This window comes from Sporosarcina sp. SAFN-015 (assembly GCF_051966875.1).
In the GTDB taxonomy this organism is placed as follows: Bacteria; Bacillota; Bacilli; order Bacillales_A; family Planococcaceae; genus Sporosarcina.
This window is the reverse complement of the sequence record NZ_JBQCKP010000003.1, coordinates 313476-371146: the sequence shown is the minus strand read 5'-3', so window position 1 is coordinate 371146 and position 57671 is coordinate 313476. Positions and strand designations below refer to the sequence as shown.

The 57671-nt window shown below is 43.6% G+C and carries 64 protein-coding genes (2 of these 64 cut by a window edge); 63 read left to right on the top strand and 1 reads right to left on the bottom strand.

Annotation, left to right across the window (positions count from 1 at the left end):
• The 5 genes in view from pknB to spoVM are tightly spaced (at most 14 nt apart) and all read left to right on the top strand, a layout consistent with a single transcriptional unit that may run on beyond the window.
• Positions 1-638 carry the 3' portion of a Stk1 family PASTA domain-containing Ser/Thr kinase gene (pknB, locus tag ACTHPA_RS07660; RefSeq protein WP_440499561.1) on the top strand. 1327 nt of this gene lie to the left of the window's left edge, so the window shows 638 of its 1965 coding nt (coding positions 1328-1965); its start codon lies beyond the left edge, outside the window; it ends in the stop codon at positions 636-638.
• 14 nt (positions 639-652) lie between these two features.
• The gene (rsgA, locus tag ACTHPA_RS07655) at positions 653-1540 is read left to right on the top strand and encodes a ribosome small subunit-dependent GTPase A (RefSeq protein ID WP_440499560.1); all 888 of its coding nucleotides are present in this window, start codon (positions 653-655) and stop codon (positions 1538-1540) included.
• Complete coding sequence (rpe, locus tag ACTHPA_RS07650) at positions 1540-2205, top strand: ribulose-phosphate 3-epimerase (RefSeq protein WP_440499559.1); 666 nt, start codon at positions 1540-1542, stop codon at positions 2203-2205. Before rsgA ends, rpe begins: the two co-directional genes overlap by 1 nt.
• Positions 2205-2858, top strand: a complete 654-nt coding sequence (locus tag ACTHPA_RS07645) for a thiamine diphosphokinase (RefSeq protein ID WP_440499661.1) — start codon at positions 2205-2207, stop codon at positions 2856-2858. Before rpe ends, ACTHPA_RS07645 begins: the two co-directional genes overlap by 1 nt.
• A 13-nt stretch (positions 2859-2871) precedes the next feature.
• Positions 2872-3021: a stage V sporulation protein SpoVM gene (gene spoVM, locus ACTHPA_RS07640; protein WP_153010010.1), complete on the top strand. Its 150-nt coding sequence runs from the start codon at positions 2872-2874 to the stop codon at positions 3019-3021.
• 177 nt (positions 3022-3198) lie between these two features.
• On the opposite strand, the gene rpmB is transcribed toward spoVM, so the two are convergent.
• On the bottom strand, positions 3199-3387 hold the full coding sequence (gene rpmB, locus ACTHPA_RS07635) for a 50S ribosomal protein L28 (protein ID WP_440499558.1): 189 nt from the start codon (positions 3385-3387) through the stop codon (positions 3199-3201).
• Positions 3388-3608: 221 nt separating this feature from the next.
• On the opposite strand from rpmB, the gene ACTHPA_RS07630 reads away from it, so the two are divergent.
• The 58 genes from ACTHPA_RS07630 to flhA form a co-directional block, all read left to right on the top strand.
• Positions 3609-3968: an Asp23/Gls24 family envelope stress response protein gene (locus ACTHPA_RS07630; protein ID WP_440499557.1), complete on the top strand. Its 360-nt coding sequence runs from the start codon at positions 3609-3611 to the stop codon at positions 3966-3968.
• A gap of 21 nt (positions 3969-3989) precedes the next feature.
• On the top strand, positions 3990-5648 hold the full coding sequence (locus ACTHPA_RS07625) for a DAK2 domain-containing protein (RefSeq protein WP_440499556.1): 1659 nt from the start codon (positions 3990-3992) through the stop codon (positions 5646-5648).
• A 120-nt stretch (positions 5649-5768) separates the two neighbouring features.
• Positions 5769-6431, top strand: a complete 663-nt coding sequence (sdaAB, locus tag ACTHPA_RS07620; protein WP_440499555.1) for an L-serine ammonia-lyase, iron-sulfur-dependent subunit beta — start codon at positions 5769-5771, stop codon at positions 6429-6431.
• A 15-nt stretch (positions 6432-6446) separates the two neighbouring features.
• The gene (gene sdaAA, locus ACTHPA_RS07615) at positions 6447-7355 is read left to right on the top strand and encodes an L-serine ammonia-lyase, iron-sulfur-dependent, subunit alpha (protein WP_440499554.1); all 909 of its coding nucleotides are present in this window, start codon (positions 6447-6449) and stop codon (positions 7353-7355) included.
• Positions 7336-9384, top strand: coding sequence for an ATP-dependent DNA helicase RecG (gene recG / locus ACTHPA_RS07610; RefSeq protein WP_440499553.1), 2049 nt, complete (start codon positions 7336-7338; stop codon positions 9382-9384). The genes sdaAA and recG overlap by 20 nt, the downstream gene beginning before the upstream one ends.
• A 187-nt stretch (positions 9385-9571) precedes the next feature.
• Positions 9572-10153, top strand: a complete 582-nt coding sequence (fapR, locus tag ACTHPA_RS07605; protein ID WP_440499552.1) for a transcription factor FapR — start codon at positions 9572-9574, stop codon at positions 10151-10153.
• On the top strand, positions 10153-11145 hold the full coding sequence (gene plsX / locus ACTHPA_RS07600; protein ID WP_440499551.1) for a phosphate acyltransferase PlsX: 993 nt from the start codon (positions 10153-10155) through the stop codon (positions 11143-11145). Before fapR ends, plsX begins: the two co-directional genes overlap by 1 nt.
• The gene (gene fabD / locus ACTHPA_RS07595; protein WP_440499550.1) at positions 11142-12077 is read left to right on the top strand and encodes an ACP S-malonyltransferase; all 936 of its coding nucleotides are present in this window, start codon (positions 11142-11144) and stop codon (positions 12075-12077) included. The genes plsX and fabD overlap by 4 nt, the downstream gene beginning before the upstream one ends.
• Entirely contained in the window at positions 12077-12823 is a 747-nt protein-coding gene (gene fabG / locus ACTHPA_RS07590) for a 3-oxoacyl-[acyl-carrier-protein] reductase (protein WP_440499549.1), read from the top strand. The genes fabD and fabG overlap by 1 nt, the downstream gene beginning before the upstream one ends.
• A gap of 165 nt (positions 12824-12988) precedes the next feature.
• Positions 12989-13225: an acyl carrier protein gene (locus tag ACTHPA_RS07585; protein ID WP_440499548.1), complete on the top strand. Its 237-nt coding sequence runs from the start codon at positions 12989-12991 to the stop codon at positions 13223-13225.
• Between the two features lie 171 nt (positions 13226-13396).
• A complete protein-coding gene (gene rnc / locus ACTHPA_RS07580; RefSeq protein WP_440499547.1) occupies positions 13397-14164 on the top strand; it encodes a ribonuclease III in 768 nt (255 codons plus the stop codon).
• Between the two features lie 2 nt (positions 14165-14166).
• Positions 14167-17724 carry a chromosome segregation protein SMC gene (gene smc, locus ACTHPA_RS07575; RefSeq protein ID WP_440499546.1) on the top strand — a complete coding sequence of 1186 codons (3558 nt, stop codon included), beginning with the start codon at positions 14167-14169 and terminating at the stop codon, positions 17722-17724.
• A gap of 34 nt (positions 17725-17758) precedes the next feature.
• Positions 17759-18748: a signal recognition particle-docking protein FtsY gene (gene ftsY, locus ACTHPA_RS07570; RefSeq protein WP_440499545.1), complete on the top strand. Its 990-nt coding sequence runs from the start codon at positions 17759-17761 to the stop codon at positions 18746-18748.
• A 90-nt stretch (positions 18749-18838) separates the two neighbouring features.
• Positions 18839-19171 (top strand): putative DNA-binding protein, encoded by a 333-nt coding sequence (locus ACTHPA_RS07565; protein WP_440499544.1) that lies wholly within the window; start codon positions 18839-18841, stop codon positions 19169-19171.
• A 12-nt stretch (positions 19172-19183) separates the two neighbouring features.
• Entirely contained in the window at positions 19184-20539 is a 1356-nt protein-coding gene (gene ffh / locus ACTHPA_RS07560) for a signal recognition particle protein (protein WP_440499543.1), read from the top strand.
• 112 nt (positions 20540-20651) lie between these two features.
• Entirely contained in the window at positions 20652-20924 is a 273-nt protein-coding gene (rpsP, locus tag ACTHPA_RS07555) for a 30S ribosomal protein S16 (RefSeq protein ID WP_060209070.1), read from the top strand.
• A 15-nt stretch (positions 20925-20939) separates the two neighbouring features.
• Positions 20940-21173: a KH domain-containing protein gene (locus ACTHPA_RS07550; RefSeq protein WP_252503628.1), complete on the top strand. Its 234-nt coding sequence runs from the start codon at positions 20940-20942 to the stop codon at positions 21171-21173.
• Positions 21174-21319: 146 nt separating this feature from the next.
• Positions 21320-21835, top strand: a complete 516-nt coding sequence (rimM, locus tag ACTHPA_RS07545; RefSeq protein WP_440499542.1) for a ribosome maturation factor RimM — start codon at positions 21320-21322, stop codon at positions 21833-21835.
• Positions 21835-22575, top strand: coding sequence for a tRNA (guanosine(37)-N1)-methyltransferase TrmD (gene trmD / locus ACTHPA_RS07540; RefSeq protein ID WP_440499660.1), 741 nt, complete (start codon positions 21835-21837; stop codon positions 22573-22575). Before rimM ends, trmD begins: the two co-directional genes overlap by 1 nt.
• Before the next feature lie 262 nt (positions 22576-22837).
• The gene (gene rplS, locus ACTHPA_RS07535) at positions 22838-23182 is read left to right on the top strand and encodes a 50S ribosomal protein L19 (RefSeq protein ID WP_239429775.1); all 345 of its coding nucleotides are present in this window, start codon (positions 22838-22840) and stop codon (positions 23180-23182) included.
• Between the two features lie 136 nt (positions 23183-23318).
• The gene (gene lepB, locus ACTHPA_RS07530) at positions 23319-23876 is read left to right on the top strand and encodes a signal peptidase I (protein WP_440499541.1); all 558 of its coding nucleotides are present in this window, start codon (positions 23319-23321) and stop codon (positions 23874-23876) included.
• A 17-nt stretch (positions 23877-23893) separates the two neighbouring features.
• Complete coding sequence (gene ylqF / locus ACTHPA_RS07525; RefSeq protein ID WP_440499540.1) at positions 23894-24769, top strand: ribosome biogenesis GTPase YlqF; 876 nt, start codon at positions 23894-23896, stop codon at positions 24767-24769.
• 81 nt (positions 24770-24850) lie between these two features.
• Positions 24851-25621, top strand: coding sequence for a ribonuclease HII (locus tag ACTHPA_RS07520; protein ID WP_440499539.1), 771 nt, complete (start codon positions 24851-24853; stop codon positions 25619-25621).
• Positions 25622-25629: 8 nt separating this feature from the next.
• The gene (locus tag ACTHPA_RS07515) at positions 25630-27576 is read left to right on the top strand and encodes a hypothetical protein (protein ID WP_440499538.1); all 1947 of its coding nucleotides are present in this window, start codon (positions 25630-25632) and stop codon (positions 27574-27576) included.
• The gene (locus tag ACTHPA_RS07510) at positions 27573-27872 is read left to right on the top strand and encodes an EscU/YscU/HrcU family type III secretion system export apparatus switch protein (RefSeq protein ID WP_440499537.1); all 300 of its coding nucleotides are present in this window, start codon (positions 27573-27575) and stop codon (positions 27870-27872) included. Before ACTHPA_RS07515 ends, ACTHPA_RS07510 begins: the two co-directional genes overlap by 4 nt.
• Positions 27873-27999: 127 nt before the next feature.
• Positions 28000-29160, top strand: a complete 1161-nt coding sequence (gene sucC / locus ACTHPA_RS07505) for an ADP-forming succinate--CoA ligase subunit beta (RefSeq protein ID WP_440499536.1) — start codon at positions 28000-28002, stop codon at positions 29158-29160.
• An 18-nt stretch (positions 29161-29178) separates the two neighbouring features.
• Positions 29179-30081, top strand: a complete 903-nt coding sequence (gene sucD / locus ACTHPA_RS07500) for a succinate--CoA ligase subunit alpha (RefSeq protein ID WP_440499535.1) — start codon at positions 29179-29181, stop codon at positions 30079-30081.
• Between the two features lie 71 nt (positions 30082-30152).
• Complete coding sequence (dprA, locus tag ACTHPA_RS07495) at positions 30153-31037, top strand: DNA-processing protein DprA (protein ID WP_440499534.1); 885 nt, start codon at positions 30153-30155, stop codon at positions 31035-31037.
• 172 nt (positions 31038-31209) lie between these two features.
• Positions 31210-33285, top strand: coding sequence for a type I DNA topoisomerase (gene topA, locus ACTHPA_RS07490; RefSeq protein WP_440499533.1), 2076 nt, complete (start codon positions 31210-31212; stop codon positions 33283-33285).
• A gap of 24 nt (positions 33286-33309) precedes the next feature.
• On the top strand, positions 33310-34629 hold the full coding sequence (gene trmFO, locus ACTHPA_RS07485; protein ID WP_440499532.1) for an FADH(2)-oxidizing methylenetetrahydrofolate--tRNA-(uracil(54)-C(5))-methyltransferase TrmFO: 1320 nt from the start codon (positions 33310-33312) through the stop codon (positions 34627-34629).
• Positions 34630-34941: 312 nt separating this feature from the next.
• A complete protein-coding gene (xerC, locus tag ACTHPA_RS07480; RefSeq protein WP_440499659.1) occupies positions 34942-35835 on the top strand; it encodes a tyrosine recombinase XerC in 894 nt (297 codons plus the stop codon).
• Between the two features lie 9 nt (positions 35836-35844).
• The gene (hslV, locus tag ACTHPA_RS07475; protein WP_440499658.1) at positions 35845-36390 is read left to right on the top strand and encodes an ATP-dependent protease subunit HslV; all 546 of its coding nucleotides are present in this window, start codon (positions 35845-35847) and stop codon (positions 36388-36390) included.
• A complete protein-coding gene (hslU, locus tag ACTHPA_RS07470) occupies positions 36387-37790 on the top strand; it encodes an ATP-dependent protease ATPase subunit HslU (RefSeq protein ID WP_440499531.1) in 1404 nt (467 codons plus the stop codon). The genes hslV and hslU overlap by 4 nt, the downstream gene beginning before the upstream one ends.
• Positions 37791-37871: 81 nt before the next feature.
• Positions 37872-38648: a GTP-sensing pleiotropic transcriptional regulator CodY gene (codY, locus tag ACTHPA_RS07465; protein ID WP_440499530.1), complete on the top strand. Its 777-nt coding sequence runs from the start codon at positions 37872-37874 to the stop codon at positions 38646-38648.
• Between the two features lie 299 nt (positions 38649-38947).
• The gene (gene flgB, locus ACTHPA_RS07460; RefSeq protein WP_440499529.1) at positions 38948-39340 is read left to right on the top strand and encodes a flagellar basal body rod protein FlgB; all 393 of its coding nucleotides are present in this window, start codon (positions 38948-38950) and stop codon (positions 39338-39340) included.
• Positions 39341-39343: 3 nt separating this feature from the next.
• Positions 39344-39805: a flagellar basal body rod protein FlgC gene (flgC, locus tag ACTHPA_RS07455; protein ID WP_440499528.1), complete on the top strand. Its 462-nt coding sequence runs from the start codon at positions 39344-39346 to the stop codon at positions 39803-39805.
• 70 nt (positions 39806-39875) lie between these two features.
• Positions 39876-40139, top strand: coding sequence for a flagellar hook-basal body complex protein FliE (gene fliE / locus ACTHPA_RS07450; RefSeq protein WP_440499657.1), 264 nt, complete (start codon positions 39876-39878; stop codon positions 40137-40139).
• Between the two features lie 140 nt (positions 40140-40279).
• Positions 40280-41875: a flagellar basal-body MS-ring/collar protein FliF gene (gene fliF / locus ACTHPA_RS07445; protein ID WP_440499527.1), complete on the top strand. Its 1596-nt coding sequence runs from the start codon at positions 40280-40282 to the stop codon at positions 41873-41875.
• A 14-nt stretch (positions 41876-41889) separates the two neighbouring features.
• Positions 41890-42903 carry a flagellar motor switch protein FliG gene (fliG, locus tag ACTHPA_RS07440; protein WP_440499526.1) on the top strand — a complete coding sequence of 338 codons (1014 nt, stop codon included), beginning with the start codon at positions 41890-41892 and terminating at the stop codon, positions 42901-42903.
• The gene (fliH, locus tag ACTHPA_RS07435) at positions 42887-43666 is read left to right on the top strand and encodes a flagellar assembly protein FliH (RefSeq protein ID WP_440499525.1); all 780 of its coding nucleotides are present in this window, start codon (positions 42887-42889) and stop codon (positions 43664-43666) included. The genes fliG and fliH overlap by 17 nt, the downstream gene beginning before the upstream one ends.
• A gap of 2 nt (positions 43667-43668) precedes the next feature.
• Positions 43669-45000, top strand: coding sequence for a flagellar protein export ATPase FliI (fliI, locus tag ACTHPA_RS07430; protein ID WP_440499524.1), 1332 nt, complete (start codon positions 43669-43671; stop codon positions 44998-45000).
• On the top strand, positions 44997-45449 hold the full coding sequence (gene fliJ, locus ACTHPA_RS07425; protein ID WP_440499523.1) for a flagellar export protein FliJ: 453 nt from the start codon (positions 44997-44999) through the stop codon (positions 45447-45449). Before fliI ends, fliJ begins: the two co-directional genes overlap by 4 nt.
• A 1-nt stretch (position 45450) precedes the next feature.
• Positions 45451-46056, top strand: a complete 606-nt coding sequence (locus ACTHPA_RS07420) for a MotE family protein (RefSeq protein ID WP_440499522.1) — start codon at positions 45451-45453, stop codon at positions 46054-46056.
• Positions 46057-46100: 44 nt separating this feature from the next.
• Positions 46101-47498 (top strand): flagellar hook-length control protein FliK, encoded by a 1398-nt coding sequence (locus ACTHPA_RS07415; protein WP_440499521.1) that lies wholly within the window; start codon positions 46101-46103, stop codon positions 47496-47498.
• A 3-nt stretch (positions 47499-47501) separates the two neighbouring features.
• Positions 47502-48149, top strand: a complete 648-nt coding sequence (gene flgD / locus ACTHPA_RS07410; protein ID WP_440499520.1) for a flagellar hook assembly protein FlgD — start codon at positions 47502-47504, stop codon at positions 48147-48149.
• Positions 48150-48167: 18 nt separating this feature from the next.
• The gene (locus ACTHPA_RS07405; RefSeq protein ID WP_440499519.1) at positions 48168-48548 is read left to right on the top strand and encodes a TIGR02530 family flagellar biosynthesis protein; all 381 of its coding nucleotides are present in this window, start codon (positions 48168-48170) and stop codon (positions 48546-48548) included.
• 88 nt (positions 48549-48636) lie between these two features.
• Positions 48637-49431, top strand: a complete 795-nt coding sequence (flgG, locus tag ACTHPA_RS07400; protein ID WP_440499518.1) for a flagellar basal body rod protein FlgG — start codon at positions 48637-48639, stop codon at positions 49429-49431.
• 248 nt (positions 49432-49679) lie between these two features.
• Complete coding sequence (locus tag ACTHPA_RS07395; RefSeq protein ID WP_440499656.1) at positions 49680-49901, top strand: flagellar FlbD family protein; 222 nt, start codon at positions 49680-49682, stop codon at positions 49899-49901.
• Positions 49891-50316 carry a flagellar basal body-associated protein FliL gene (gene fliL / locus ACTHPA_RS07390; protein ID WP_440499517.1) on the top strand — a complete coding sequence of 142 codons (426 nt, stop codon included), beginning with the start codon at positions 49891-49893 and terminating at the stop codon, positions 50314-50316. Before ACTHPA_RS07395 ends, fliL begins: the two co-directional genes overlap by 11 nt.
• Before the next feature lie 38 nt (positions 50317-50354).
• Positions 50355-51353: a flagellar motor switch protein FliM gene (gene fliM, locus ACTHPA_RS07385; protein WP_440499516.1), complete on the top strand. Its 999-nt coding sequence runs from the start codon at positions 50355-50357 to the stop codon at positions 51351-51353.
• The gene (gene fliY, locus ACTHPA_RS07380; RefSeq protein ID WP_440499515.1) at positions 51346-52569 is read left to right on the top strand and encodes a flagellar motor switch phosphatase FliY; all 1224 of its coding nucleotides are present in this window, start codon (positions 51346-51348) and stop codon (positions 52567-52569) included. The genes fliM and fliY overlap by 8 nt, the downstream gene beginning before the upstream one ends.
• A 20-nt stretch (positions 52570-52589) precedes the next feature.
• Positions 52590-52952, top strand: coding sequence for a response regulator (locus ACTHPA_RS07375; RefSeq protein WP_440499514.1), 363 nt, complete (start codon positions 52590-52592; stop codon positions 52950-52952).
• 3 nt (positions 52953-52955) lie between these two features.
• Positions 52956-53645, top strand: a complete 690-nt coding sequence (locus ACTHPA_RS07370) for a flagellar biosynthetic protein FliO (protein WP_440499513.1) — start codon at positions 52956-52958, stop codon at positions 53643-53645.
• A complete protein-coding gene (fliP, locus tag ACTHPA_RS07365; protein ID WP_440499512.1) occupies positions 53638-54303 on the top strand; it encodes a flagellar type III secretion system pore protein FliP in 666 nt (221 codons plus the stop codon). Before ACTHPA_RS07370 ends, fliP begins: the two co-directional genes overlap by 8 nt.
• Positions 54304-54365: 62 nt before the next feature.
• The gene (gene fliQ / locus ACTHPA_RS07360) at positions 54366-54635 is read left to right on the top strand and encodes a flagellar biosynthesis protein FliQ (protein WP_440499511.1); all 270 of its coding nucleotides are present in this window, start codon (positions 54366-54368) and stop codon (positions 54633-54635) included.
• 4 nt (positions 54636-54639) lie between these two features.
• Entirely contained in the window at positions 54640-55416 is a 777-nt protein-coding gene (fliR, locus tag ACTHPA_RS07355) for a flagellar biosynthetic protein FliR (RefSeq protein ID WP_440499510.1), read from the top strand.
• Between the two features lie 3 nt (positions 55417-55419).
• Positions 55420-56499 carry a flagellar biosynthesis protein FlhB gene (gene flhB, locus ACTHPA_RS07350; protein ID WP_440499509.1) on the top strand — a complete coding sequence of 360 codons (1080 nt, stop codon included), beginning with the start codon at positions 55420-55422 and terminating at the stop codon, positions 56497-56499.
• 26 nt (positions 56500-56525) lie between these two features.
• Positions 56526-57671: the 5' portion of a flagellar biosynthesis protein FlhA gene (gene flhA, locus ACTHPA_RS07345; RefSeq protein WP_440499508.1), read on the top strand. The gene runs 885 nt beyond the window's last position; only the first 1146 of its 2031 coding nucleotides appear in the window; it begins with the start codon at positions 56526-56528; its stop codon lies off the right edge, out of view.

The window sequence follows — 57671 nt, the reverse complement described above, 5'->3', positions numbered from 1 at the left end:
TAGAAGGCCGAGGATTTAAAATTGCTGAACCGGAATGGGTATACGACGATGCACCGAAAGGGCAAATCTTGAAACAAACGCCAGAACCTGGAGAAGATGTCGTCCCTGAAGATACCGAAATTGAATTTACGGTCAGTTTGGGGAAACAATTGAAGACCCTTGCAGATCTGTCCAATTATACAGAGAATGAATTAAAGGATTATGCCGATAAGTCAGGCTTCAATATTCGGATCATAAAAAGGGAAGAATCCGATACGGTTAAGGAAGGCCATGTCATTTCACAAGATATACCTGCAAATACGGAACTTGAAATAGGGTCTAGAGTTGATGTCGTCATTTCAAAAGGCAAGGAACAGAAGCCAATAAAGTACTTCAAGAACATTGTTGATATTCCATATAAACCTTCGAACAATGATGAGGAAGATGATGAATCAACTGATCCAGAGCCGCAAACGATCAGTGTCTATATTCAAGATAGTAAATATTCAATGGCGGAACCTGTCGTTGAATTTACGATAACTGAAGATACGCAAAGAGAGATTATTGTCGCTTTGGAAGAAGGCCAACGTGGCCAATTCCAAGTCCGTAGAGGTTCAGAAATTATTGCAGAAAAAACAATCAATTATGATGACGAATAAGAAAGAGGGATTGGATGCCGGAAGGACAAATTAGAAAAGCGATCAGCGGATTTTATTATGTGAAAGATGAGAACGGGGAACTTGTCCAGTGCAAAGGTCGTGGGGTTTTTAAAATTAGGGGCATTTCGCCTCTTGTGGGCGATTTTGTCACGATTGTCCGTGATGGTGATAATGATGCGACAATCACTGAAGTACATGAAAGGAAAAATGAACTAGTCAGACCGCCAATCGCCAATATTGACCAGGCGTTACTAGTGTTTTCAATCGTGGAACCGGATTTCAGTCTTCACTTATTAGATCGTTTCCTTGTCGTTATCGAATCAGTCGGCGTCAAGCCAGTCATCTGTCTTACAAAGAAAGATGTGGCTAATGAAAAGGAACTTCAACAAGCCGAATCCGCAATCGCATACTATAAAGGGATCGGATACGATGTGATTGAAACTTTTATCGGGGACACGTCCCTTTTCCCTCTTCTTCATCCTTATTTGAATGGAAAGACGACGGTTCTAGCCGGTCAGTCGGGTGTTGGGAAATCGACATTGCTTAATACGTTGATTCCCGAGCTTTCCTTGAAGACCGGCGAGATTTCGGAAGCGCTTGGTAGGGGGAAACATACGACCCGACATGTAGAACTTTTAGAAGTGGCGGGGGGTCTAGTCGCCGATACACCGGGTTTTAGCTCGCTTGACTTCGATCATATCGAAAAAGAGGAATTACGAGATTATTTTATTGAAATGGAAACCGCGGCCCATGAATGTAAATTCAGAGGGTGTTTACATCTGAAGGAGCCAGGATGTGCCGTAAAAGAAAAAGTGGAGACGGGGGAAATACTGCAGTCCCGTTATAATAATTATTTGCAATTTCTACAAGAGATTACTGACCGAAAGCCGAGGTATAACTAATGATTAAAATAGCACCGTCCATATTAGCCGCGAACTTTTCAAAATTGGCAGATGAAGTGAAGGAAGTGGAACAAGCCGGAGCGGAACTGATTCATATCGATGTAATGGATGGCCATTTCGTTCCAAATATTACAATGGGACCTATCGTTGTGGAGGCGTTGCGTCCTGTAACGGATCTTCCATTGGATGTTCATCTCATGATTGAGAATCCCGATGCATATATTGAACAGTTCGCGAAAGCGGGAGCGGATTATATTACTGTCCATGTAGAAGCGTGCCGACATTTGCACCGCACGATTCAGTTAATCCGATCTTTTGGAGTGAAGCCGGGGGTTGTGCTCAATCCGCATACACCGGTTGAACAAATCTTCCACATCCTTGAAGATATCGACATGGTTTTATTCATGACGGTCAACCCAGGATTCGGGGGACAGAAGTTCATCCACTCCGTACTTCCGAAAGTGAAACAATTATCCGATCTGATTAAGGAAAAAGGACTGTCCATTGAAATTGAAATCGATGGAGGTGTCAATGAGGAGACGATCATTCCTTGCGTAAAGGCAGGTGCTACGGTATTAGTCGCTGGATCAGCCATTTACAACGAGGAAGACCGAACGGAAGCATTGCAGCGGATTAAAACGGCAGGGGAAAGCGTGTTGAATTGATGAAGAGGATCATCATTTGTGCCGGTGGGCCAGTCGAAGAATTGCCTGATTTAGCTGCTTACGAGTCGGATGAATCGATTTTTATCGGCGTGGATCGCGGGGCAATTCATTTATTGGATAAAGGAATTGTCCCTGCCGAGGCAGTTGGAGATTTTGATTCTGTGAGTGAAACGGAGTTTAGAAGAATTAGAGAATTAGTGGAACGTGTCGATTCATTCCAGTCTGAAAAAGACGAAACAGACACGGAATTGGCTATCGCTCGCGCTATTGCCTATCATCCGAAGGAAGTGATTTTGACCGGAGTCACGGGCGGAAGATTGGATCATTTCGAATCGGCATTGCATTTATTGTACCGGATGCAAAGTGAGCATAAAGAAATATCGTTTCTAATCCGCAATGCTACAAATGAGCTTTCCTTATTTTACCCGGGCGTCCATCGAGTTAAAAGAAATGCACAGCTTCCTTATATATCATTTTTCCCTTTTGGCAGTACTGTTGAGGGCTTGACGTTGACCGGATTCAAATACGAAACGGTAAACGCAAAAATGTCGATAGGTATGACAAAATTTACGAGCAATGAACCAATTTCAGAAGTTTGTACTATCTCATTCAGGCAAGGCATATGCTTAATGGTAAGAAGTTCAGATTCCTGAAAGGAGAAGGGAATTGCGAGTCTATACATTTACAATGCCGAAGTTTCTAAGTAGCTTTGTTCGCAAATGCATGGTAGTCTTCCAAAAAGAAGATAAGGCGAAAACCCAAGCTACTGCAAGCCAACGAAACAGAAAACGGAAAAAAGAAAAAACGTCAGGCTGAACTAATCGGCCTGGCGTTTTATTTCTTTGTCTTATAGTCGGAAAGTGAGTAAGTAATTGTCTAGCTCCAACGACCAGTCTCTCGGGTCATAAGCCATATTAGCTACACGGCAAAGTGCGCCGTTACGCTAATCTGTCTTATGCCTGTCGAGTCTAAGCGGTCGTTTCCGCTTTTCGTTTATACTCTTTGTACTTTACCTGATTTAAGTGCTCTTGCAGATACCCAAACACGCTTTGGTTTACCGTTAACAAGAATACGGACTTTTTGAAGGTTAGCTCCCCAAGTACGTCTGTTAGCGTTCATTGCGTGTGAACGAGCATTTCCAGAACGAGCTTTGCGTCCAGTAATAACACATTCTTTAGCCATTTTTATGACCTCCTCGCTAATAATGATTAAGCGATTCACTATCTAATTCGCATACCATAATACTTTATCACAGGAAATAATGGCTTGCAACCTTTTTTCACGATGCTTTCAAGTGAAACTCCTTTACACATTTATTGTTTGTTATGTTGTTGTTCTTTAATAATGTTTGTGTGTATAGTACAATGAGGGTAGTTATAAAGGATGCAGGAGGGGAAGCTTTCATGTCAATCGAGTTGAAAAACGATTATGGTACGATAGATATTACGAATGACGTCATTGCCCAAGTGGTGGGAGAGGCGGCAATCGAATGCTACGGAATTGTCGGCATGGCTTCGCGTCATCAGATCCGAGATGGACTAACGGATATCCTCGGGAAAGAGAATTATGCAAAAGGAGTCATTGTTAGGAATATCGGAGACGAGACGCACATCGATATGTATGTCATCGTCGGATATGGGACAAAAATCTCTGAGGTCGCATACCAAGTGCAATCCAAAGTGATCTATACATTGAAAAAGACATTATCGTTAACAGTGGATTCAGTGAATATATTTGTTCAAGGAGTTCGGGTGACGAACTGATAGAAGGAGGAAAACATTTCAATGAATTTTATTGATGGTGTGAAATTTGCCGACATGGTGAAGATGGGTGCTCATCACCTAAATCTGAATGCAGACTATGTCGATTCACTAAACGTGTTTCCCGTGCCTGACGGGGATACAGGGACAAATATGAATTTATCCATGACTTCTGGTGCCAAGGAGACTGAAGCGAATGTGTCTGCGCATTTGGGCAAGACCGCTCAAGCTTTGTCAAAAGGGCTGTTGATGGGCGCTCGCGGGAATTCAGGTGTTATTTTATCACAATTGTTCCGTGGTTTCGGGAAAGCTGTTGAAGAGGAAGGAAAGCTGGATAGCGTGAAGTTCGCCAATGCATTGGAATATGGTGTGCAAACTGCGTACAAAGCTGTCATGAAGCCTGTAGAAGGAACAATCCTCACAGTTGCTAAAGATGCAGCGAACAAAGGTGTAGAAGTGGCGAAATCTACAGAAGACATCATTAAAGTGATGGAAGCTGTTGTTGAAGAGTCGAAAGCATCATTGAAAAGAACTCCAGATCTTCTTCCTGTTTTGAAAGAAGTCGGTGTCGTTGATAGTGGTGGACAGGGCCTTGTCTATGTATATGAAGGCTTTTTGGCATGTCTGAAAGGCGAAGAGCTTCCTGAACGGACGAATATGGACGTAATGGATGATTTGGTCAACGCTGAGCATCATCGAGGAGTTCAAGGGTTCATGGACACTGCGGATATTGTATACGGTTACTGTACGGAGTTCATGGTGAAATTTGAGGATGACAAAGTGAAAAATCATCCTTTTGACGAAAGTGAATTCCGGCAAGATCTGAGCGAATTCGGAGATTCATTGCTTGTCATTTCAGATGAGGAAATCGCGAAAGTACATATCCACACCGAGGAGCCTGGAAATGCATTGAACTATGCACAAACATACGGTTCTCTCATCAATATTAAAATCGAGAACATGCGTCAACAGCATATCGATATCGTTGGAGAAAGCCATTCAACTAAAAAAGCGGAAACGGTTTCATATCCTTACGCAATTGTGACTGTTGCAATGGGTTCAGGAGTTGCCGACTTGTTGAAAAGCATAGGTGCCTCAGCTGTCATTGAAGGCGGACAGACAATGAATCCATCGACCGAAGATATTGTAAAAGCGATTAAAGATGTCAGCGCTGAGCGGGTCATCATTTTACCTAACAATAAAAATATCATCATGGCGGCAAAACAAGCAGCAGAAGTGATCGGTATCGAAGCGGCAGTCGTCGAAACGAAATCTGTTCCGGAAGGATTGGCTGCAATACTCGCGTTCAATCCCGAAGCTGGTGTCGTAGAGAATGAACAAGCTATGTCAAAAGCGGCTGCAGGCGTGAAAACCGGCCAAGTCACTTATTCGATAAGAGATACATCCATTGACGGCATCGATATTAAAAAAGATGACTTCATGGGGCTTGCAGGTAGTAAAATCGTAATCTCGAATCCATCTCTGGACGAAGTGATGAAGACATTGCTCGAATCACTGATTGATGAAGAAGATGAGATTGTAACGATTATCTATGGTGAGGACGTAACAGAGCAAGAAGCTGCCGAAATTGCAGAGTACGTGGAATCCACTTACGATCATACGGAAGTTGAATTGTATAACGGGAAGCAACCGCTTTATCCATATATCCTTTCCGTGGAATGACACGAAAGATGACGGTACCTTTCTACATAGAGGGTGCCGTTTTTCTATTTTGTCTTTATACGTAACTTACTGTAAAATGATAGTAAGCGTTTGCTTTTTTTATGAATGGGGGTAGTTTGTATGAAGTATAGATCGGTTTTTGAAATTATCGGTCCTGTAATGATTGGACCATCATCGTCACATACCGCGGGAGCTGCCCGAATTGGCAGAGTTGCCAGGGATTTATTCGGCCGCCAGCCTGAGTGGGCAAGAATCCATCTTTATGGTTCATTTGCTGAAACGTATAAAGGACATGGCACGGATGTTGCAATTGTCGGGGGATTATTGGATTATGACACGTTTGATGAAAGAATAAAAACAGCTTTTGAGGATGCTGCAGCAGCCGGCATGACGTTTGAGTTCATTCCGGAGGAAGAGGAAGCTGATCATCCGAATACAGCAAAAATTGTTATTGGCGATAGTCAGGGAGAAATGGAGCTTGTAGGCATTTCAATCGGTGGCGGAACGATGGAAGTTACCGAATTAAATGGTTTCCCGCTTCGTCTATCGGGCCATTTCCCTGCGCTTCTTGTCGTACATGATGACCGTGCGGGTGTCATCGCAAATGTTTCTAATGCCATCGCTTCTCAAGGCATGAATATTGCCCATATGGAAGTTGGAAGAAAAGAAAAAGGGAAAATGGCGCTAATGGTTATCGAAGTCGACCAGATGTTTGATGAAACGCTAATAAATGAATTGAAATCTTTGCCGAATGTCACGCAAGTTTCGACATTGGCGAATTGAGGAGGGAAATAAGAAATGGAAGTTCTATTCGGTACAGTGAAGGAACTAGTAGCTCTCGCAGAAGAGCAAAATAAACCGATTTCAGAAATTATGATCGAACAAGAAATGCTCATTACAAGACGGTCACGTGAAGAGATCGTCGCGCAAATGGAAAATAATCTTGCGGTCATGGAGAGCGCAGTCGAACAAGGTTTGCAAGGCGTGAAATCGACTTCCGGTTTGACTGGCGGGGATGCTGTTCTTCTTCAAAATTATATTAAGACAGGCAAATCGCTGTCAGGCGATCTTCTATTAGATGCTGTTAGCAAAGCGGTCGCGACAAACGAAGTGAACGCGGCAATGGGTATGATTTGCGCCACTCCTACAGCAGGAGCAGCAGGAATCGTGCCTGGAACACTTTTCGCAGTTAAAGAGAAATTGAATCCGACTCGCGAACAGATGGTGAATTACTTATTCACTTCCGGTGCATTTGGGTTTGTCGTAGCGAATAATGCTTCGATTTCAGGGGCTGCAGGAGGATGCCAGGCAGAAACGGGATCGGCTGCTTCAATGGCTGCTGCCGCTATTGTTGAAATGGCTGGAGGGACGCCTCAACAAAGCGCAGAGGCTTTTTCAATCGTTATGAAAAACATGCTCGGCCTCGTCTGTGATCCGGTTGCGGGTCTAGTGGAAGTACCCTGTGTGAAACGAAATGCGATGGGAGCCGCGAAAGCTCTTGTCGGAGCGGATATGGCTTTAGCAGGAGTTGTCAGCAGGATTCCTACGGACGAAGTGATTGAGGCGATGCATAGAATCGGCCAATCAATGCCTTCCGCACTCAGAGAAACCGCAAAAGGGGGCTTAGCGGCCACACCAACCGGAAAGGCGCTGGAAGCCCAGATCTTCGGAAAGGACAGAGCGGCGCGTGACACTGTCAATTCTTGATCCAGTCACAGCACTGAAAGGTGTAGGTAAGGCGTCTGCTGAACAATTTCAAAAATTGGGAATCGAAACGATTGAAGAATTGATCAATACATTTCCATACCGCCATGAAGATTTTAGACTAAAGAATTTGGCTGAAACGCCGCATAATGAACGGGTTACGATTGAAGGAAGGGTCGAAAGTGAGCCTTCCGTTCTTTTTTTAGGAAGGAATAAATCCCGTCTACAAATTCGGTTGCTTGCAGGAAATCATCTTGTCAAAGCGATTTTCTTCAATCAACATTACTTGAAGGATCGACTTTCAATCGGAATGATTGTTACGGTGACAGGTAAATGGGATCGCGGCAGGCAAGTGATCAATGTCAGCAATTTTAGCGAAGGACCGAAAACGGACCATGCAGATTTTGAACCTGTATACAGTTTGAAAAACGTCATGTATTTAAAGACATTCCGAAAATACATGAGACAGGCGCTAGATTTGTATAGCGGCGAAATGGAAGAAATACTTCCGCTTTCATTACGGGAAGCATATATGCTGCCTTCCATTGGAGAAGCACTAGAAATGGTTCATTTTCCAAAGTCCCCGAATGATGTAAAACAGGCGCGTAGACGTTTCGTATATGAGGAACTGTTGAAATTCCAGTTGAAGATGGTCGGAATGAAGAAAATCCGGAAAGAGAACGAAAAAGGAACTCCGATTCACTATGATCTTGACCGGTTAAAAGAGTTTATTTCTTCCTTGCCTTTTGAACTGACAAATGCGCAGAAAAAAGTTGTGAATGAACTTTGTGCTGAATTAAAAAGTCCGACGAGGATGAACCGTCTCTTGCAAGGTGATGTAGGTTCAGGGAAGACGGTCGTAGCAGCGATCGCTCTATTTGCGGCGATAACAGGAGGATTTCAAGGGGCTCTTATGGCGCCTACGGAAATTCTTGCAGAGCAGCATGCCAATTCCTTATCATCATGGCTTGAACCGTTCGCCGTGAAAGTCGCTTTTCTTTCAGGATCCACGAAAGGCAAGGCGAGAAGGATCATTATCGAAAAATTGCAGAGCGGGGAAATCGATCTGCTGATCGGAACGCACGCATTGATTCAACCAGATGTCAGTTTTTCTAATTTGGGTCTCGTAATCACCGATGAACAGCACCGGTTCGGTGTTGAACAACGTCGTGTGCTCAGGGAAAAAGGGCTGAATCCCGACGTTCTTTTCATGACGGCGACTCCGATACCTCGTACGTTGGCGATCACTGCATTTGGGGAAATGGATGTTTCCATCCTTGATGAAATGCCTGCTGGACGAAAAAAAGTCGAGACGTATTGGTTGAAAGAGGAATCCTTATTGCCGGTACTGCGGAAAATGGAGAAGGAATTGCAAGCAGGAAGGCAATCGTACGTCATTTGTCCATTGATCGAGGAGTCGGATAAGCTCGATGTGCAAAATGCGGTCGACGTCCACTCCCAGCTCACCCACCATTTCGCTGGTCGGTATACGGTCGGTCTTATGCACGGAAGACTTCATCCCGATGAGAAAGACGCAATCATGAGGGACTTCAGTGAAGGGAAAATCGATTGCCTTGTTTCTACGACGGTTGTAGAAGTTGGTGTGAACGTTCCAAATGCGACATTCATGCTCATTTATGACGCCACCCGTTTCGGGCTCGCCCAACTCCATCAGTTACGGGGGAGGGTCGGCAGGGGAGCGGATCAATCCTATTGTGTCCTTCTTGCCGATCCGAAAAACGAGGAAGGGAAAGAGCGGATGCAATCGATGACCGAGACGAATGACGGCTTCGTCTTAGCGGAAAAGGACCTTGAGCTCAGAGGAGCAGGAGACTTCTTCGGCAAGAAGCAAAGTGGAATGCCCGAATTCAAAATGGCCGACCTCGTGCATGACTACCGCGCATTGGAAACAGCACGTCAAGATGCCGAGAAGATGCTAGCATCCGATAGCTTCTGGACCTCTCCGGAATATAAATTCTTAAGAGAAGACTTGGAACAATCCGGCGCTCTTTCACAGGAACGCATGGATTAATATTGGTTACGAGGATAGACCTGCTGGTATATAGTTGCCGGTGGGTCTTTTCGCCTTTTCAAAGGTCGGTGAAGAGGTAGGATAGTAAAAAACTAAATGCATCAATCAATGTTTTGTAGAAATCAATGATGAACTATGATAATATACTGGTATTAGTACCAAGTGCTAATCCGGAAGGGTGAAACGAGTGAGAGTGCCAAAAAGGGAGAGGCAGCGCCAGCTTGAAATGAGCCTCGAACAAAATCCTTTTCTGACAGACGAAGAGTTAGCGAAACAATTTAAAGTAAGCGTTCAGACGATTCGATTAGACCGATTGGAATGTGGTATTCCGGAATTACGTGAGCGATTGAAAACAGTAGCCGCACGAACAATGGATGCAGAGGTGAAATCTCTTCAGTCCGATGAAGTGATCGGTGAAATCGTTGATATCGAGTTGGACAAGAGGGCAATTTCCTTATTCGACGTCACTGACGATCATGTCTTTCGAAGAAGTGGAATAGCTCGTGGCCATCATTTATTTGCGCAAGCGAACTCTTTGGCCGTTGCAATTCTCGATGATGATCTTGCTCTGACAGTCACATCGACACTCAATTTTTTGAAGCCTGTTAGATCGGGTGATCGCGTCATTGCACGCGCTACTGTGGATAAAGGGCGCTCAAATGAAAAGAGGACCTTTGTAGATGTTATTTCTACAGTCGAAAACGAGACTGTTTTTACAGGTGAATTCCAGATGTACCAGACTACGAACCACAGTAGGAGGGAATTATAATGATCATTGCTTTAGATGGGATGGGCGGAGATAACGCACCAGGTGAAATCATTGCAGGTGCTCTTCTAAGTTTATCGGAATTTGAAGATATACATATACATATTTATGGAAATGAAGAGAAGATGGCTCAGTATTTGAAGGAGCATCCACGTTTAAAAGTGATCCATTGTACAGAGAAAATCGAAGCAGAAGATGAACCGGTCCGTGCAATCAGACGGAAAAAAGATGCTTCGATGGTCAGAATGGCGCAAGCTGTAAAAGATGGCACAGCTGATGCTTGTGTCTCTGCTGGGAACACGGGTGCGCTAATGGCGGCCGGTCTTTTCATCGTCGGACGCATTGAAGGCATCGATCGCCCGGCATTAGCGCCGACGTTGCCGACGATTGACGGACAAGGGTTCGTTTTCTTGGATGTCGGGGCAAATTCAGACGCAAAGCCTGCTCATTTGCAGCAATATGCTATCATGGGCAGCATTTATGCAGAAAAAGTCCGTGGAATTCAAACACCACGCGTCGGTCTATTGAATATCGGAACTGAAGTAGGCAAAGGAAATGACCTGACAAAAGCAGCATACGATCTTCTTTCTGAAGCGCCTATTCAATTTGTCGGAAATGTCGAATCAAGGGATATTTTGAGTGGGCCGGCAGATGTTATTGTAACTGACGGATTTACAGGAAATATGGTATTGAAAACGATTGAAGGAACAGCTCTCGGATTCTTTTCGATGCTGAAAGAAGTATATGGTGCCTCATTGAAGTCGAAGCTGTCTGCTGCAATGGTGAAAGATGGCCTCAAAGGTTTGAAAAAGAAAATGGACTACACGGAGTATGGCGGAGCAGGTTTGTTCGGTTTGAATTCTCCAGTTATAAAAGCACACGGCTCCTCGAATGCCAATGCGATATTAAACGCGATTAGACAAGCAAGGACTATGGTCGAATTCGATGTATGCGGAACAATTAGAAGGACAGTTGGAAAGGTGGAAGCGGAATGACGAAAGTAGCGTTTATATTCCCGGGTCAAGGTTCGCAATCAGTAGGAATGGGAGCGGAGTTTTTCAAAAGTGGGGGTAATTTCCTTGAACGAGCAGATGAAGTGTTGCAGTTCGGCTTAAGCCGCTTACTTACAGAAGGCCCCCAAGAGGAGCTGACATTGACGTATAATGCCCAACCCGCCTTATTGACAGTCGGCGCTATGATCGCTTCAAAGCTTGTGGAAGAAGGCATTACGCCTGACTATACGGCTGGTCACAGTCTAGGTGAATATACTGCACTTGTCGCTTCGGGAGTACTGTCGTTCGAAGACGGCGTATCGGTCGTTCATCAACGCGGTCTATTCATGAATGATGCAGTACCTGCGGGTGAAGGAGCGATGGCAGCCATTCTTGGATTGGATGGCGAAAAGCTTCAAGAAGTGACGGATTCCATAACGGAAAAAGGCGACCCTGTCCAACCGGCAAACTTGAATTGCCCAGGGCAAATTGTTATTTCTGGCACGAAAGCAGGAGTCGAAAAAGCTTGCGTGGAACTTAAAGAAGCTGGGGCGAAACGAGCGATTCCTCTCGATGTGAGCGGACCTTTCCATTCATCCCTCATGAAGCCTGCAGCAGAACGTCTGAAAAAAGCTTTGGATGAAGTGGAAATGAAAGATACCTCTATCCCTGTCGTAGCAAATGTAAATGCAGAAACAGTTTCCGACCGCGAAGAAATCAAACAGTTGCTCGTGGAACAATTATACTCTCCGGTCCGTTGGGAAGATTCTGTCCGTGAGTTGATCAACCTTGGAGTCACACATTTCATCGAATGTGGTCCTGGAAAAGTGCTCAGTGGTCTTGTAAAGAAAATTGATAGATCTGTTACTGTGCTCCCTGTCTACGACGAAGAGACATTACAAGCAGTCATCGATGCATCGAAAGGGTGGGAATAATGGGTAGATTTGATGGAAAAACTGCGATTGTCACTGGCGCTTCAAGAGGAATCGGGCGCGAGATTGCGATTCTGCTAGGTAAAGAAGGTGCCCGTGTAGCGGTCAATTACAGTGGCAGTCAAGACAAAGCTGAAGAAGTCGTTGAATTGATCAAACAATCCGGCGGAGACGCTTTTGCTATTCAAGCAAACGTTTCAGATGCTGAACAAGTGAAACAAATGATTGACGAGACATTGAAAACATTCGGTTCAATTGATATGCTCGTAAATAATGCTGGAATCACACGTGATAACTTATTAATGCGCATGAAGGAAGACGAATGGGATGATGTCATCAACATCAACTTAAAAGGTGTCTTCCTCTGCACAAAAGCTGTGACACGCCAAATGATGAAGCAGCGTGCTGGGAAGATTGTCAACCTTGCATCGATCGTCGGTGTCATCGGTAATCCGGGACAAGCAAATTACGTCGCTGCAAAAGCCGGCGTAATCGGCTTGACGAAAACGACAGCAAGAGAGCTTGCTTCAAGGAATATTACCGTGAACGCGGTCGCTCCAGGTTTCATTACAACCGACATGACTGACGCTCTTCCTGAAGACGTGAAAGAGCAAATGCTAGCGACGATTCCTTTAGGAAAACTAGGATCCGCAGAAGACGTAGCAGGCGCAGTAGCATTCCTATTATCGAATGATGCAAACTATATTACCGGCCAGACTATAAACGTCGATGGTGGAATGGTGATGTAAGAATTTTAATATTGGAAAGGAGCGAAAGGCGGCGACTCCTGCGGGAAAAGCGTCAGCAGAAGACCCCGCAACGAAGCGTAGCGAAGTGAGGAGGCTGAAGCGACGCCCGCGGAAAGCGTCCGCCTGTAGCGAGTTTCCTGTATACATATTTGAAGGGAGGTGACTATGTTGTCAGTACTAGAACGTGTAACGAAAGTGGTTGTCGACCGTCTTGGTGTCGATGAAAGCGAAGTGAAACCTGAAGCTTCTTTCCGTGATGATCTTGGCGCAGACTCTTTGGATGTCGTTGAGCTAGTTATGGAACTAGAAGATGAGTTCGATATGGAAATTTCCGATGACGATGCTGAAAAGATCGGAACTGTCGGTGATGCAGTAAAATATATCGAAGAAAAAGTTAATTAATTTTAGTCGTATTCCGAAAAACGGGCGCGTAATTATATGACGTATTTCCCTTGAGATGCTTTCAACCTTTCTTTTGATACGAAAGGAATGAAAGTATCTCTTTTCGGTTTTGCATGTATGGCACGAACAATGTAAAATTAAATGGACTATGAACTGAAAGGCAGAATCTTAATGACAAATAAACGGAATATAAAAAGTAAATACCCTATAGTCCCTCTTCCAAGCGAGGTGCGTAAAAAATTCGAAGATCTACAACAGCGTCTCGACATCCAATTTAAAGACGTATCTCTTCTATACAACGCATTCACTCATTCGTCTTATGTTAATGAGCACCGCAGAAAAAACTTCACGGATAACGAAAGGCTCGAATTCCTCGGGGATGCCGTACTCGAGCTCGGTGTGTCACGTTTCCTTTATGCGACTGAACCAAATATGAGTGAAGGTGAGTTGACGAAATTACGGGCTGCCATTGTTTGTGAACCTTCTCTCGTCAAGTTTTCGAATGAACTCCATTTTGGTGATTTTATTTTACTTGGCAAAGGTGAAGAGCAGACGGGCGGCAGATTACGGCCAGCACTGCTTGCGGACGTATTTGAAGCATATATTGGCGCTTTGTTTTTGGATCAAGGAATGGAGCCAGTCACCCATTTCCTTGAAAAGGTTGTATTCCCGAAAATCGGGGACGGTGCTTTTTCGCATGTGATGGATTATAAAAGCCGCTTGCAGGAAATCGTACAACAGACGAACAGCGGTAGCTTGAACTATGAAATTGTCGAAGAAAAAGGTCCTGCGCATGCGAAAAAGTTTGTCACTGTCGTTAGATTGGAAAATCGTGAATTAGGGACCGGAATCGGTAGGTCTAAAAAAGAAGCCGAGCAGGAAGCGGCCCGTCAAGCCATCCAAGTATTAAAAGGTAATGAGGCCGAAGGGGAGAACTGATTGTGTTTCTGAAGAGAGTTGAAATTATTGGGTTCAAATCATTTGCTGAACGGATAGGCATCGATTTTGTTCCTGGCGTAACAGCCATCGTAGGTCCGAATGGAAGTGGAAAGAGCAATATAACTGATGCGATCCGTTGGGTGCTCGGCGAACAATCGGCCAAATCTCTCCGAGGTGCGAAGATGGAAGATGTCATTTTTGCAGGGAGTGATTCCCGGAAGCCGCTTAATTATGCGGAAGTGACGCTCATCCTCGATAATACGAATGGCCTTTTTCCGCTTGATTACACGGAAATTAGCGTGAGTCGCAGGGTATTCCGTTCGGGGGAAAGTAATTACTTATTGAACGGTCAACAATGCCGATTGAAAGATATTAATGATGTTTTCATGGATTCCGGTTTAGGTAAGGAAGCTTTTTCAATCATTTCCCAAGGACGGGTAGATGAGATACTGAACAGCCGGCCGGAAGATAGACGAAGTATATTTGATGAGGCAGCTGGCGTGTTGAAATACAAAACACGCAAAAGGAAAGCTGAACATAAGCTTTTCGAAACGGAAGACAATTTAGATCGTGTACTTGATATTCTCAAGGAATTGGATACAAGAATTGGCCCTCTTGAAAGGAATGCCGAAGCGGCCGAAAAACATCAGTTGCTGTCCGCGGAAATTAGAGAAGCGGATGTCCGCCTTCTAAATCATGATGGTGCGAAATTGCGTGAAGAAATCATTGCGAAAACGGGCCGGATCGAAGAAAAGCGATTGGAGCGCGATCGATTAGTATCGGAAATATCAAAGGCTGAACAAGAGTCCAATGCACATAAGATGCGACTGGCCCAAACAGACCGAAATATTGAAACGCTTCAAAAGCAATTAGTGGAAATCAGTGCGGAGTCCGAAAAATGGGAAGGTCGTCGTCTCTTATCACTTGAAAAACAGAAAAATTCTGAGCAGCAACTTAAGCGGATCCGACAAGAATTAGCGGAAGCTGAAAGCAATAAAGAAGACCTTGTTGTCAAATTGGCCGCTGCAAAAGAGAAATTAGCTATAACAGGATCGGAACTGGAAAAGATTAATTCGGAGATAAACGAAATTACTCAAATCCTGAAAAGGTCGGCAAAAGAGACTGAAAATGAAATCGACGAATTGAAGTCTAGCTATATCGAAATGTTGAACGAAGAAGCGACGATTCGGAATGATTTAAAGCATATCGAGGAACGGATGCAAGGTGAAAAAACTTCTTCTGTCCGAATCTCAGAACAAACTTCCGTATTGAAAAGCAGACTTCAAGAGTTGAAGGCAAAAAGATCTATCCAGTCGGTTGAACTCTCCTCTTTGCAAGAGAAGAAGGAGGAGGCGGAGGCCGCTTTCAAGCAGTCTGAAACACTTTATCGTGAAGCTGAAGAGGAATTGACAACCCAACAGCAATTTATGCAAAATGCGATGAACAAGCAGTCTGAAATGCAAGGTAGGCTGCGTGTACTCCAAAGCTTGGAAGCTGATTTTTCAGGTTTCTATTCAGGTGTCAAAGCTGTGCTGATTGCGGCTAAAGAAGGAAGATTGCGCGGTGTAGATGGAGCTGTCGCAGAGCTGATCACAGTCGGAGATTCCCATATAAAAGCGATTGAAACTGCTTTGGGCGGCGCGATGCAGCATATCGTCACGTCGACGGAGGCGGAGGCGCGGAATGCAATCGGTTATCTGAAGCAGAAAAATGCTGGTCGTGCGACATTTTTGCCGCGTGATGTCATAAAGTCTAGGAAACTTCCGATAGCATCCCTCCGTATTGTGGAGCAGCATCCCGAATTCGTCGGCACAGCTGATCAGCTCGTGCAGACGGATGAAGCGTTTTCCGTCATTACGGAAAACTTACTTGGAATGACAATTGTTGCTAGAACATTGGCTGGAGCTTCAGCTATCGCCAAATTGTTAGGATATAAATTCCGGATTGTTACACTTGACGGAGATGTCGTGAATGCCGGCGGTTCGCTTACTGGCGGAGGAGCGAAAGGGCAGTCGACAGTGTTCTCACGTAAAGCGGAATTGGAAACGCTAAGTACACAACTATCAAGAATGTCCGCCTCCATTAAAGCGGCTACTAGCAAAATAGGCAATTCAAAAATGTCTGTCGCACAGCATATGCATGATACGGAGAAGTATCGGCAACTGCGGGATGCAACTCGACAAGAAATGATTGCAATCGAATCCGTCATTCGGGAACTGGATATGGAAATTAGAGCAATCGAGTCGGAAATCTCATTAGCTGAAAAAGGAATTGAAGGCTCGGAAAGCGTTGGGGCAGAACTCCAAAATAGGAAAAAGAAATTGCTTGAACGGCATGAATTCATCAAGTCATCGTTGGATTCCACCCAGAAGGAAGTTGAAACACTCGAGCGTTTGGCTGCGGATCGTCGAAATGAAGAAACTGCGTTGATGACTAAAAATAGCGAGCTCCGGGAGCAGGCTGCCATCCTTCGAGAACAGAAAGGACATCAACAGTCTACGATCGCAGAGATGGAGCAATCGCTAAACCAACTGGAACAAAAAATGGCCAATTTGGTATCCGACCAAGAATTATACGCCGAGCGTGAATTAGGTATCGATCTCACACCAGAAGAAATAGCTGCACAAATAGATCGGTCGACGAGAGAGAAGTCGGCCATCGAACAATCATTATCTGATGAACGGGACAATAGGAATCAACTAGCCACTGTACTCGAAGAGCAGGAAGACCTTTTAAAACGTCTACGTCTCGAGGAAGGGAAGGCGGTCTCTTCGTTAAATGAAATAAATGTTGCAGCTTCACGTCTGGAAGTGAAATATGAATCCGTCACAAATCGCTTATTGGACGATTATGGCCTTTATCCTGATTTTGAATCGGAAAGTGACTTTGATGTGGATGTCACACGTAAACGTGTCGAGGAATTAAAAAGCGAAATCGAGTCTCTTGGCTCAGTTAATCCTAGTGCGATACAAGAATTCAAGGAAGTGTCGGAGCGTCACGCATTTTTGACAGAACAACGTAACGACCTGTTAGAAGCCAAAAACACTTTGAATGAAGCGATGTCAGAAATGGACCGTGAAATGGAAATGCGATTCAGTACGACGTTCAATGCAGTACGGAGTCGATTCCATACTGTTTTCAAGGAAATGTTCGGTGGCGGGGATGCAGATTTGATCCTTACTCAACCTGACAACTTATTGGAAACGGGAGTTGAAATCGTCGCTAGGCCGCCTGGTAAAAAGTTGCAGAATTTGAGTCTGTTATCGGGTGGTGAAAGAGCGCTCACTGCGATTACTTTGCTGTTCTCCATAATTGAAGTGCGTCCTGTTCCTTTCTGCATTTTGGATGAAGTTGAAGCTGCGCTCGACGAAGCGAATGTCATCCGGTACAGTAAGTACTTGAAGAAGTTCTCGGACAATACCCAATTCATCGTTATCACCCATCGAAAAGGGACGATGGAAGGGGCTGATGTCCTTTATGGAATTACGATGCAGGAGTCAGGAGTCTCGAAGTTGATTTCGGTCAAGCTTTCCGAAGTTCCTGCCGAAGTGTTAGGGTAAGTATTGACAGAAACGATAAAAGGAGAGAGTCGGATTGGCTTTTTTTAAGAAACTGAAAGAAAAAATCTCAGGCACAAATGAAACGGTAACTGAAAAATTTAAAGAAGGTTTGTCGAAAACCAGAAATTCATTCACCTCCAAGGTGAACGATCTCGTGGCACGTTTCCGTGAAGTCGATGAGGAGTTTTTCGAAGAGCTTGAGGAATTGTTATTACAGGCAGATGTAGGCGTTGAAACGGTCATGGAGCTAGTTGATGAATTACGTTGGGAAGTTCAACGGAAAAACATTAAAAATACTGAAGGCATCCAATCTGTCATATCTGAAAAGCTCGTGGAAATTTATAAGGCTGGCGAAGAGCTTGACACCGACTTGAATATGCAAGATGAATTGACTGTCATTCTCATGGTAGGTGTCAACGGTGTAGGAAAGACGACGACGATCGGGAAGCTTGCGGCGCGCCTGAAAGATGAAGGAAAGACTGTCATGCTTGCGGCTGGGGATACATTTCGGGCAGGTGCGATCGATCAGCTAGTCGTCTGGGGCGAGCGCGTCGGTGTTGAAGTGATTAGGCAATCGGAAGGGTCTGACCCCGCGGCGGTTATGTACGATGCCATTCGTGCAGCAAAAAGCCGTAAAGTGGACGTGTTAATTTGTGATACTGCCGGCAGATTGCAAAACAAAGTGAACTTGATGAATGAACTCGAGAAAGTCCACCGAGTAATTGGCAAGGAAATCGAAGGGGCGCCACACGAAGTCCTTCTCGCACTTGATGCGACGACTGGGCAAAATGCATTGATTCAGGCCCAAACGTTCAAAGAGGCGACGAACGTGACCGGAATCGTCCTCACGAAGCTTGACGGGACGGCGAAAGGCGGTATTGTATTAGCGATCCGCAACAAACTCAACATTCCTGTTAAATTTGTCGGCCTTGGCGAGGGAATGGACGATTTGCAGCCGTTTGATCCGGAAAAATATGTGTACGGTCTATTTGCAGACGGCTTGGAAAAAGAAGCGGAAGAATGATTGTTCATACTTTTCTTCTCGTCTAGACAAGTATTTTTACTTGACAGTTCATTTCCGGCATACTAAGATTAACAGAGGGGGCGAAGCGCAATGCTTGAAAAAACGACTCGCGTCAACTTCCTCTATGATTTCTATCAGACACTGTTGACCGAAAAACAAAGGGTTTACATGCAACTCTATTATCTCGACGACCTATCTCTCGGTGAAATCGCAGAAGAATACGGTGTGTCGAGGCAAGCTGTCTATGACAATGTCCGAAGAACGGAAGCTATGCTGGAAGATTATGAAGAAAAACTGAAGTTGTTCTCCAAATTCCGAAAGCGGATGGAGATTATTGATAAGCTGGAAGAGCTTATGCTCGGAGATGATGAAGCATCCAATGAAGTTCGTATTTTATTGAACTCATTGAAAGATCATGAATAGGGGGTTCTATGCATGGCATTTGAAGGTTTGGCCCAGCGCCTGCAAGGGACGCTTCAGAAAATAAAGGGCAAAGGTAAAATCAGTGAAGCCGACGTCAAGGAAATGATGCGTGAAGTGCGATTTGCACTTATTGAAGCCGACGTCAACTTGAAAGTCGTAAAAGAATTCATTAAGACAGTAAGTGAACGTGCTGTCGGTCAAGACGTCATGAAGAGTCTGACACCCGGCCAGCAAGTCGTGAAAATCGTAAAAGATGAATTGACGAACTTAATGGGCGGAGAACAAAACCCGATCCAATTTGCAAGAAAAGCACCAACAGTTATTATGATGGTTGGTTTGCAAGGGGCGGGGAAAACGACGACGACAGGCAAGCTCGCAACAGTCCTCCGTAAACGACATAATAAGAAACCGCTCCTAGTAGCGGCGGACGTTTATCGTCCAGCAGCGATCCAGCAATTGGAAACGCTCGGTAAACAATTGACGTTGCCTGTCTTTTCATTAGGGACGGAAGTTTCTCCGGTTGAAATTGCGCGCCAAGCGCTAGCAGAAGCCGAAAAGGAACATCATGACGTCGTCATCATCGATACGGCGGGACGCCTGCATGTCGATGAAAATCTAATGCAGGAATTGAAGGATATCCGAGAACTAAGCAAACCCGACGAAGTATTCCTCGTCGTTGATGCGATGACAGGGCAGGATGCTGTAAATGTAGCAAAATCATTTGACGAAGCAATCGGAATAACGGGAGTCGTCTTGACGAAGCTCGACGGAGACACTCGTGGCGGTGCTGCATTATCCATCCGTTCTGTTACACAAAAGCCGATTAAATTTGTCGGTATGGGTGAAAAGATGGACGCCTTGGAACCGTTCCATCCCGAGCGGATGGCATCCCGGATTTTAGGGATGGGAGACGTCATGTCTTTGATCGAAAAGGCGCAGGAAAGTGTAGACGAAGAGAAGGCGAAGGAGCTTGAACAAAAGTTCCGCACGCAAACATTTACGCTCGATGACTTCTTGGATCAGCTCCAGCAAGTGAAAAAGATGGGTCCTCTTGATGAAATATTGAAGATGATGCCTGGGATGAATAAAATCAAAGGGCTTGAAAATGCCCAAGTTGATGAAAGCCAGATGGGACGCGTAGAAGCAGTTATCCGTTCGATGACAATTGCGGAACGTACAACACCTGAAATTATTAATGCAAACAGACGTAAGCGGATTGCAAAAGGATCGGGAACTTCCATTCAAGAAGTAAACCGTCTATTGAAGCAATTCGAAGACATGAAGAAGATGGTCAAACAAATGACCAACATGCAGCAAAAGGGTAAAAAGAAAATGAAAATGCCTGGTTTCGACTCTTTATTCAGGTGAAAACTTGCAATTTCAACGTAATTTTAAGGTGTTAAGAAAAAACACTTTACAAACATGAAAAACCTTGATAATATACTATCTTGTGTGAAACTATTCGGAGGTGCAAGAAAAAATGTCAGTAAAAATTCGTCTTAAACGTATGGGAGCAAAGAAAACTCCTTTCTATCGTATTGTTGTAGCAGATTCACGTTCACCACGTGATGGTCGTCAAATCGAAACAGTAGGTACGTACAACCCACTTACAAAACCTGCTGAAGTGAAAATCGACGAAGAATTGGCTCTTAAATGGCTTCAAAACGGTGCTAAGCCTTCTGATACAGTTCGTAATCTGTTCTCAGAACAAGGCATCATGGAGAAATTCCACAACGCTAAATACGGTAAATAATCAGGAGGGGTGGACATGAAGCAGCTGATTGAAACGATTGTCAAACCTTTGGTCGATCATCCCGGAGATGTTCAGGTCGACAAAGATGAGCAACATCATCGTGTCACTTACAAACTTTCCGTAAACCCCGAGGATATGGGGAAAGTGATCGGAAAGCAGGGGCGTGTCGCAAAAGCGATACGAACTATTGTTTATTCAGCAGCGGGAAGTCGCCACGGTAAGAAAGTTTACCTTGATATTGTTGATTGACATTCGTCATGAACAACTGGTTTCCGAGAGCAGACTTAATGTTTGCAAAAGAAACTATCACAAAAAAGGAGGGAGCTCATGTTCCTTCCTTTTTTGTCTACTTATGAAATGCATCCAAGTCCCGATTGAAAAGGAAGGTGTATTGTATGCAATGGTTCAACGTTGGAAAAATTGTCAACACACATGGAATACAAGGTGAAGTACGCGTCATCTCACGCACCGATTTCCCGGATGAAAGATATTCGGTTGGAAATGAACTCTCTTTGTTCATGCCGAATGAAAAAAAGCCGATTAAGTTGATTGTAGCAAGTCATCGCCGCCATAAGAACTTCGATCTTCTCACATTTGAAGGGCATTACAATATCAACGATGTTGAAAAGTACAGAGACGGCTTATTGAAAGTATCTGAAAAGCAGCTGGGCGATCTTGGTGAGAACGAATTCTATTATCATGAAATCATCGGTTGCATTGTTTATACGGATGCTGGTGAAGAGCTAGGCGAAGTGACCGAAATAATCGAAACTGGGGCCAATGATGTGTGGACTGTAACTCCTAAAAATGGGAAACCACATTATATTCCATATATCGAAGATGTTGTCAAAGAAGTTGATATTGAAAAGAAACAAATTATCATTGAGCCGATGGAAGGACTTCTTTCATGATGAAAATAGATGTCCTTTCGCTGTTTCCTGAAATGTTCGAAGGCGTCCTGCATTCTTCCATTATGAAAAAGGCACAAGAAAACGAAGCTGTTTCCTTTAAAGTTACCGATTTCAGAGATTTCTCCGGCAACAAGCACCATAAAGTGGATGACTACCCATATGGAGGCGGTGCAGGGATGGTTTTGAAACCCGAGCCGCTCTTCGCTGCAGTCGAATCACTCGCCCTTGAAGAATCAAAGAAGCCGCGTGTCATCCTTATGTGCCCTCAAGGCGCTAGATTCAATCAGCAAAAGGCCGAGGAGCTTTCCAAGGAAGAACATCTAGTCTTCCTTTGTGGCCATTATGAAGGCTATGACGAGCGTATACGCGAGCATCTTGTCACAGATGAAATATCGCTCGGAGACTTCGTGCTGACAGGCGGGGAGATCGCATCCATGGCAATCATCGACAGTGTCGTTAGACTATTGCCCAATGTATTAGGAAACACGGATTCCCCTGTCCATGATTCATTCTCGACAGGGCTCCTCGAACACCCCCAATATACAAGACCAGCTGATTTCAGAGGAATGAAAGTGCCTGATATATTGCTTTCAGGAAACCATGCCGAAATCGAAAAATGGCGCCAAGAACAATCTCTAAGACGCACATTCGAACGCAGAAGAGACCTGTTGGTAGATGCCCCATTAACAGACCATCAACAAAAGGTATTGAAACAGTTAATTGAAAAAGAGACTGATTGATAGGCGTTTCGTTGATTGAAGCGAAAGGCGGCGACTCTTGGGGGATAAGCGGGACAGGTGAGACCCCGCAACGAAGTGAGGAGGCTCACCGCCCGCCCCCCGGAAAGCGACCGCCTGTAGCGAAAATCAACTTTTTGGGCTTGCATCAGTTAGCCCTTTATGATAATATCTACTATGTACTTCTATGGGGAGTACATACTGACTGGTGTTCCGCTGCAAAGGCAAAAAGTGCAAGAGCATCTGTGGATAAGGAGAGAAAAACATGCAAAACATTATTGCAGAAGTAACAAAAGACCAACTTCGTACAGACCATCCTGATTTCCGTCCTGGGGACACTGTCCGCTTGCACGTGAAAATCGTTGAGGGCACGCGCGAGCGTATCCAATTGTTCGAAGGTGTCGTTATCAAGCGTCGTGGTGGCGGGATCAGTGAAACATTTACTGTCCGTAAAATCTCCAACGGTGTAGGTGTTGAACGTACATTCCCTGTACACACACCGAAAATCGCTAAACTTGAAGTTACTCGTCGCGGTAAAGTACGTCGTGCGAAATTGTACTACCTTCGCAGCCTTCGCGGAAAAGCTGCACGTATCAAAGAAATTCGATAAAATTCAAACAGCGGGGATTACATCTCCGCTGTTTCCTATTCAACAGAAGGAGACCAAAAAAATGGTCTCCTTTCTTTTTGCCTCCATACTAAATAGAATGTACAATGAAGGTAGTGACTTGGCAGGAGGCTTTGTGATGAATGATGAGAAGAAAAAAAATGAAACTTGGGAATGGATAAAAGCGCTATTAATTGCGTTTGGATTGGCGGCAATCATCCGGATCTTCCTATTCACACCGATAGTTGTGGATGGTATTTCAATGATGCCGACGCTTGAACACGGCGACAAAATGATCGTCAACAAAATCGGCTACACACTCGGCAAACCCGACCGTTTTGACATCGTCGTATTTCATGCACCTGAAAAGAAGGATTACATTAAAAGGGTCATCGGCCTTCCAGGGGATAAAGTGGAATATAAAGATGATGTTCTCTACATTAACGATCAACCTTATGACGAACCATACCTTGATCAATATAAAGCCGAAGTAACAGAAGGCACTCTAACCGAAGATTTCACACTGGAAGAGAAAATCGGTATGCAGACAGTTCCCGAAGGCCATGTCTTCGTAATGGGTGATAACCGCCGGAAAAGTAAAGATTCCAGACACATAGGAGCAGTACCGATTGATGAAATTATAGGAAGCACAAAATTTATATTCTGGCCGATCAATGACTTCGGCATGGTGGACTGAAAGAAAGGATGAAATCAATGACCATTCAATGGTTTCCAGGCCATATGGCCAAAGCAAGACGTGAAGTGACGGAGCAATTGAAGCTTGTCGACATCGTATTCGAATTGATTGATGCTCGATTGCCTCTCTCTTCTAGAAACCCGATGATCGATGAAGTCATCCAGCAAAAACCGCGATTGCTCATTTTAAATAAAATGGACCTTGCAGACGAGAAGGAAACGGAACGTTGGATCAAACACTTCGATTCGAAAGGAATCCGTGCTGTTGCCATCAATTCCTTCGAAGGTAAAGGATTGCAAACAGTGACGAAGGCGGCGAAGGAAATACTTGCTCCGAAAATCGAGCGTCTGAAAAAGAGAGGCATACGACCAGGAGCAATTCGCGCCATGATTGTCGGAATCCCTAATGTCGGGAAGTCGACTTTGATCAACCGCTTGGCAAAGAAAAATATAGCGAAGACAGGAAACAAGCCAGGCGTCACAAAAGCACAGCAATGGATCAAATTCGAAAAGGAACTTGAATTGCTCGACACTCCCGGAATTCTTTGGCCGAAATTTGAAGACCAGGCTGTCGGTTATAAGCTTGCCCTTACAGGCGCAATCAAGGATACGATCGTTAATATGGAAAGCTTGGCGGTATATGGGCTTCGCTTTTTGGAGGAGCATTACCCCGACCGACTCGAGCAACGTTACGGGATCCCGACTGTAGGCGAGGATATCCAAAAAGTATTCGATGTGATCGGCGAGTCCCGAAAAGCATATACACAAGGCGGCGAAATCGATTACGACAAAGTGGCTGAGTTGATTATCCAAGATATCCGCAATGAGTTGCTTGGCAAACTGACTTTCGATTTTACGTCTGATTTAGTACAGGTCGATGACGTCACGGAATAAACCCGTGACTTATCGACCTTTTCTTATTGAGGGAGTCACAATCCGGATTTTTGTCCGATATATAAATAGAAGGTGAAGAAAATGAAAACGATTAAAGAAATTTCCGACATACTGAATCAAACCACGAACCCAGAGCCATGGATGAAAGAATTGGAAGACGACTACCGCGCAGGCGTCAAAACCGAATTGAAAAAATGGTATCGCAATTATGCGAAAAAACAACAGTTGGAAGAAATGCTGCAAGAAAAAATCGATTTCGATGCTGCATTTAAAACAGCCGAAGACACACTTGTCGCAGGTGTCGACGAGGCCGGCAGAGGGCCACTTGCAGGACCAGTCGTTTGTGCTACTGTCATATTGCCAAATGAAGCTCCGCAACTGCTTGGCCTTAATGATTCTAAAAAAATATCTGCCCAAGAAAGAAATCGATTAGCTTCTATTATTAAAGACATCGCGATCAGTTATTCAATACATATTCAATCAGCAGAAAGAATCGATCAAATAAACATCTATGCAGCTACTCGAGAATCAATGGAAATAGCTGTAACGAATCTACACATTCAACCGGATATCGTCTTGGCGGACGCCATGAAACTACAGCTTAGCTGCAAGACAGTTTCGATCATTAAAGGGGACGCTCAAAGTCTTGCCATAGCGGCCGCTTCCATTCTTGCAAAGACAACGAGAGATCAATTGATGGACGAACTTCATGAAGAATTTCCGATATACAATTTTAAGAAAAACGTTGGATACGGCACTGGAGAGCATGTGGAGGCGCTGCACCTGCATGGACCGTGTAAACACCATAGAAAGACGTTTGAACCTGTAAAATCGATTTTAGAAGGAAGGTGAGCTCCAATATGAATTATCCATCGATTCCCCGTTTTAGCAGTCAGTCCATATCTGTATCACAACAGCCTTTGACGATTCGGGAAGGCCAAATGTTTCATGGGCAAATTAAACAGCTTTATCCTGGCCAGATGGCTGAAGTGCAAATCGGTGGACAAAAATTGATGGCAAGACTTGAAGTGCCCATGAAAGCGGGCGACGCTTATTATTTTCAAGTGAAATCAGTCACTCCTGAACTACAAATCAAAGTAATTTCAGGACCTTTACAAGCAACTGAAGGACAAGCGAGGCAATTGTCAAACTTAATGGATTCAATGCAACTCCCAAAATCTCCGGAGATGCAAAACGTATTAAATCATTTTTTGAATCAAAAACTTCCCATTTCCAAAGAAGTCTTGCTGGAAGCGGTTCAGCTGTTGAAAACAGTTCAACCATCTATTTATAATGACGCGCTCAACTCCATTCAGAAATTAGTCGATTTGAAATTACCACTTACCGAAGTCAATTTACAGTCACTACTAGGAGTAGAGATTAAAGAGGGACTCCACCAGAGCTTGAATGCATTAAGGAATGCATTAGCCGAAGATACAGGCATACAAACGCAGTTGAAGGAAACAATCCTTTCAACGTTAGGAGCTGGAGGCAAGCTGATAGCTTCTGCCATGGAAAGAGCGTTGTTGAGTACTGCGATGCTGCAAATGTTAAACGAAGCTGCTCCTCGAGAAGAACGATTCCAAGTTTTGCAGATACTGAAGAGCGCAGGGGTTATGCCTCCGAATGCAACGCTTGCCAATTTGCAGTCGATACTCCATTCAGATTTGATTGAAAGTACTGCAACGGTGCCGAAGATGGAATCAGGAAGTCAGACCATGGAGTCGCGCGCCATCAGCTCGTCGAACCCGACTCAAATAACGGCTTCCTCATTATTGGAAGCTTGGAAATCTATCTTACGAGCAGACTCTTCCGGTACCTCTGCAGGAGTAGAAGTCGAGTTAAGCCAACTGAAAAATTTACTCAAAAACGATTCTGTCCTGCAACAGCCCATTAGGCTTCAGCTGACAGCTCTTATAGAAGAATTGGAAAGCAATCCTTCTGTCGGAATTAGAAGCTCCCTAGTCGGTGAGCAGATCAGTAGGATGATGGTCAGCATGATATTAGAACAAAACCAAGCTATGCCGTTTCAGACTGAGATGACAACCGGTTTTGCGAAACTATTGAACTCTGAAAACGTTGATGTCAAGCTTCAAGAGCTTTTTCGGGCAATGGAGCAATCGTCTTTGCCTGTAACAAAGGAATTGATTCGGACTGCTCAAGCAGCTGTAGAGCTTGTGATTGACGGCAAAGTGATAAAAGAATCGATGCAAACCGTTTTCAAATCACTCGGACTTAATTATGAAGCGGAGTTGCTTCATCGAAATGCAGACGTTAGCAGGATAATGGAAACGCTCAAACCTCAATTGGTCGCTCTGTTGCATGACAGCATGGTTTCTCCTATATCTCGTGAAGCTGCAGAGATGGTAATTACGAGAATGAATGGTACGCTCTTACATTCTGGCGATACAGGTGTGAACCAGCAAATTATTATGCAGCTGCCCCTCGAGTTCCTCGGTAAACGGATTGACGCAACGCTCCAATGGAATGGAAGGAAAAAGGACGATGGTAAAATCGATTCGGATTTTGCAAGAATACTATTTTATTTGGAATTGGAATCGATTCATAAGACAGTCGTGGATATGCAAGTTCAAAATCGTGTCGTCACTTTAACGGTTTTCAATGAAACGCCACAATTAAGGGAGACCGGTCATCTTTTACATGAAAAATTACGTATGGGACTCGAATCGATTGACTATCGGCTGTCTGGAGTCACCTTTAAAAAGTTTGAGGAAGAAGGCAAAAGAGAGTCAAAAAGGCGGAATGAAATGATTTCAGATCAAGGTGGAGTTGACTTCCGAATATGACAGAACAAAAACACACTCGTAAAGAAGCAGTTGCGTTGTCCTATAATCCGAATGCTGGCGATGCACCGAAAGTTGTGGCAAAAGGAAAAGGAAAAATTGCGGAAAACATTTTGAACAAGGCGCAAGAGCATGACGTTCCAATACAAGAGGATCCGACACTGATCGAATTGCTAGGGCAGCTTGAGGTGAATGAAACAATTCCAGAGCAATTGTATCAGGCTGTAGCAGAAGTGTTTGCATACATCTATCAAGTAGATAGGGAGCATGAATCTCGAAAGAATAATAGGGCAGAATGACGAAAAGTATCAAATAATATCAAAAAATGCTTATATGCCTACAACAATTGTGGACATTATTTTACATCTTTACTACAATGGATACGGCAGTAAATTATGAGCTACAAGTTCGAATGGAGGATGTAAGATGAATATCCATGAATATCAAGGAAAGCAGCTGCTCAGAGATTATGGCGTTGCTGTTTCAAACGGTCGGGTAGCATTCTCACCCGATGAAGCTGTAAAAGCGGCAAAAGAACTCGGTACGGACGTTATCGTCGTCAAAGCGCAAATCCATGCAGGTGGACGTGGTAAAGCCGGTGGTGTTAAAATCGCTAAAAATCTTGACGAGGTACGCGAGTATGCAAAAGAGCTTCTTGGCAAAACCCTTGTGACCCATCAAACAGGCCCTGAAGGAAAAGAAGTAAAACGACTTCTCGTCGAAGAAGGATCTGATATCAAAAAAGAATATTATTTAGGTCTAGTCGTTGACCGCGCTACAGATCGCGTTACTTTAATGGGATCTGAAGAAGGCGGAATGGATATCGAGGAAGTCGCTGAAAAGACACCTGAAAAAATCTTCAAAGAAGTTATCGATCCTGTCGTCGGCTTAACAGGCTTCCAAGCGCGCCGGATGGCATTCAACATGAACATCCCTACACATCTTGTGAATAAAGCTGCAAAATTCATGTTAGGACTCTACCAAGTGTTTGTTGAAAAAGACGCATCAATCGTAGAAATCAATCCACTAGTTGTCACAGGTGATGACAATGTCTTAGCGTTGGATGCAAAATTCAACTTTGATGATAACGCACTATATCGTCATAAAGATATCGTGGAATTACGCGATTTCGATGAAGAAGATCCAAAAGAAATCGAAGCTTCCAAATACGACCTTAGCTACATATCTCTTGATGGCAACATCGGCTGCATGGTAAACGGTGCAGGTCTTGCTATGGCTACGATGGATACAATCAATTACTACGGCGGCTCGCCGGCCAACTTCCTTGACGTTGGGGGCGGCGCTACTGCTGAAAAAGTTACAGAAGCATTCAAAATCATCCTCTCTGACGATGCCGTCAAAGGAATTTTCGTCAATATTTTCGGTGGTATCATGAAGTGTGATGTAATCGCGGAAGGTGTAATTGCTGCTGCGAAAGAAGTAGGCCTTGAAGTGCCGCTAGTTGTCCGTTTGGAAGGTACGAATGTTGACAAAGGTAAAGCACTATTGAACGAATCAGGGTTAAATATCATCGCTGCTGACACAATGGCAGACGGTGCACAAAAGATTGTTGAACTCGTAGGCTAAGAAAGGCAGGGACAAACGATGGCAATTTATATTAATAAAGACACTAAAGTGATTGTTCAAGGTATTACAGGCTCAACAGCGCTTTTCCATACGAAGCAAATGCTTGAGTATGGTACGAAAATCGTCGGCGGCGTTACACTGGGCAAAGGCGGAACAGAAGTTGAAGGAGTTCCGGTTTTCAACACAGTTGAAGAGGCTGTAAAAGCTACAGGTGCAAATGTATCAGTCATTTACGTTCCAGCTCCATTTGCAGCAGATGCAATCATGGAGGCGGTTGATGCTGACTTGGATATGACAATCTGTATTACAGAACATATTCCGGTCATAGACATGATTAAAGTGAAGCGTTACATGGAAGGCAAAAAAACACGCCTTGTTGGACCGAACTGCCCAGGTGTCATTACATCTGATGAGTGTAAAATCGGTATCATGCCTGGATATATCCATACAAAAGGCCATGTAGGCGTTGTATCGCGTTCAGGAACATTGACTTACGAGGCTGTTCACCAACTTTCACAAGCGGGCATCGGTCAAACGACTGCTGTTGGTATCGGTGGAGACCCTGTAAACGGAACAAACTTCATTGACGTACTAAAAGAATTCAACGAAGATCCTGAAACTTATGCGGTTGTCATGATCGGCGAAATCGGCGGTACAGCTGAAGAAGAAGCGGCTGAATGGGTGAAAGCTAACATGAACAAACCTGTTGTCGGCTTCATCGGCGGTCAAACTGCACCTCCAGGAAAACGCATGGGCCATGCTGGCGCAATCATTTCCGGAGGTAAAGGTACAGCAGCTGAAAAAATCAAAGCAATGAATGCTGCAGGCATCGAAGTAGCCGACACACCTTCTGTAATCGGCGAAACGCTTATCAAAGTCCTTAAAGATAAAGGACTTTACGAAAAATGTAAAACTCATTGATCAACTGTACGGCATGCAGGTAAAACTGCATGCTGTTCTTTTACATATTCACGAATTGGAGGAGAAATCATGTGAAACTGTCTGATGTAGACCGAAGGTTGTTGGCTTTGCATTATGTTTATCCAGTACCGTTTAATAAAGATGCAGAAATTTTGAAGGTGGACCCCGAGCTTCATAACCTATTCAATTATCATGCAGATGAATTGGCAAGGCTGCTACATATCCCCAAACAGAAAGCAGTCCGTCTGAATGAACAGCTGAAAAGGCACGAACAAACCCCTTTTACTCTTCTTTATCATCATGAGAAAATCATCCCTATTCCAATTACGAACCCTGCCTATCCGAAGGCATTGAAATGGCTTGTAGACCCTCCTGCCGTCCTCTATGTGAAAGGCGATCCAACGATATTGGACACAACTTGTAAAGTCGCGATCATCGGTTCTCGAAAAGCGACCGACTATACAAAGAATGCGCTTTCATTCATCGTTCCGCCGTTAGTCGATCAAGGAGCCGTAATCGTTTCTGGTCTTGCGAAAGGGGCAGATACGATGGCTCACGAGTCCACAATCCATTTTGGCGGAAAAACGATTGCAGTCCTCGGCCATGGCCTATTCCATTTGTATCCGTATGAAAACAAAAAGCTTGCAGAAAAACTAGCTGAACAACACTTATTGCTGACGGAATATCCTCCTTATATGAGACCTGCCAGATGGACATTTCCAATGAGGAATCGAATTATCAGCGGCTTGTCCGAATCGATCATCATTACGGAATCTGAAGAAAAGAGTGGTACGATGAGCACTGTGGATCATGCCCTCGAGCACGGAAAGACCGTTTATGCAGTTCCTGGTCCGATTACATCGTCACTATCGCTTGGGCCGAATAAATTGATCGAACAAGGTGCGAAACCTATTTGGAACGGCTTTCAGGCGCTTGAAAACCACTCTATTCTCTAACGGGGAAAACATGCCTTTTATTGAAAAGGTTGATTTTAAATCAAATCTGTTATACATTTTGCAACAGATATTCTTTTACATCCGGATACACTGGTAAGGGGATTGGGCAAGAACAAATAGACAGCCCTGCGGAATTGTAAAAAGGGAACCTCTATGAGGAGGAACATGATAAATGGCAGATTACTTAGTAATTGTAGAATCGCCAGCCAAGGCGAAAACAATTGAGCGTTATTTAGGAAAAAAGTATAAGGTGCGTGCTTCCATCGGGCACTTGCGGGATTTGCCGCGAAGTCAGATGGGTGTAGATACCGAAAATAATTATGAACCGAAATACATTACGATACGAGGAAAAGGACCGATACTCCAAGAATTGAAAAAAGATGCCAAAAAAGCGAAGAAAATCTTTCTCGCGGCTGACCCCGACAGAGAAGGGGAAGCGATTGCTTGGCATTTGGCGCACCAATTAGGCATCGATATCGATTCGGATTGCCGTGTCGTTTTCAATGAAATCACAAAGGATGCTATTAAGGAATCTTTCAAACACCCGAGGCCGATCGATATGAACCGGGTAGATGCTCAACAGGCAAGAAGGATACTGGATAGACTCGTAGGCTATAATATTAGTCCGATTCTTTGGAAGAAAGTGAAGAAAGGATTGTCTGCCGGGCGTGTACAATCAGTCGCGCTCCGACTGATCATCGATCGGGAGAATGAGATCAAAGCTTTCGTTCCTGAAGAGTATTGGAGCATTTCTGGCCGATTCACCAAAGACGGGAAAACATTTGACGCATCATTTTACGGGGATGCATCGAAGAAAATAAAGCTTGAAAATAAACAGCAGGTTGACGAAATCCTATCCAAAATGTCAGGCGATGAATTTGAAATCGTCAATGTCGTCAAAAAGGAGAGGAAAAGAAATCCTGCCCCACCATTCACGACATCTTCATTGCAACAAGAAGCGGCTCGAAAATTGAATTTCAGAGCGCGGAAAACGATGATGCTTGCCCAACAGCTATATGAAGGGATAAACACCGGGAAAGAAGGCATCGTCGGTCTTATCACTTATATGAGAACGGATTCCACACGTATTTCAGAAGGTGCCAAAGGAGAAGCTGTTTCCTTCATCGAAACGATGTACGGCAAGGAGTTCGTTGCTACATCGAAAGCGAAGACGAAGGAATCGGCGAATACGCAAGATGCGCATGAAGCAGTAAGACCAACATCGGTCATGAGGCCCCCTGAAGCGATGAAAGCGTTTTTATCTCGGGACCAGCATAGACTCTATAAATTGATATGGGAACGCTTTGTTGCAAGTCAGATGGCTCCTGCTGTGCTTGACACGGTCACTGCGGATCTTATGAATGGCGATGTCAAATTCAGGGCAACAGGTTCTGAAGTGAAATTCCCTGGTTTTATGAAAGTCTATATCGAAGGAGAAGACGATCAGGAAGAGGAGAAGGATCGCATTCTTCCGCCGCTCGATAAAGGGGAGCATGTGAAAGGAAGCGAAATCGATCCGAAACAGCATTTCACTCAACCGCCGCCAAGATATTCAGAAGCTCGACTTGTTAAAACATTGGAGGAGCTTGGAATAGGACGGCCGTCAACTTATGCTCCTACACTCGACACGATCCAGAAACGAGGGTATGTCACGTTAGACGCTAAACGGTTCGTTCCGACAGAGCTCGGGGAAATCGTCCATCAAGCGGTGAATCAATACTTCCCAGATATCATAGATATCGAGTTCACAGCCGAAATGGAGAAGAACCTCGACGGAGTTGAAGATGGTGAGGTTGAATGGAAGCAAGTCATCGATGAATTTTATAAAGAATTCGAGAAGCATGTCAAAGTTGCTGACGAGGAAATGGAAAAAATCGAAATCAAGGACGAGCCTGCGGGTGAAGATTGTGAAAAATGTGGATCACCAATGGTATTCAAAATGGGCCGGTATGGAAAATTTATGGCTTGCTCAAACTTCCCTGACTGCAGAAATACAAAAGCGATCATCAAGCCGATCGGAGTTACTTGTCCTTCTTGTAAAGAAGGGCAGGTCGTAGAGAGGAAGAGCAAGACAAAAAGGATTTTTTACGGATGCGACAGGTATCCTGAGTGTGAATATGTCTCATGGGATAAACCGATAGCAAGGCCTTGTCCGAAATGTCAAAGTACATTAGTTGAAAAAAGACTGAAAAAAGGTGTGCAAATCCAATGTACGGAATGTGACTACAAAGAGGATGCGCAAGAATAAGAAGATTGAAAAGAGGATGGCTGAATGACACTAATCGTAAATGTCATCGGAGCAGGACTGGCCGGGAGTGAGGCGGCTTGGCAAATCGCCTCCCGGGGAGTTCGAGTCCGTTTATATGAAATGAGACCAGTAAAGCAGACGCCAGCCCATCATACAGATAAATTTGCGGAACTAGTCTGCAGTAATTCATTGAGAGCGAACAATTTGACGAATGCGGTAGGAATTATCAAAGAAGAGATGCGCAAGCTCAATTCCCTCATCATCAACGCAGCAGATGCATGTGCGGTTCCTGCTGGGGGAGCACTTGCGGTCGATCGTCATGAGTTTGCAGGGAATGTGACAGAAAAAATTAAAAACCATCCGTTAATTGAAGTCATCAATGAAGAAGTGACGGTATTGGATGAAATGATGGAAGGCATCACAGTCATTGCAACAGGTCCTTTAACTTCACCTGCATTGGCTGAGCGCATTCGGGAATTAACGGGAGAGGAATATCTCTATTTCTATGACGCTGCCGCTCCAATTGTCGAAAAAGAGTCTATCGATATGGATAAAGTATATTTAAAGTCACGATACGATAAAGGTGAAGCCGCCTATTTGAACTGTCCAATGAACGAAGAGGAATTCAAGCGATTCCATGAAGCGCTGCTTAATGCAGAAGTCGCCCCTTTAAAGGAATTTGAGAAAGAAGTGTATTTCGAAGCTTGTATGCCTGTCGAAGTAATGGCTCGACGGGGAGAGAAAACACTTTTATTCGGACCGATGAAACCGGTCGGTCTGGAAGACCCGAAAACGGGAAAACGACCGAAAGCTGTCGTTCAATTGCGTCAAGACGATGCTGCGGGAACTTTGTATAACATCGTTGGGTTCCAGACGCATATGAAGTGGGGAGCGCAAAAAGAGGTGCTTCAACTTATTCCTGGGTTGGAAAACGTTGAAATCGTCAGGTATGGTGTTATGCACCGGAATACATTCATTAATTCCCCTCGCGTTCTAAATTCTACTTATCAACTAAGAAAGAACAGCAAAATTTTCTTTGCTGGCCAGATGACGGGCGTGGAAGGATATGTCGAATCGGCAGGCTCCGGTTTGATTGCCGGAATCAATGCCGCAAACTTGGCGTTGGGTAAAGAGCCGCTCCAATTCCCGATAGAGACTGCGTTAGGGAGTATGGCCAGATATATAACGGAGGCCGATTCAACGAACTTCCAACCAATGAATATCAATTTTGGATTATTCCCTGATTTAGGCGAGCATATCAAGTCAAAAGTCGAACGCGCAGAGAAACATGCTGAACGTGCATTCAAGGCACTTGAGCAGTTTCAACCTTCATTGCACATGTAAACTAAAGACTGCACATGTCGGATACTATTCCGCATGTGCGGCTTTTTAATGTGATACATATAAAAATTGAACAAACTGTGTCTAAAAAATAGCAGATGTCTGACATCCCAAGACGATTAAGTTGCCGTCGCAATATATTTTACGTTATAGTGAATCGTGGATGACTTTTGAATTTCTGAATTAGTCCTCCTATTCGATTAATGGCAGTATCAAGTGGGTTCAAAAAAAGAAAAAATAACCACTATTCAAACATGTTCCAATTTTGCTATAATTGACAGAGTGATTCATATGGGGGTGAAGCACTTGCGACGAATTGGTCCAGAGACTGTTCTTGACGAATACATATCTTACATACGACTGGAAAAGAACTATTCATCTTGGACGGTTTCTGAATACAGCAATGATATTCAAGAGTTTTTCACTTTTTTATCCCAAGAAGGAATTGCTGATCTGAATGATGTCGAGTATCCTGAAGCAAGATTGTATATAACAACGCTGTACGATAAAGGTTTAGCTAGGAAGACAATCTCAAGAAAGATTTCATCGATTCGGTCATTTTATAAGTTTGGCAATGCTCGATTCGGGATAAATGATAATGCATTCCGATTATTGCATCATCCAAAGAAGGAAGAGCGGCTTCCGGCTTTTTTTTATGAAAAGGAATTGGCGTCGCTCTTTGAAGCATGCAATGGAGATGATCTGAAATCATTGCGAAATAGCGCTCTTCTTGAACTGCTGTACGCCACTGGAATCCGGGTAAGTGAGCTGACATCCATTGAATTGGGTGATATCGATAACTCTCTCGGTATCGTCAAGGTAATGGGAAAAGGCAGGAAAGAGCGCTACGTCCCATTCGGAAGCTTCGCACAGGATGCACTTGAATCCTATATGGAAAAATGTCGTCCTGTATTAATGAAGAAGAAAAGTCATCAATCACTGTTTGTCAATTTACGTGGCGATCCTATAACGGACAGGGGTGTCCGTCATGTGCTAAGTGCAATGATGGAAGAAGCGGCTATCAATGGAAAGATTTATCCGCATATGATCCGCCATTCCTTTGCAACACATCTGTTGTCGAATGGAGCAGACATTAGAACAGTGCAAGAATTGCTTGGTCATAGTCATTTATCATCGACACAGGTGTATACACATGTCACTAAAGAGCATTTACGGAAAACGTATATGAAAACACATCCGCGAGCTTAGGAGGATGAACTGATGGAATTTCATTCTACAACGATTTTCGCCATACGGCACAAAGGTGTCTGTGCGATGTCGGGTGATGGACAAGTGACGATGGGAGAATCCGTCGTCATGAAACATACTGCAAAAAAAGTGAGAAGACTATTTGGCGGGAAAATTATTGCTGGATTTGCGGGATCGGTTGCCGATGCCTTTACACTTTTCGAACTTTTCGAAGGCAAGCTCGGTGAATTCAATGGGAATTTGGAACGCGCCGCTGTAGAGTTAGCTAAAGAATGGCGGGGCGACCGTATTTTAAGAAAGTTGGAGGCAATGTTGCTTGTTGCTGACAAAGATCGGCTTCTGCTCGTATCGGGAACGGGTGAAGTAATCGAACCGGATGACGGCGTTCTTGCGATCGGATCTGGTGGCAACTATGCATTGGCGGCAGGACGCGCGCTGAAAAAATATAGCGGCGACACACTTACCGCCGAGCAGATTGCCAAGGCGGCGCTTGAAACTGCAGCTGAAATATGTGTCTACACAAATGACCGGATTATTGTGGAGGTACTCGAATGAATAAAAAACAGGAATTGACCCCTCGCGAACTTACTGCTTACTTGGATCGATATATTGTAGGGCAGGATGCTGCAAAACGGGCAGTTTCCGTTGCAATCCGGAACAGGTATAGAAGAAGCCTTTTGACAGATGATGAAAAGAGAGAGATCATCCCTAAAAACATTCTGATGATTGGACCGACAGGTGTAGGGAAGACTGAAATAGCAAGAAGGATTGCAAGACTAGTCAACGCTCCTTTCGTAAAAGTCGAAGCGACTAAGTTCACCGAAGTCGGATATGTTGGCCGAGATGTCGAATCGATGGTTAGGGATTTGACAGAAGCAGCAGTCCGAATCGTCCGAGACGAAATGCGCGAATCCGTCAAGGGCCAAGCAGAGAAGCTTGCAGAAGAGCGGCTTGTCGAATTGCTCGTTCCTGAGAAAAAGCGCAAAGCCAATATGCAAAATCCTTTTGAAATGCTTTTTGGGCAAAAGACTGAAGAGGATGATAAAAACCCTGAAGAAGCGAATGATCTCAGTAGAAAAAGGTCGGAAATTGCCCGTCGTTTAGCAGCAGGTGAACTGGAAGAAGAATCAATCACGGTGGAAGTTTCTTCTCAACAACCATCGATGTTTGATGCACTGCAAGGTTCGGGAATGGAACAAATGGGTGCAAGTATGCAGGATGCTTTATCTTCGCTCATGCCGAAAAAGATGACGAAACGCAAAATGAAGGTGAAAGATGCTAGAAAGGTCCTTCAAGCCGAAGAAGCGGATAAGCTGATCGATCATGATGAAATCGCAAGAAAATCAGTTGAATTGACTGAGCAATCCGGCATCATCTTTATCGATGAGATGGATAAAATTGCGAGTCGTAGCAATGGCGGCGGTTCATCTGCAGACGTTTCGAGGGAAGGGGTTCAAAGGGATATACTACCAATCGTTGAAGGTTCAACGGTTACAACGAAGTATGGTCCTGTGAAAACTGATTTCATCCTATTCATTGCGGCAGGCGCTTTTCACATGTCGAAGCCGTCAGATATCATTCCTGAACTTCAAGGACGCTTTCCAATCAGGGTGGAGCTTGAGAAGCTCTCGAAAGAGGATTTCGTCCGGATTTTAAAGGAGCCTGATTTTTCGTTGATTAAGCAATATGAAAAATTGTTGGCGACGGAAAATGTCGAAATTGAATTCTCGGATGATGCAATTGAAAGAGTTGCTGAAATTGCATTCGATGTGAACGATAATACCGAAAACATCGGCGCAAGAAGATTGCATACGATACTGGAGAAATTGCTTGAAGAATTATCGTATGAAGCTGCAGAGATTGGACCGTCATCGATTAAAATAACAGTTGCTTATGTCGATGAAAAGTTGAAAAATATCGTTAAAAATAAAGATTTGTCACATTTTATATTATAATGAGGGCGTTTTAGTTTATTTAACGATTGAAAAGCTTTAGAATATTCTTAAATACAAAAGGAACTTTAGGAGGAAATATTTATGTCTTTATTAGCGAAAACAAGAAAAATTAATGCAATGTTACAAGAAACAGCAGGAAAACCGGTTAACTTCAAAGAAATGGCTGAAAAACTCAGCTTAGTTATTGAATGTAATGCTTTCATCGTCAGCAGAAAAGGGAAGTTGCTCGGCCTTGAGATCCATCATCAAATCGACAATGAGCGTATGAAACAAATGTTCCAAGAACGAAAATTCCCTGAAGAGTATACACAAAAACTTTTCGAAGTGAGTGAAACATCTTCAAACATTGACGTATACAGCGACTACTCAGTATTTCCTGAAGAGGAACGTGAACTGTTCAAAGACGGTTTAACGACTGTTGTTCCGATCATCGGAGGCGGTGAGCGTCTTGGTACACTTATCCTTGCACGACTTAAAGAAAAATTCACTGAAGATGACCTAATCCTTGCAGAGTACGGTGCAACAGTTGTCGGCATGGAAATTCTTCGTGAAAAGGCTGAGGAAATTGAAGTGGAAGCGCGTAGCAAGGCTGTAGTACAAATGGCTATCAACTCATTGTCCTACAGTGAACATGAAGCGATTGAACATATCTTTAAAGAGCTTGATGGCAATGAAGGCCTTCTTGTCGCTTCGAAAATTGCAGACCGTGTAGGGATTACACGTTCCGTTATCGTCAATGCTTTGCGTAGGCTAGAAAGTGCTGGTGTAATTGAATCGCGTTCACTTGGTATGAAAGGCACATACATTAAAGTATTGAACAGCAAATTCCTTGAAGAACTTGAAAACCAAAAGAATTAATATTCTAAACACTTCGGTTGTTAGTCAGCCGAAGTGTTATTTTTATGGGAAGGAATGAGTAATCGGTCTACTGGTGAATAATACTAAATTGCTACGATGAGAAATTAGTCCTAAGAACTATAAAGGCAACGATTTAGCGTGGATAAAAGGGTTGTTTTGAACTAATTCTATTTTAATTAATATGATGGACAAAGTTCGCCAAAATCCGATACAATAAGATATGTGTTTTCATTGAAAGTTTTATAGAAATGATTATCTACCTAATAGAATCTAGTAAACATTTGAGGTGAAATATAGTTATGAACATTTATGGTTCAACGATTTCGCTACTTGAGAAGGGTTTGGACTTTTCTTCTGCAAAGGGAAAAGTTATTTCGCAAAATATAGCAAATATCGACACGCCAAATTACAAGGCGAAACATGTCAGTTTCAAGGAAATGATGCATGAAGCCCAAAGTAAGCCAATCAATGCGTATCGGACGAATGAACTGCATTTCGACTTTGCTTCCAAAGCTTCTCAACCGGGTATAGCCAAATATGCCGACTTTCGATATAGGCAAGATGGCAATGGTGTTGATATGGATAAGGAGCAGGCAGATCTTGCAGCAAATCAAATTTATTATAATGCTTTGGTCGACCGTCTCAGCAGTAAATTCAACTCGTTACAAAACGTCATAAAAGGAGGCCGATAATTCATGTCTATTTTCCATAGCCTTAATACTTCAGCCTCGGCACTAACAGCTCAGCGACTAAGAATGGACGTCATTTCATCCAATATGGCTAATATCGAAACCAGCCGTGGAAAGATGGTAGATGGTGAGTGGCAGCCGTATCGTCGAAAGACAGTCAGCTTACAGCCGGCAGAAGGGCGTTTTTCATCTATGCTTCAAGCGGCGATGGGGAGCCGGGATAGAGGGGCTGCGGGTTACGGGGTAACAGTCTCACGCATTCAGGAAGATGTCGAAACTCCATTCAAGCTTGTCTTTGATCCAACCCATCCAGATGCAAATGAGGAAGGGTATGTCCAAATGCCGAATGTGGATCCATTACGAGAAATGATCGACCTTATGTCGGCGACTAGGTCTTATGAAGCGAATGTCACAGTGCTGAACGCTAACAAAGCGATGCTTATGAAAGCCCTTGAAATAGGGAAATGATGAACGGGAAGGGGATTGATGACTGATGCCGATACAATCCATACAAGGTGCAGGGAATCCTACAGGTTTGATGAAAATCAATCAAGGTATTCAACCAACGCCATTTGAATCGCAAAAAAGCTTCGGTACATTTTTGAAGGATGCTATCCAAGAAGTGAATGTCAAACAGATCGAGTCAGATACAATGACCCAAAAACTAATCTTAGGTGAAAATGTTGATTTGCATAACGTCATGATCACCGCACAAAAAGCTTCAATCGCATTAAACGCAACAATGGAAGTGCGGAATAAGGTTATCGAAGCATACCAAGAGATTATTAGAATGCCAGTTTAAAAGCGAAGGCGTTCACTTTTACTCGCAAACGCCGTTCTTCGAAACGGCAGGGCAAAGATGTGCTCGTAACGTTTCTCTTTTACTCGCAAACGCCGTTCTTCGTAACGGCGTTGACTATGTAAGCAGACCGGGGGATCAGAATGAAAGAAAGATTGACGAAAATTGGGACTGACTTGAGGCAGTTCTGGTCGACTCGCACAAAACGACAAAAAACAACATATATCGGTTCCGCGGCTGCTGTCATTATTTTTGCTGCATTTTTAACGTATTTTCTGTCAAGGACGGAATTTGTCCCTCTATACAGTGACGTTTCGCGTGCGGAAATAGGACGGATCAAGGAAGAACTGGATGCGCAAGGCATTCCTAGCCAAATTGCGCCGGGAGGCACGTCCATCCTCGTTCCGAAAGAACGAGTTGATGATCTCCTTGTCACCCTTGCCGCGGAAGGGTACCCGAATACGGGAACAATCGATTATTCGTTCTTCTCTCAGAACGCTGGTTTTGGAACGACCGACAATGAATTCAATATGATCAAACTTGCTTCGATGCAAACCGAATTGGCGAATTTGATTAAAGGTATTCAAGGCGTGCAGGATGCTAATGTAATGATTACATTGCCGACGCAAAGTGTCTTTTTAAATGAAACTGTCCAAAGTGCAAGCGCGGCAATCATGTTGAAGACAGAACCTGGACATCAGTTTACAGAATCTCAAATAACGGCCTTATATAATTTAGTTTCAAAAAGTTTACCGAATTTATCTACAGACGATATCGTTATTATGAACCAGTACTCCGAATACTTCGATTTGAAATCACCCGGCCAATCTATTGGCACTAATATTGTCGACCAAATGGATTTAAAGAAGACGATAGAACGCGACTTGCAAAGAAAAGTCCAAATGATGCTCGGAACAATGGTTGGTCAAGACAAAGTCATCGTCTCTGTTACAACAGATATCGACTTCAAACAGGAAAACAGACAAGAGAATCTAGTTGACCGCGTGGATGAGGACCTTGATAGCTTAGCGATAAGCGTGCAACGGATAACAGAATCATTTTCTGGCAACGGTGCTGCCGCAGGAGGCGTACCGGCGGCAGAGGACGGCACTGATAACGTAACAAGCTACGTGGAAGGCAACAACGCTAATGGAGATTACGAGCGGTTGGAAGAGACTATTAATAATGAAGTGAACCGGATCCGGAAAGACATTGTAGAAAGTCCTTATAAAATTCGTGACATCGGTATTCAAGTGATGGTGGAACCGCCGGACGTAAATGATATCGCTTCATTGACACCTGGTGTGGAAGAGGATATTCGAACGATATTGGAAGCGATTATTAGCACTTCCATCGATAAAACTTACGTGCCTGTTAATGTCACGGACGAGTATTGGGAAGATAAAATAGCAATTTCAACACAAATTTTCAACGGAAAAATGACAACAGTTCCTCAATCGGCTGCTAGCGTAATTCCGTGGTGGGTATATGCGATAGGAGCAGCATTGCTCGTTGTCATTGCAATATTGGTCGTTGCCTACTTCCGTAAACGTAAACAAGAAAGAGAAATGGAAGAAGCTCTTATACTCGAGGAACAACGTGAAGCATTGCATGTAGAAGACATTAATATTGAGCATGAGACGGAAGCTTCCCTTCGCAAAAAGCAACTTGAAAAGATGGCGAAGGATCAGCCTGAAGAATTTGCCAAGTTATTAAGAACATGGATAGCCGAGGATTGACGGAGGGATGAAATTTGGTAAAGAAAGATAAAGAAATGACTGGAAAGCAAAAAGCTGCACTCCTGCTCATATCGCTCGGCCCGGAAGTTTCGGCAGCAGTCTATAAACATTTGACCGAAGAGGAGATTGAGCGCCTAACACTTGAAATATCCGGTGTGAAGAAAGTTGACTCCTCTGTTAAAGAAGAAATTATTGAGGAGTTTCATAACATTGCACTTGCACAAGATTATATTTCGCAAGGTGGAATAGGTTACGCTAAGACTGTTTTGGAAAAAGCGTTAGGGAAAGAGCATGCCCAGGCAATCATCAATCGTTTGACATCTTCCTTACAAGTTAGGCCGTTCGACTTTGCAAGAAGAGCAGAGCCGAGTCAAATACTTAATTTCATCCAAAACGAGCATCCTCAGACAATTGCTCTGATTCTATCTTACTTGGAAGCGGAGCAGGCGGGGATGATCTTATCATCACTACCACAAGAAATGCAGGCGGATATTGCCAGAAGGATAGCGACGATGGATTCAACTTCTCCTGAAGTCATCAGTGAAATTGAGGCAGTCCTGGAAAGGAAGCTATCTTCAACAGTTACCCAAGATTTCACGGAGACAGGTGGAGTCGATGCAGTTGTCCAAGTGTTGAATGGTGTCGATCGAGCTACCGAAAAAACCATTTTGGACGCACTTGAAATCCAAGATCCAGAGCTTGCAGAGGAAATTCGAAAAAGGATGTTTGTTTTCGAGGATATCGTCACATTGGACAATCGTTCCATTCAGCGAATTGTGCGCGAGTGTGAAAATGAAGATCTCATTTTATCGATGAAAGTGTCCAGTGAAGAAGTGAGGGAAATCCTCTTTAAAAACATGTCACAACGGATGGCTGAATCATTCCAGGAAGAAATGGAAGTCATGGGACCAGTGCGTTTGAGAGACGTCGAAGAGGCGCAGGCACGAATCGTTTCCATAATCCGTAGATTGGAAGACTCAGGTGAAATCATCATAGCCCGTGGTGGAGGGGATGACATCATTGTCTAATATTTTTCGTTCTTCCCGCACGATTTCTGAAGAAGGCAACGTAAAGGAAATCACAATCAGAAACTTAAATATGCCGACAATTGACGGAAAAGAGGAAGAGATTTCAAAAGAAATCCTTTTCGCAGAACGCGATCGGATGCTGAAAGATGCGCGACGGCAGATCGAAGTTGAAAAGGCGGATGTTGAGCATTTACGGCAAATGGCACAAGAGGATATTAACGCAATGCACGCTGCATGGGAGCAGGAAAAGACTGAATTACAACAACGTGCTTATGAAGAAGGTTTCCAAGTCGGATACGAAGAAGGTCGAAATAAGGCAATATCCGATATGAGTGAATCTATTGAAATGGCCAATGAAGTCACTGCCCATTCAAAGGAAAATGCTGAGAAATACTTGGAATCGCAGGAAAGAATCATTTTGGAAATTGCAATGAAGACCGCGGAACGGATTCTCGGTAAGACGCTTGAAGAGGATGAAGAAGCTTTCCTTTCAATAGTGAAAAGAGGATTGAAGGAAGCGAGAGAGATGAAAGAGATCAAACTATACGTATCCGTTTCACATTTTGAACTTGTTTCATCAAACCGTTCCGAATTGGCTTCTATTTTCCCTCCAGATATTCCGTTCCTCATCTTTGTAAATGATGATTTTGATAATAACGATTGCATTATCGAGACGAACCAGGGCCGGATAGTTGTCAGTGTGGATGAACAATTGAATGAGCTTAAAGAACAGCTCGTTGAAATGTTGGAAAGTGGTGACTGACGATGAAAAAAGCGAAACAACTGCTAGAGGTCATTCCTAAAGTGAATTCCTTTCCGAAATTCGGGCGTGTCGTCCGGGTAGTCGGACTCATGATTGAATCACAAGGACCGGAAAGCTCTGTCGGAGATGTGTGCCATATTCATCTAAATAATAGCGGCAAAGAGGACGCTGTCATTTTGGCGGAAGTCGTGGGGTTTAGAGAAGAAATCGTCATCTTAATGCCTTATTCAAATATCACTGATATTTCAAGTGGATGTCTTGTTGAATGTACTGGAAAGCCGCTTGAAGTGAAAGTTGGGATGAATCTTATTGGAAAAGTTCTTGATTCGATGGGGAACCCTATCGACGAGAGTCCACTTCCGAAAGGTTTATCTACAGTAAGGACAGAACAAAACCCTCCAAATGTAATGACAAGAAAGCCGATCAGTGAAAAGCTGGCAGTAGGTGTCAAAGCAATCGATGGGATGTTGACGGTCGGTAATGGTCAAAGGGTAGGGATTTTCGCAGGTTCAGGAGTCGGTAAAAGTACTTTGCTCGGAATGATTGCAAGAAATACGACGGCTGATTTGAATGTCATTGGTCTGATTGGAGAACGTGGTCGTGAGGTCCGTGAATTTATTGAACGGGATTTAGGACCGGAAGGGTTAAGCAAGACGATTGTTGTCGCCGCTACATCAGATCAGCCGGCACTGATGAGGATTAAAGGTGCATTTACAGCTACGGCCATCGCAGAATATTTTCGGGATAAAGGGATGAATGTCATGCTTATGATGGATTCCGTCACCCGGGTTGCGATGGCTCAACGGGAAATTGGACTTGCTGTCGGTGAACCTCCCGCAACGAGGGGATATACACCGTCCGTTTTCTCGATTTTACCGAAGCTCCTTGAGCGAACAGGAACGAATGATGTCGGTGCAATTACAGCATTCTACACAGTTCTCGTTGACGGCGATGATATGAATGAACCAATCGCTGATGCGGTGCGAGGCATACTTGACGGCCATATCGTATTGGATCGAACTCTCGCTAACAAAGGACAGTACCCTGCCATTAATGTTTTGAAAAGCGTAAGCCGTCTTATGAATCATATCGCAAGCCCAGAACATATAAAAGCTGCCGAAAAGCTCCGTGAACTGTATTACACATATGACAAATCAGAAGATCTCATTAACATCGGCGCGTATAAGCGGGGCACTTCGAGGGAAATCGATGAAGCGATCGAATATGAACCGCATATTACGAACTATTTGAAGCAGAGCTACAAAGAGAATGTAAGAATGGAAGATTCAATCGAAGAGTTAATATCACTTGCTCCAGGAGGTGGCACATCATGAAGCCCTATGAATATCGATTTGAAAAAGTGCTCACATACCGGGAACAGGAAAAAACAGAAACTGAAATTGAATTTAAGAAAGCAGTCGATTCCTTCGAAACGGTCGCTACAGAACTATATGAGCTGTTGAAACGCAAGGAAGAGGTCATTGCCAATCATCAAGAGAAAATGAAAAATGGCTTTTCCATTAACGAAATCCATAACTATGCCCGATTTATTGAGAGTCTTGATAAAAGGATCGAAGTGCTGCAGCAAACAGTCATTAAAGCGCGTTCCAAAATGAATTGGTTCGAGGAAAAGTTGCTCGAAAAGACGATTGAAGTGAAGAAGTTCGAGAAGATGAAGGAAAAAGACAAAGAACATTATCGTACTGAAATGGAACAGGCGGAAGCTAGCTTGTTGGATGAATTATCAACATTAAAGTTCCATAGAAGAGAAACAGGGTGGTAACTTGGCGAGGAATTCAAAACTGAAAACTGATGAGAAAATCGTTGAAAAGAAGAAAAGTACCCGCCTCTTCCAAGAAGTGCTACTTTGGACGCTCATTCCGCTCCTCTTCACGACAATGGTGTTATTGATCATCGCATATGTCGCTGATGTGAATGTTTTTGACAAAGCGAAAGAGTGGACAAAGTCCCTGCCATTCATTAACGAGAAGCAAGTCGATGACGAAAATGTCGATGACTTGGTCATAGAAGAACGAGTCGTCGAATTGCAAGCGGAAATCCAGGACAAGGAAGCGCAATTATTTAAACTCCAAGAAGACTTAGCTAAATCGGATGATGAGAAACAGGCTCTTCTCGATGAGCAAAAAAGCTTATTAGCTCAAATTGAAGCGTTAAAAATGGAAAAAGACGATTATAAGCGGGATATGAAGGAAATCATATCTACCTTCGAAAAAATGTCTGCAAAATCTGCAGCGCCTGTCATTACAAAAATGAGCGACGCAGAAGCAATTGAAATACTTTCAAGCCTAAAACCTGAAGTTCTCGCACCGATATTAGAAAAGATGTCACCTGAAGATGCCGCAAAATATACGAGTCTCATGACAAAATAAGTAGAGGTATAGGTGACAAGCTATGAGGGGAGGTGAAAGAAAGAGTGAACATCGGAGCATTGCAGTCAATGATCGGTATGAATCAACTTGCAGTAAACAATGTGCAAAAAGGCGATCCTGCAACGACAAAGTTTGGCGCAATATTTGCTAGCATTTCAACGAACGCTCCAGAAACGGAGCTTGCTGGTACTGGAGAAATTCCGGTCGAGTTAATTTCAAATCTTTTCAATGCGACGACAGTCGAAGAGTTGGAGATTGCTATACAAGCAATTCCGGGAAGCGGAAATACCGAATTGCCTTCTAGTGTTGTAGCAACCGAGAACATCGAAAGTGTAGAAGACCTTGCGAATTTGTTGGATGTCAATCCCGAGGAAGTGCTCGTAAAGGTAAAACAATTACTGGAGCAAGCTGGATTGACGAAAATTGAAACAGATGAATTGACCGTGGCTACTGATATGTGGACTATATTAAGCATGATTGATGGCGTGGGCAGCCGTTTTATTAATGAACTAAATGGAGCTCTCCAAAAACCGGCTACAAGAAATGAAGCTATCGAACTGTTGGCATTTTTAAAGACAGTAGATGTGATGGCGACGAAAAAAGATATGGTTGTATCTATGGAACAGATAGTCGACAGTTTCCACCATATGCTAACCGGAGCTGCTGGACAATTTGAACAGCGGATCGTAGCAATGATGAAGCAGGAGCAGTTGCCGTTCATCCAACAAAAAACGGACTTCAGAATTGTTCTTGAAACAAACTCGTCAAATTCAACAAATGCTGAAAGCAATGGTAATAAACAACCTGATACTCCATCTCAAACGACTGCTGCACATGGAATTACCACAGCAGTCAAAGTCGAAGTGCCAATACATCAGACCGAATCGAGACCAACAAATGTATCAATTTCAAATAATGCCGATAAACAACCCGATATAACTTCCCATACGACTGTTGTGCACGGAACTTCTACTTCAGTCAAAGTCGAACTGCCAATACAACAATCGGAATCGAATCATACGAATCGAAGCGAGACGTTCATGAAAGAAATGCAGGCGTTAATGAAACGATCCAATTTCGGTCAAGTAGGCGGAACGAACCGGATGCTCATTAAGCTATATCCTGAACATCTTGGTCAAGTCCGGATCGAACTGCTTGAAACGAACGGGATCATGACAGCGAGAATACTAGCCTCAACCGCATTTGCGAAAGGGTTGCTCGACAGTCAGTTGCACCAACTGAAACACGCATTTAACCAACAAAATTTGCAAATCAACCGCATTGACATTACGCAAACAATCCAAGAATCGACTAGGAATGAACGTGAACAATCGTTCAATGAGCAATTCAAGCGTGAGCAGCATAATAGTGATAACAGACAGGACAAAACGTCTGAAGAAGACCAATCATTTGAAGAATATATGATTGAACTGGAGGTGTAAAGAATGGTAGAAGGACAAAAACCGATAACTGAGTCGATGTTCCTTATTAATAAACAACGGGATCAACGGAAAACAGGTCCAGAAACGATGGGCAAGGACGCTTTCATGAAAATCCTCATTGCACAACTGCAAAACCAGGATCCGACGAACCCGATGAAAGACAACGAATTCATCGCGCAAATGGCCCAGTTCTCATCCCTGGAACAAACGATGAACTTGGCGAGCGCATTTGAAAAGTTCGCACAAGCACAAAACCAATCCCAGCTGATCCAATACAACCAATTTGTCGGAAAAAACGTCCGCTGGCACGAACTGACTGATAAAAAGGATGAAGCTGGCAAGCCGATTGTCAATGAAGGAACAGGTGTTATCCAATCCGCGAAATTCGTTGATGGGTCTGTTGTCTTTACAATGGCAGATGGCAAGGAACTGACTCCAGGCAATATTTCAGAAGTGCTATCTGGGTCCGGAAGTACAAATAGTCTAGTCGAAGCAAGTCTTTTGATAGGCAAAACAGTCGGGTATATGGATGGTGAAGTGGAAAAATCCGGAACGGTCGTATCTGTTTCCAATAAAGAAGGAAAACTTCAATATATTTTGGAAGACGGCAGTCGTTTGGACGGAGACTCATTTACATCCATCAGCCAATAAAAAAAGAGGAGCGAGTGTATGGACAAGTTGAACATCCACCACGTTCCATCGCAGCCGCTTATCCGCCATGGCCAACCGTTGAAAGCACCGCAACAGCCGAAACAGTCGTTTCTTGAACAGCTGAACAAAGCAATACAGCCGCAAGAATTGAAAATTAGCAAACACGCAAACGACAGGCTGAAAGAGCGGAACATTCATATTACAGAAACTGAATGGGCACACATCACAGACAAGGTGAATGAGGCAAAAGTGAAGGGAATCAAAGAATCGCTTGTACTGATGGATCAAGCAGCACTGATCATCAGCGCAAAAAATTCCACCGTCATTACAGCGATGGATCGCAAGGAAGCGAAAGATCAATTATTTACAAACATCGACGGCACAATCGTGCTCAGCTAACACCGGCAGGACCTCAGAAAGAGGATGCCGACGTACTGCCGACTGACAGAGGCAGCACATTCTACTATCCGAGAGGGGAAAAACAAACATGTTACGATCAATGTACTCAGGAATCTCAGGCCTACGAAACTTCCAAACGAAATTGGATGTAATCGGGAACAATATATCAAATGTTAATACTTATGGATTTAAAAAAGGACGGGTTATTTTCAAGGATTTAATTTCACAGACAGTGGCGGGTGCCTCTGCACCAGGAGAGACTCGCGGTGGGGTTAACCCGAAACAAGTGGGACTCGGATCTCAAATTGCCGCAATTGATACAATCCATTCAGGAGGTTCGACACAATTTACTGGGAATACGTTGGATCTAGCTATTTCAGGAGATGGTTTTTTCCAATTAGAAGACGGAGATGGTACAGGAAGAGTTTATACAAGAGCCGGGAATTTTTACTTAGATAATGAAGGTAATTTAGTTAATAGTGAAGGAAAATACCTTGTTGGCGATGCTGTTCCGCTAAATATACCTACGGATGCACAAAGCATGTCAATTGGACAAGATGGCGTAGTTTCTTATGTTGATGTAGACGGTAATCTCCAAGAAGTGGGCCAAATTCAATTAGCGAAGTTTCCAAACCCTGCTGGTTTAACAAAAATAGGAGGAAACTACTTCGAGGAATCTGTTAACTCTGGGGTGCCTGAAGAAAATGTTCCTTTAGAAGGAGGAACTGGAGCAGTTGAATCCGGCTTCCTAGAAATGTCCAACGTCGACCTTGCAGAAGAATTTACAGAAATGATCGTTGCACAACGTGGTTTCCAAGCAAACACACGTATCATAACAACATCAGATGAAATTCTTCAAGAACTTGTCAATTTGAAGCGATAATTAACTAATTCTCTCACTATATAATTAGACTTATATAGGATTGAAGCGGAAGGCGGCGACTCCAGCGGGAACAGCATGAGCTGAAAGGCCCCGCAGGAACGCAGTGACGAGGAGATTGAAGCCGTGCCCGCGGAAAGCGTCCGCCAGAAGCGGAAATCCGTTACAGAAGACTGTTTTATGCATCATTAAACAAATATGCGTTATTAGCAAAGGAGGGTCGGGCCGGCCCTGTGCCCGGCCCCTTACATATGATTAAAGTTACACGCCTCAACGGCAAAGCGTTCATGTTGAACGCCCTATACATAGAAACTGTCGAATCGTTTCCCGACACGACCATCACACTGACGACTGGTACCAAATACATCGTCCTGGACCCAATTGACGAAGTCAATCGCCGCATTACTGAATTTTATCAGTCGGTCCAACTATTATCGAATCCGCATATCCGGGGTGAAGAAGATGAAAAATAAAGCATTAACAATCGCACTAATTATAGTAGTTACCTTGACACTCGTCGGGATAATCGGCTTAATCCTCACCTTGCAATTAAAAGGGGATTCGGTAGAAAAAGAACCGACGATCGATGAAATCCTTGAAGCGTCTGTGGACGTCCCTGAGATCATGACAAACTTATCGGGCCGACAATTCATCAAGATTTCATTGAAAATCCAAACAACAGATAAAAAAGCTGCAGAAGAACTAACGAAACGGGATTTCCAAGTTCAAAACATCGTTATCCAAGAACTTTCTGAAATGACTTCTAAAGACTTTGAAGGAAAAGCAGGGAAGCAGGCATTTGAGGATTCCATCAAATCGCAACTGAATCCTCTCATGCAAGAGGGTGAAATCGAAAAAGTGTACATCGTTTCTTACATTATCCAATAAGAAAATGATGGACATATACTATGCCGGGAGGTGGCCTTATGCCGGGAGATATTTTATCCCAAAATGAAATTGATGCCTTGTTATCGGCATTATCGACAGGTGAAATGTCCGCGGAAGAGATGAAGAAGGAAGAGGAGACCCGTAAGGTCAAAGTATATGATTTCAAGCGTGCCCTCCGCTTCTCGAAAGATCAAATCCGTAGCTTGACACGAATCCATGAAAACTTCGCAAGATTATTGACGACTTATTTCTCCGCACAATTGCGGACGTACATTCAAATAAATGTCGCATCGGTCGACCAAATTCCATTTGAGGAATTCATTAGATCCATTCCTAATATGACATTACTTAATATTTTCGAAGTCCCGCCACTTGAGGGCAATATCATCATGGAAGTCAACCCAAATGTAGCCTATTCAATGCTTGACCGATTGATGGGCGGCATTGGGGAAGGCCCTGGAAAAGTGGATAATATGACCGAAATTGAAACAAAGATATTAACTAATCTTTTCGAACGGTCTTTCGACAATTTACGTGAAGCTTGGGCAGGCATTATTGAAATGGATCCGTTCTTATCCGAAATGGAAGTGAATCCACAGTTTCTTCAAATGATTTCACCGAATGAAACCGTTGTAGTCATTTCATTCAATATTGTCATCGGAGAGTCGAGCGGAATGATCAATATATGTATTCCACACGTTGTCCTCGAACCAATCGTTCCGAATTTATCGGTCCGCTATTGGATGCAATCGAACAAGAAAGAACCGACGACAGAACAAAGTATCATTTTGGAAAAACGATTGAAACAAGCAACTTTGCCAATTGCTACTGAATTAGGGAAAGGTTCTATGTCGGTTGAGGATTTCTTGTATCTTCAAGTTGGGGATGTCATTTCTCTTGATCGGAAAATAGATGATCCATTACTTGTCAGAGTGGGAGACGTACCAAAATTCACTGCACAACCAGGTCATCTTCGAAATAGGATGGCTGTACAAATAATCGATATATTGAACGGAGGGGATGAAGATGATGAGTGATAATGTACTTTCTCAAGAAGAAATCGAAGCGTTGCTGCGCGGAGAACCAATCCGCGCGGAAGAAACGGCAACATCGTCCTCTGCACATCAGAATTTTGATAACCAATTAAGCGAAATGGAGAAAGATGCATTGGGGGAAGTTGGAAATATATCCTTCGGGAGCTCCGCGACAGCACTCTCCTCATTGCTTGGGCAAAAAGTTGAAATTACAACTCCCGCAATCTCTGTAGTAGATAGGAGTATGTTAGAAACTGAATTCATCCACCCTTATGTGGCTGTCCAAGTGGAATATACGGAAGGTTTAAACGGTACAAATCTACTCGTTATTAAACAAAGTGACGCAGCAATCATCGCTGATCTCATGCTTGGCGGAGATGGAATGGCTCCAAATGAAGAACTAAATGAAATCCATTTGAGTGCTGTACAAGAAGCGATGAACCAAATGATGGGTTCGGCGGCTACGTCGATGTCTACTGTCTTCAATAAGAAAGTTGATATTTCCCCTCCATCAATCGACTTGATGAATATGCAAAACGCTGAAGGCACTGAAAAGATACCGGAAGATGAAATGATGATCAAAGTCTCCTTCGAGTTGAAAGTCGGAGAATTGATTGATTCAAATATTATGCAGCTGTTTCCGCTCCAATTCGGTAAAAACCTTGTAGCATCGCTTATGGGAATGGGGGCAGAGGAAGAGGCCGCAGTTACGATTGAAGCGCCTTCCAGACCGGCTCCAACAATCGAGCAGCCGAAAAGACAAGAATTTCCTCAAGAGGATCATTCGACATTTCCAGGGCAGAGTGCTTCACAGCCGGGTGAACAGCCTTACTATGAACAACCTTATTACGAGCAGCCTGCTCAGCAACAGATGTCACAAAGACAGCAGCAACCTCCTGTCCACGTACAGCAAGCGCGTTTTGCAAGCTTTGATGCACCATCGCTTAATCAAGCTGAAACGAATAACTTGAATATGTTATTGGACATCCCATTGCAAGTTACTGTAGAACTTGGGAGGACAAAGCGGTCTGTTAAAGAAATCCTTGAAATGTCTAGTGGTTCCATCATAGAATTGGATAAGCTGGCAGGAGAACCAGTTGATATTTTAGTGAATAACCGTCATATCGCCAAGGGGGAAGTAGTCGTTATCGACGAAAACTTCGGCGTGCGGATAACGGATATTCTAAGTCAAACAGAACGATTAAATAACTTAAGATAGAACTTTGGGAGGTTATGAGAATGGGTAAACGTATTTTAATAGTGGATGATGCGGCTTTCATGCGGATGATGATAAAGGATATATTGACAAAGAACAATTTTGAAGTGGTCGGTGAGGCTGCGGATGGTTCACAAGCCGTTGAAAAGTATTTGGAATTGAAGCCCGATCTAGTAACAATGGATATTACAATGCCTGAAATGGACGGTATTGCAGCATTGAAAGCCATTAAAGAAAAGGACCCATCGGCGACTATCATTATGTGTTCCGCAATGGGGCAGCAAGCGATGGTAATTGATGCAATTCAAGCTGGAGCAAAAGATTTTATCGTCAAGCCGTTCCAAGCTGACCGTGTTGTTGAAGCGATCCAAAAAGCAATAGGTTAAACAATGAATTTATCATTAATTAAGAAACAACTATTACCACTGCTTCTAGTATTCTTCTTTGCTATTTTGCCAGGGATAGTACATGCCGAGACGGATGAGAACAAGTCGGTATCTGATTGGATGGAGCAAGACAAAAATGATGGCCAAGAGGTTAAGAAAGATAATGTGGAAGATTCCCCAGCTGCCGACCGCTCGCAAGACGGGGCAGCTGTCGGCTTGTCAGGGTGGGATTACTTCAGGACGTTTTTTGCATTGCTATTTGTTATCGGCCTTTTATTCGCTCTTTTGAAGTTCATTAATCGGAAAAACCGAATGTTTGACCAGCATCGATTAATGAAAAATGTCGGGGGACTTTCATTAGGACAGCAGAAATCCATTCAATTAGTAATCATCGGAGATTCCTATTACCTTATTGGCGTAGGTGACGAAGTTAGACTTTTGAAAGAGATTACCGATCCGGAAGAGATACGCGCGTTGGAAAGTTATTTTGATGATGACGAGCTTCAATCTCCGCCAGGATTCGTAAACAAATTGCTGGCGGCACTTCCGATAAATAAAGACAACTCATCGAATGAAAGCGATCAACCCGCTGATTTCAATAAAATGTTCACTTCCCGACTTGATGAATTGAAAGCGGAAAGGAAGAAACATTTGAACCGATTGGCAGAAAAGGAGAGCAGAAAAGATGAATGATTTCGTCCAGTTTTTTTCGGACAGCGACCCGTCTAATGTATCGACATCCATCAAAATGCTTCTTCTGCTCACAGTCCTTTCGCTTGCGCCGGCAATTCTCATTTTAATGACGTCATTTGCACGGATTGTCATTGTTTTATCGTTTGTCAGGACAGCATTGGCAACTCAGCAAATGCCGCCAAACCAAGTTATTGTCGGACTCGCTTTGTTTTTGACATTCTTTATCATGGCTCCGACATTCCAAGAAGTGAATGAAACAGCGTTAACTCCGTTATTCGCTGAAGAAATTACACTTGAAGAAGCATATGAAAATGCAAGCATGCCGTTCAAGGAGTTTATGAGTAAACATACAAGGCAGAAGGATTTGGAGTTGTTCCTACGATACAACGAGGCGGAGCGTCCCGAGTCATTGGAAGATATACCATTGACGATGTTGGTGCCAGCATTCGCATTAAGTGAAATAAAGACCGCATTCCAAATGGGCTTCATGATATTCATACCGTTTCTTGTCATTGATATGATCGTGGCAAGTGTCCTTATGTCCATGGGGATGATGATGTTGCCGCCGGTTATGATTTCATTGCCATTTAAGATTTTGTTATTTGTCCTTGTCGATGGATGGTATCTTATCGTCAAGTCTTTATTGCAAAGTTTTTAGCGCTGCTCACAATCACTTCCATTTAGGCAAATCGGCATTTTACAGTTTAGGAGTGGTAATGAATGACAGGCGAATTAATTATAGCGATAGCTGAGCGGGCGGTGTGGGTAATTCTTTTAACATCCGGACCACTGTTAATTGTCGCATTGGTTTCCGGTTTGATCGTCAGTATATTTCAAGCGACGACCCAGATTCAGGAACAGACATTGGCATTTGTGCCGAAAATCATTGCCGTCCTCGTAGCTCTTGTCTTCTTTGGACCTTGGATGTTAGCAAGGGTTACAGCATACGCGACTGATATTTTCGATAATCTAGTCCGGTATATCGGGTGATGGAATGGAAGAACTGATTCCTTCTTTAGCCGCATACTTGCTCATTTTAACAAGAGTGACAGCATTCATCGTAACGGTCCCTTTGTTTTCCTATCGGGCAATACCGACGACGCAAAGAATCATCTTTGCAGCATTATTATCGTGGATGATGGTGTATACGATTGATGCCCCCAGTCTCGAAATCGATGGTTCATACATACTTCTTGTGATCAAGGAGGCAACAACTGGACTGTTCATCGGCGTCATCGCCTATATCGTCATGTCGGCAATCCAAATTGCAGGCGGCTTTATCGATTTCCAAATGGGATTTGCTATCGCCAACGTTATCGACCCTCAAACGGGAGCCCAATCACCGTTGCTCGGCCAATTTTTCAATGTACTCGCCATGTTGCTCTTGCTGACATTGAATGGTCATCATATGCTCCTTGATGGGATTTTTTATAGTTATCGATTCATCCCTATTGATATGCTTTGGCCCGCTTACGGTGATGAACGGCTAATTGAATTTGTCATAAGAACATTCGCGACGACGTTTGCTATTGCTTTTCAAATGTCGGTGCCAATCGTAGCGACACTATTTCTTGTCGACTTGGCGTTAGGGATCACAGCAAGGACAGTTCCCCAACTGAATATTTTCGTAGTCGGCTTTCCTATTAAAATTGGTGTCAGTTTCCTCGTTCTTGTGACAATGTTCACGGTCATGATAGCAATGATGCGAAAACTATTTGAAGTGATGATGTCGGCAATGAGGGATTTGATGATTATCTTAGGAGGTGGCTGATGAATGATACGTTTGGACTTACAGTTCTTTGCGGGCGAAAAGACAGAAAAGGCCACTCCCAAGAAACGACAAGATTCCCGTAAGAAAGGACAGGTATTAAAGAGTCAGGATGTAACAACCGCAGTTGTCCTTCTCTTCGTATTCCTGTTCCTTTTTTTCGCTGCCGGCTTCATGCGTGACCGATTCTTCGTTTTCTTTACTCATTCATTCACAGAATCCATTTCTATAAAGGCATTAGATATCGAGCAAACTATGATTCTTTATGTAGATATGATTGTCCAAATGGCGTACATACTTTTGCCGATAATGGCGATCGCTGTCATTGCCGGCATCGCTGGAAATTTAATGCAATTCGGATTGCTTTTTACGGCGGAACCTATGAAATTCGATTTGAAGAAAATTGATCCGATTAAAGGTTTGAAAAGGATATTTTCCATAAGAGCTCTCGTTGAATTGTTAAAATCCTTGTTGAAAATATCGTTTATCGGTTCAGTAACGACATTCCTACTTATGACAAATATCGAAAAAGTGTTAGGTCTTGCGTTCAAGACACCGCATGACACTTTGGTGACAGTCGGACAATTAGTCGCTTTAATGGGCATTATCGCCTCTTTTGTCCTTTTATTTATTTCGGTATTGGATTATTTCTATCAAAAATTTGATTATGAGAAAAACTTGCGGATGTCTAAACAGGACATTAAGGATGAATATAAAAACACAGAAGGCGATCCAATCATTAAGTCGCGCATCAAACAACGGCAAAGGGAAATGGCGATGCGAAGGATGATGCAGGAAGTGCCTCAAGCGGATGTGGTCATCACGAATCCGACCCACTTTGCAATCGCTTTGAAATATGATGACGAAAAAATGGATGCGCCTGTCGTTATTGCAAAAGGAGCTGATTTCGTCGCACAAAAGATCAAGTTGATTGCGAAAGAGCATAATATTGTCATGGTCGAGAACAGGCCCCTTGCTAGGGCGATGTACGATGATGTGGAAATCGGAGATCGGATACCAGACCAGTTTTTCAAGGCGGTTGCTGAAGTATTGGCATATGTTTATCGCATTCAACGAAAGATTTAAGTACATTATGAGAAAGTGGGGATGACATGCAATTTAGAGATATCGGAGTGTTAGCAGCAGTCATTATGATTGTTGCCATGCTCGTCATCCCATTACCGCCTTGGCTTCTAAGCTTTTTAATTATCATTAATATCACGCTTGCATTATTGGTCCTTCTAACTTCAATGAATATGCAGGAAGCATTGCAATTTTCGATATTTCCATCTTTGCTTTTATTATTGACGTTATTCCGATTAGGCTTGAACGTCTCGACAACTCGTGCAATTCTTTCAGAAGGAGATGCAGGTGGAGTTGTTGACACTTTTGGTACGTTCGTAACCGGAGGAAATATTGTCGTTGGTCTTGTCGTCTTTGTCATTTTAATCATAATCCAATTCATCGTCATTACGAAGGGGTCAGAAAGGGTTTCGGAAGTAGCAGCCCGCTTTACGCTTGATGCGATGCCTGGTAAGCAGATGAGTATCGATGCCGATTTGAACGCAGGGATGATTTCGGAGGCAGAAGCAAGAAGCCGTCGAGAAAAGGTAAGTAATGAAGCCGATTTCTATGGTGCGATGGATGGAGCGACTAAATTTGTTAAGGGTGATGCCATCGCTGGGATCATCATCGTAATTATTAACTTACTTGTAGGGATGATTATTGGTGTGGCGCAAATGGGTCTGCCATTTGCCGAGGCTGCAACGACATTTTCTAAATTGACTGTCGGGGATGGAATCGTCTCCCAAATTCCGGCTCTGCTCATTTCAACAGCTACAGGTATTGTCGTAACACGTGCTGCATCCGAAGGAAATCTTGGTTCAGATATTACAAGACAGCTTTTAGGACAACCTAAGCTGCTCTATGTAACGGCAGTAACGGTATTACTACTAGGGCTATTTACACCGATTAATGATATTTTGACGATTCCAATTGCTGCGTTGTTAGCTATAGGAGCGTTCTTCATGTCAAGACAGCCGGAAGAAGATCCGGAAGAACTGCTGGAAATGGAAGAAGATGTTGAAACGGAAGGGATGAAAAGTCCTGAAAATGTTGTCAATCTATTGAATGTCGATCCGATCGAGTTTGAATTCGGTTATGGTCTCATTCCATTAGTCGATGCCCAGCAAGGTGGAGATTTGCTGGATCGAGTCGTTATGATTCGAAGGCAGCTCGCTCTTGAATTAGGTCTTGTC

What these genes read in the sequence shown, in the direction of transcription:
- rsgA (WP_440499560.1), top strand. Translation starts at nt 653, where the DNA reads ATGCCGGAAGGACAAATTAGAAAAGCGATCAGCGGATTTTATTATGTG.
- rpe (WP_440499559.1), top strand. Translation starts at nt 1,540, where the DNA reads ATGATTAAAATAGCACCGTCCATATTAGCCGCGAACTTTTCAAAATTG.
- ACTHPA_RS07645 (WP_440499661.1), top strand. Translation starts at nt 2,205, where the DNA reads ATGAAGAGGATCATCATTTGTGCCGGTGGGCCAGTCGAAGAATTGCCT.
- rpmB (WP_440499558.1), bottom strand. Translation starts at nt 3,387, where the DNA reads ATGGCTAAAGAATGTGTTATTACTGGACGCAAAGCTCGTTCTGGAAAT.
- ACTHPA_RS07630 (WP_440499557.1), top strand. Translation starts at nt 3,609, where the DNA reads ATGTCAATCGAGTTGAAAAACGATTATGGTACGATAGATATTACGAAT.
- ACTHPA_RS07625 (WP_440499556.1), top strand. Translation starts at nt 3,990, where the DNA reads ATGAATTTTATTGATGGTGTGAAATTTGCCGACATGGTGAAGATGGGT.
- sdaAB (WP_440499555.1), top strand. Translation starts at nt 5,769, where the DNA reads ATGAAGTATAGATCGGTTTTTGAAATTATCGGTCCTGTAATGATTGGA.
- sdaAA (WP_440499554.1), top strand. Translation starts at nt 6,447, where the DNA reads ATGGAAGTTCTATTCGGTACAGTGAAGGAACTAGTAGCTCTCGCAGAA.
- plsX (WP_440499551.1), top strand. Translation starts at nt 10,153, where the DNA reads ATGATCATTGCTTTAGATGGGATGGGCGGAGATAACGCACCAGGTGAA.
- fabD (WP_440499550.1), top strand. Translation starts at nt 11,142, where the DNA reads ATGACGAAAGTAGCGTTTATATTCCCGGGTCAAGGTTCGCAATCAGTA.
- fabG (WP_440499549.1), top strand. Translation starts at nt 12,077, where the DNA reads ATGGGTAGATTTGATGGAAAAACTGCGATTGTCACTGGCGCTTCAAGA.
- ACTHPA_RS07585 (WP_440499548.1), top strand. Translation starts at nt 12,989, where the DNA reads ATGTTGTCAGTACTAGAACGTGTAACGAAAGTGGTTGTCGACCGTCTT.
- rnc (WP_440499547.1), top strand. Translation starts at nt 13,397, where the DNA reads ATGACAAATAAACGGAATATAAAAAGTAAATACCCTATAGTCCCTCTT.
- ACTHPA_RS07565 (WP_440499544.1), top strand. Translation starts at nt 18,839, where the DNA reads ATGCTTGAAAAAACGACTCGCGTCAACTTCCTCTATGATTTCTATCAG.
- ffh (WP_440499543.1), top strand. Translation starts at nt 19,184, where the DNA reads ATGGCATTTGAAGGTTTGGCCCAGCGCCTGCAAGGGACGCTTCAGAAA.
- rpsP (WP_060209070.1), top strand. Translation starts at nt 20,652, where the DNA reads ATGTCAGTAAAAATTCGTCTTAAACGTATGGGAGCAAAGAAAACTCCT.
- ACTHPA_RS07550 (WP_252503628.1), top strand. Translation starts at nt 20,940, where the DNA reads ATGAAGCAGCTGATTGAAACGATTGTCAAACCTTTGGTCGATCATCCC.
- rimM (WP_440499542.1), top strand. Translation starts at nt 21,320, where the DNA reads ATGCAATGGTTCAACGTTGGAAAAATTGTCAACACACATGGAATACAA.
- trmD (WP_440499660.1), top strand. Translation starts at nt 21,835, where the DNA reads ATGAAAATAGATGTCCTTTCGCTGTTTCCTGAAATGTTCGAAGGCGTC.
- rplS (WP_239429775.1), top strand. Translation starts at nt 22,838, where the DNA reads ATGCAAAACATTATTGCAGAAGTAACAAAAGACCAACTTCGTACAGAC.
- lepB (WP_440499541.1), top strand. Translation starts at nt 23,319, where the DNA reads ATGAATGATGAGAAGAAAAAAAATGAAACTTGGGAATGGATAAAAGCG.
- ylqF (WP_440499540.1), top strand. Translation starts at nt 23,894, where the DNA reads ATGACCATTCAATGGTTTCCAGGCCATATGGCCAAAGCAAGACGTGAA.
- ACTHPA_RS07520 (WP_440499539.1), top strand. Translation starts at nt 24,851, where the DNA reads ATGAAAACGATTAAAGAAATTTCCGACATACTGAATCAAACCACGAAC.
- ACTHPA_RS07515 (WP_440499538.1), top strand. Translation starts at nt 25,630, where the DNA reads ATGAATTATCCATCGATTCCCCGTTTTAGCAGTCAGTCCATATCTGTA.
- ACTHPA_RS07510 (WP_440499537.1), top strand. Translation starts at nt 27,573, where the DNA reads ATGACAGAACAAAAACACACTCGTAAAGAAGCAGTTGCGTTGTCCTAT.
- sucC (WP_440499536.1), top strand. Translation starts at nt 28,000, where the DNA reads ATGAATATCCATGAATATCAAGGAAAGCAGCTGCTCAGAGATTATGGC.
- sucD (WP_440499535.1), top strand. Translation starts at nt 29,179, where the DNA reads ATGGCAATTTATATTAATAAAGACACTAAAGTGATTGTTCAAGGTATT.
- topA (WP_440499533.1), top strand. Translation starts at nt 31,210, where the DNA reads ATGGCAGATTACTTAGTAATTGTAGAATCGCCAGCCAAGGCGAAAACA.
- trmFO (WP_440499532.1), top strand. Translation starts at nt 33,310, where the DNA reads ATGACACTAATCGTAAATGTCATCGGAGCAGGACTGGCCGGGAGTGAG.
- hslU (WP_440499531.1), top strand. Translation starts at nt 36,387, where the DNA reads ATGAATAAAAAACAGGAATTGACCCCTCGCGAACTTACTGCTTACTTG.
- codY (WP_440499530.1), top strand. Translation starts at nt 37,872, where the DNA reads ATGTCTTTATTAGCGAAAACAAGAAAAATTAATGCAATGTTACAAGAA.
- flgB (WP_440499529.1), top strand. Translation starts at nt 38,948, where the DNA reads ATGAACATTTATGGTTCAACGATTTCGCTACTTGAGAAGGGTTTGGAC.
- flgC (WP_440499528.1), top strand. Translation starts at nt 39,344, where the DNA reads ATGTCTATTTTCCATAGCCTTAATACTTCAGCCTCGGCACTAACAGCT.
- fliE (WP_440499657.1), top strand. Translation starts at nt 39,876, where the DNA reads ATGAAAATCAATCAAGGTATTCAACCAACGCCATTTGAATCGCAAAAA.
- fliF (WP_440499527.1), top strand. Translation starts at nt 40,280, where the DNA reads ATGAAAGAAAGATTGACGAAAATTGGGACTGACTTGAGGCAGTTCTGG.
- fliH (WP_440499525.1), top strand. Translation starts at nt 42,887, where the DNA reads ATGACATCATTGTCTAATATTTTTCGTTCTTCCCGCACGATTTCTGAA.
- fliI (WP_440499524.1), top strand. Translation starts at nt 43,669, where the DNA reads ATGAAAAAAGCGAAACAACTGCTAGAGGTCATTCCTAAAGTGAATTCC.
- fliJ (WP_440499523.1), top strand. Translation starts at nt 44,997, where the DNA reads ATGAAGCCCTATGAATATCGATTTGAAAAAGTGCTCACATACCGGGAA.
- flgD (WP_440499520.1), top strand. Translation starts at nt 47,502, where the DNA reads ATGGTAGAAGGACAAAAACCGATAACTGAGTCGATGTTCCTTATTAAT.
- ACTHPA_RS07405 (WP_440499519.1), top strand. Translation starts at nt 48,168, where the DNA reads ATGGACAAGTTGAACATCCACCACGTTCCATCGCAGCCGCTTATCCGC.
- flgG (WP_440499518.1), top strand. Translation starts at nt 48,637, where the DNA reads ATGTTACGATCAATGTACTCAGGAATCTCAGGCCTACGAAACTTCCAA.
- ACTHPA_RS07395 (WP_440499656.1), top strand. Translation starts at nt 49,680, where the DNA reads ATGATTAAAGTTACACGCCTCAACGGCAAAGCGTTCATGTTGAACGCC.
- fliL (WP_440499517.1), top strand. Translation starts at nt 49,891, where the DNA reads ATGAAAAATAAAGCATTAACAATCGCACTAATTATAGTAGTTACCTTG.
- fliM (WP_440499516.1), top strand. Translation starts at nt 50,355, where the DNA reads ATGCCGGGAGATATTTTATCCCAAAATGAAATTGATGCCTTGTTATCG.
- fliY (WP_440499515.1), top strand. Translation starts at nt 51,346, where the DNA reads ATGAGTGATAATGTACTTTCTCAAGAAGAAATCGAAGCGTTGCTGCGC.
- ACTHPA_RS07375 (WP_440499514.1), top strand. Translation starts at nt 52,590, where the DNA reads ATGGGTAAACGTATTTTAATAGTGGATGATGCGGCTTTCATGCGGATG.
- ACTHPA_RS07370 (WP_440499513.1), top strand. Translation starts at nt 52,956, where the DNA reads ATGAATTTATCATTAATTAAGAAACAACTATTACCACTGCTTCTAGTA.
- fliP (WP_440499512.1), top strand. Translation starts at nt 53,638, where the DNA reads ATGAATGATTTCGTCCAGTTTTTTTCGGACAGCGACCCGTCTAATGTA.
- fliQ (WP_440499511.1), top strand. Translation starts at nt 54,366, where the DNA reads ATGACAGGCGAATTAATTATAGCGATAGCTGAGCGGGCGGTGTGGGTA.
- fliR (WP_440499510.1), top strand. Translation starts at nt 54,640, where the DNA reads ATGGAAGAACTGATTCCTTCTTTAGCCGCATACTTGCTCATTTTAACA.
- flhB (WP_440499509.1), top strand. Translation starts at nt 55,420, where the DNA reads ATGATACGTTTGGACTTACAGTTCTTTGCGGGCGAAAAGACAGAAAAG.